The following is a 52375-nucleotide window of genomic DNA, read 5'->3' as shown; positions in this document are numbered from 1 at the left end:
CCCGCGAAGAACGGACCTAGCCCTTGTGACTGCGCCGGACTGCGCCGGGACCCTGCCGCCGTGGCGCACGGCGGCAGGGTCCCGGCCCGGTGATCAGCAGGCGTAGCCGTCGCGGTCGGGGTCGAGGCGCAGCGGGTCGCTGCCGTTGACCTTCATGCGCTTCGGGTACTTGTGGGAGGCCAGCCAGTCGCAGCGGGCCTTCGTCGTCTCCTTCACCTCCGCCGGGAAACGCGTCGGGACGCACAGGTTGACCGTGCCGTAGTGGCGGTCGCAGCCGGCCACGCTGGGCGCGACCGGTACCGAGTCACGCTTGGCCGGGTTGGTCTTCGGGGCCGCCTTCAGCGCGTCCGCGAAGTCGTGCACGTGCGGCGAGGGCTGGTCTCCCCCGACTGCGGTCTTGGCCAGGGCCGGCGCGCCGCCCAGGTGGACCCAGGTCGCGACCGACGGGATGCCGTTCGCGTCGACCCCGAAGAGCATGTACCAGCCGGGCGGGGCCAGGTTCGGGTTGCTGGTGACGTTGAGGTCGATCGTGGTGCTGTTGACCACCGTCATCGGCAGGTCGACGAACCGCTGGTTGGGGTCCGAGGAGTGCGTGACCGCCGCCGGACGGATCAGCTCCGCCTTGACGATCGGCCGGTTGACGGTGATCCGCTGCGTGTCCCCGTACACCCACTCCGTGTCGATCACCGAGGTGAGCTGCGGGCGCGCGCCCTTGAAGAGGTACGGCGGGGTGTAGATCGACACGTTGTTGTTGTACGTGCCGTTGCCCGGGTTGTCGCCGACCGTCATGACCCGGCCGTCGGGCAGCAGGAACGCGCCCGAGTGGTAGGTCCGCGGGATCGGGTCGGCGGGCAGGCCCGCCTGGTAGGTGTTGGACACCGGGTCGAAGAACGAGGCCTCGAACACCGGGTCGGCGCGGTCGTGCAGCCCGCCGCCGGTCTCCAGTACCTTGCCGTCGGGGAGCAGTACGGCCGAGACGTACATCTTGCCCTCGGCCCCGGTCTGCGGGCGCTTGACGCCGCCCACGTCGACCAGACCCTGCGGCAGGTCCGGGCCCGCCGTGTACGCCGGGCTCGGGGCCTTCAGGTCGATGAGCTCGGTGAGCCGGTTCGCCGCCGGATTGGACTCGTTGTTCCCGCCGCCGATGGTCAGGACCCGTTGGTCCTGCGCCGGAGGCAGCAGCACGCTCGCCGACTCGTCGCGCTCGTCCTTCTTCCGCAGCCCGGGCACGTCGGTGACGGTGTTGGCGTTGTAGTCGTAGACGGACGCGCCGCTGCCCTGTGTGCCGTTGCCGAAGGTGTGGCTGCCCGAGTAGAAGAGCCGGCCGTCCTGCATCAGGATCATCGAGGGGTACAGACCCCAGTACGACCAGGTCTGGTTGACCTCGTTCATCGGCAGCCACTTGCCTTGCGCCGCCGAGAACTTCTCCGCGGTCACATTGCCCGTCGAGTCCTCCTTCAGCCCGCCGAAGGAGATCACGTCGCCGTTGCCGAGTTCCGTCGCCGACGGGTACCAGTGCCCGCCGTTCATGTCGTTCGTCTTGATGTACTTCTCCGTCGCCGGGTCGAAGATGTACGAGTCCTTCAGCCCCTGGTAGCCGATCTTGCCGTCGGCGGACGGGTAGCCCTTGTTGCCGCTCATCACCAGCACCCGGCCGTCGGACAGCTGCACGTGGCCCGAGCAGAACATGTCCACGGGCGTCGGGATCGTCTTGAAGGAGCCGTTCGCCGGATCGTAGACGGCCGAGGTGAAGGTCCCCGCGTTGAACTGGGCGATGTCGTTGCCCGAACCCGCGATCAGCAGCACCTTGCTGTTCTTCAGCACCACCGCGTGCATCGAGCGCACCGGGTTCTTGGCCGGGATCACCTCCCACTTGCCCTTGGCGCACTCCTCGGCCGTGCCCGTGCAGCCGGGCTGCGGCGGAACCGCGCCCACCTCCTCCAGCGCGTAGTCGTCGGTGGTGAGCGTGCCCACTCCGTAGACCGACAGCCCCCACGCGATCTTGTCGGTGTTGGGCGGTACGGCGGGCGTACGGACCGCCGTGCGCGCCCACGCCGCGCTGACCGGCGGATTCTGCAGGTCGGTCCAGTACTGCCAGCCCGCCGCGGTGTCGTGCCGGAACACGGTCACCGACACGTCCGGGGTGTTCGACTTGTACCAGGCGGACAGGTCGTACTGCTTGCCCGCCACCACCGTGGGGGCGCAGGTGGCGTTCTCGGTGACCAGGGCCTTGCGGTCGCCGTCCACCCGGCGGGTGAGGGAGACCTTCATGGCCTTTGTGCCGTTGTGCGCGTCGGCCACGGTGGCGAAGGTGAAGTCGTTGTCGCCCCAGCCGGATTTGGACCAGCAGGCGGGCATGTCGGAGCCGGCCGCGCCGGCGGTCTCGAAACCGGGATTGGTGAGCAGATTGGGCGGTCCGGCCGTGGCCTGCTGCGGTGCGGTGAGCAGCAGGCCCGCGGTCATCGCCCCGACGGCGAGCAGCGCGGCCCGCCGCCCCGCCCTCCGCCGGATGGTCAGACGCATGGACATGTTCCCTTCTGTCGTGCCGGTGCGGTGCCGGTGCGGCTCAACTCCCGCTGGTACGTCCTGACCTGCGCGGGAGGTAGACGAGTGCCTCGGTGGCCGCGAACCGGAGCACGAACGTGGTGACCAGCGCGAGCGCGGTGGCGGGCAGCACCGCCATGCCGAACTTGCCGACGAACACCGCGATCAGCGGGATCCGCAGCAGCAGATCGGCGTTGGCGAGCAGCGCGAACCGCCCGACCCGGTCCGCCCAGTGGCGGTGCCGGCGCCGGTCGCGGAAGAGGAGGGCCTCGATGAGGACGAAGTTCCAGAGCACTCCGGCCTGATTGGCGACGATCTCGGCCGGCAGGTAGTGCATCCCGGCGTGCGTGAGCAGCCACAGCGCGACCAGGTTTGGGACGAAACCGGAGAGCCCGATCAGCCCGAAGCCGATCATCCTGGCCACCGGGGTCGCCGAGCGCAGCGCCGCCAGGTGGGTGAGGAAACGCAGCCCCTCCCGGGCGGTGGACTTGGACTCCCCCGCGTACCGGTCCTGGAAGACGAACGGCACCTCGGCGACCTTCGCGGGACGGCAGCGCACCGCCAGCTCCAGCAGGATCTTGTAGCCGAGGGGGCGCAGGGCGTCGGCCGTCACGACCGAGCGGCGCATCGCGAAGAAGCCGCTCATCGGGTCGCTGATACCGCGCAGGGCGCGCGGGAAGAGCCCCTTGGTGAGCCAGGTCGCTCCGCGCGAGACGGCGACGCGGTAGCTCCCGGCGAGTCCGGCCCGGCTGCCGCCGGGGATGTAGCGGGAGGCGACGACCAGGTCGGCGCCGGTGCGCTCACCCTCGCCGACGAGTTCGGGGACCAGGTGCGGCGGGTGCTGGAGGTCGGCGTCCATCACGACGATCCAGTCCGTCGCCGCCCGCTCCTTACCAATGGCCAGCATCCCTTCGACGACGGCTCCGCCGAGGCCGCCCTCGGCCGTCTCCCGGTGCAGGACCGCCACCGGAAAAGGGCATTCGGAGGCGGCCTTCTCGATCACCGCCGGGGTGTCGTCCGTGGAGTCGTCCACGAACAGCACCTCGCAGGGCAGGTGCGCGGGGAGGGAGCCGGCCAGCCGGCGCAGCAACTCCTCCACGTTCCCCGCCTCGTTGAAGGTCGGGATGATGAGGGTGACGCTGCCCGGGGCGGGATCGCCGGCCGGTTCCAGGCCGGTCGGTTCGAGCAGGGCCGGAGCAGACAGTTCCGGTTCGCCCAGGGCATGCGGGGGCCACAGGTCTTCGCTCACGGTGGCTCAGCTCCCACTCTCGCGGTCGGTCCGGCGTATCTCGATGCGGTCCTCGCCCGTCCCGAAGACGGCTACGGCGGTCGAATGCTCCAGTGCGGCCTTCACGTTGGGCAGGTTCACCGCGTCGCGGCGCACGGTGGGCGAGGAGACGACGTAGTCGATGTCCCGCCAGCCGCGCGGCAGGGTGTTGGTGACGGCGGGGTCGAGGTCGGCCTTGTAGAACCAGATGGCGCCGGGTCCCGGCTCGAAGCCGTGGTGGACGGCGTCCAGCCACAGCGCGTCGTCGACCAGCACCCGGGTGTGGGCGGGGTCGGGGACCTCGCGGCCGAGCCAGGCCGCAGCCTGCCGGTACGGGGCGTTCGCGTCGACGGTGAGCGCCGTGCGGTTGCCGTCGTACCAGCGCGGCAGGACGTACACCGCGGCGGACACGGCGAGTACGCCGACCAGCGCGCGGCGTCCGAGGACGAGGGCCCTGCCCTCCCCGGCCGTGCGGCGGCGGCGCAGCACGGCGTGCGTGACGCTTGCCGCGCCCCCGGCGAGGACCAGGGCGAGGAACGGCAGGGCCTGGATCACGTACATCGCCGGGAGGTAGCCGGAGGGCCGCATCGCGACGAGCCCGAGGATCACGGCGGCGAGCGCGGGCCCGGCGAGCGCGCGGGCGGTGACGGACCAGCGGTAGGTGGCCAGCAGCAGGACCGCGCCGGCCAGCCCGCCCAGGGGCAGGACGGTGTCGTAGTAGAGCCAGGACCGGAAGACGCCGTGCGCGCCGGAGCCGGGGTCGAGGATGAAGCCGGAGCCCGGGCGGCTCATCTGGTACGTGATGCCGTCGATGAGCGAGACATGGCCCGAGCCGGGCAGCAGCTCGGTGTTGAGCAGCGCGTACAGCGGGTACGACAGCCCGATCAGTGTGCAGGCGGTGATGGCGCCGGTGACGGCGAACTTGCGGGTGTCGCGGTGGCTGTGGCGCCACATCGTCACCAGCAGCGCCGGGAGCACCACCAGCATCGTCTCCTTGGTCAGGACGGCGGTGGCGGCCGCCAGTCCCGAGCCGAAGTGGTGCCAGAGGTGGCGGCTGGGGGACGCGGCCAGGCAGAACGCCAGCAGCATCCACATCACCGCGAGGTTGTCGAGGAAGATCTCCCGCTGGAGGACCACGGACAGCGGGGAGAGCCCGAAGAGGCCCATCGCGAGACCGGCGGCCCAGCGCGGCAGCCACAGCCGGCGCGCGAGTACGTACATCAGCACCGAGCTGACGGCGGAGACGGCGAGCATCGAGAACCGCATCGGCGCGACGGTCATCGAGTCGGGCACGAAGAGGGACGGCAGGTACGTCAGACCCGCGATCTGGATCCAGCCGAGCGGCGGGTGGTCGTACCAGTACGTGTAGTGCGCGAGCCCGTCGCCCTGCTGGACCGCCCACGCCTGGGCGAGGTAGGTGCCCTCGTCGTCGCTCAGGGTCGGGAAGTTGGTGATGTTCCAGCCCTGCACCAGGACGATCGCGAGGAGCAGGGCGCCGCAGAGGAGCAGGTCGGGGCGGGAGGAGCGGAAGCGCACGAGCGGCCTGGCCGGGGCGGGCGGGCGCACTCCGAGGCCGCCGGCGACGCTGCGCGGGGCGGGGACGAGGGTGGCGGTCGCACCGGGCTGGGGATCAGTGGCCGTGGGCAGGGTGGCGGTCACTGGTGGCTGTCCTCTCGGGTCGCGGTGGCGGTGGACGCGGAGACGGCGGGAGCGGTGGTGCCCGCGGTGACGGCGGCGGGCGCGCCGGAGGCGATCGCGGCGGCAGGCGCGCCGGAGGCGATCGCGGCGGCGGGCGGGCCGGCCCCGATGGCGGCGGTGGCCTTGGAGGCGGCGGTGAGGTGCGCCCCGGTGTGGCTGGTCAGCTCCCACTCGTTGCGGCCGCGCTGCTCGCGCCACACCGCGCGGATCGCGGCGCCCGCCAGCATCACCTGGTAGAAGGGGCCGCCGATGACGAGCTTGACGTAGTGGACGAACCGGACGCGCAGGCCGTACTGGCGGCCGAAGTCGTGCAGGCCGACGATCTCGAAGACGAAGGTCACCATCGCCGTGATCATCGGGAGGAACGTGATGATCGCGATGCCGACCGGCACATCGAGGAAGACCGCGATGGCGAAGTTCAGCGGGATGATCACACCGGATGCCGCCTGCATGAACGGCGTCATCAGCGTGTAGCGGGCCAGCCAGCGCTGACCACGGCCGGGCAGCTGCTGCCAGTCCTTCTTCCGGTAGACCTGGAGGAAGCCCTGGTTCCAGCGGGTGCGCTGCTTGAGCAGGCTCATCAGCGAGCCCGGCGTTTCCTCCCGGGTGACCATGTCGGAGTCGTACGCGACGACCACCTTCTTGCCGGTCGAGGACAGCCGTACACCCAGATCACAGTCCTCGGCGAGGCAGTTCTGGTCCCAGCCGCCGGCTTCGCGCAGTACCTCGGTGCGCACGAAGACGGTGTTGCCGCCGAGCGGGATGAACCCCTTCTCGGCGTGCAGGTGCAGCCGGGAACGAAACCAGAAGAAGTACTCCAGGCAGTTGCGCAGGCTGTACCAGCTGGAGTGGAAGTTGATGAGCTGGACCCCGCCCTGGACCACGTCGGCGCCGGTGGCCCGGAAGGCGTGGTCGACGTGCGCGAGCAGCTCCGGGTGGACCTGGTCCTCGGCGTCGAAGACCCCGACGATGTCGCCCCGGCAGTGCGGGAGGGCGGTGTTGAGCGCCTTGGGCTTGTTCTTGGTCTCGTGGTGGTCGACGACGACCCGTACCCGCTCGGACGCCCGGGCCGCGGCGCGCTCGGCCACGGCGGCGGTCTCCGGATCGTCGTGTCCGACGATGACGATGATCTCGTAGTCGGTGTGGCTCGATTCGAGCAGCCGGTCGATGGTGTGCTCCAGCACCGCCTGCTCGTGGCGGGCGGGCAGGAGCAGGCTGAAGGCCAGCCGGCCTTCGCCGTCGGGCCGGTCGAAACGCGTCGAGGCGAGCGTCTCGGGTGTGCGCCACGCGTGCATCTGCCACCAGAGGGTGAACGCGGCCATCCAGAAGAGCGCCAGCGAAACGGCAGAAATGAACACAGATGTGTACAAACTGTCCCCCACAGACATGCCGCAACCCCAGGCGGCGATCGTCAAACCCCCCGGAGGCTCAAGGCGGGCCCCCGGCCCGCCGCCCCCGCCCTCGATGCGCACCCCCCAGTGCGCCGACTCGGTGAATCCCGGAGCCACGAGACTAGGCAGCGAAGGTGACGGCCGGGCGCTGCCCGGATAAAAACCACGTTTCCGAACCCACATATAAGCAACCGGAATTGACGGTACTCCGGGTACTTCAGGGGCGAACCGTACCCAACTGCTCCGCCAGTTCGACCGGATCGGTCGTAGGCCGCGCGCAGACGAAATGTCGACACACATACGCCGTAGGAAGGTCGTGCAGCAGTGTGCGCTCGGCCAGAAGGGGGAACTCCCCTCCACTGCCGTCCGCCGCACGCGGGAGACCGGTCGCCACCACAGCCCCAGGAGCCGTACCCAGCAACGCGGTCCGGTGCAGAGCCGCCCGCGCCGGATCGTCCAGATGGCCCACCACCGCCACCTCGCGGGGCCCGTCGAGGAGCGCCTCGGCGACCGCCAGACCGTGCCCGATGAAGCGCGGGGCGCGCGGACCGAGGGCGTGTACCACCCCGAGCGCCCTCTCGGCCGCGGTGCGGTGGGCCTCCGAGCCGGTGTGCGCGGCGTACGAGAGCAACGCCCCGGCGGCGGCCGTCCAGCCGGAGGGAGCCGCCGTGTCGGTGGGGTCCTGGGGCCGCCTGATCAGCTGCTCGGCGTCGTGCGCGGTGTCGTAGAGGGACCCGTCCTCGGCGGTGAACTGGTCCAGGACCAGGTCCACGAGGAACCCGGCGAACTCCAGCCAGACCCCCTCGCCGGTGACGGCCGCCAGCGCGAGGAACCCGTCGGCGACATCGCCGTAGTCCTCCAGCACCCCGGCGTTCGGCCCGACGCGACCGTCCTTGCTCGTCCGGGCCAGCCGGGCCCGGCCGGCCGCCACGTCGAAATGGACCCGTACCAGCAGGTCGGCGGCCTCGGTGGCGCGCTCGACGAGGTCGGGCCGGTCGAAGTACGCCCCGCACTCGGCGAGGGCGGCGATGGCCAGGCCGTTCCAGGCGGCCACCACCTTGTCGTCCCGCCCGGGCGCGGGCCGCCGGTCCCGCTCGGCGAGCAGCCGCTCCTTGACGGACTCCACCTTCTGCGCATCCACGGCGGGCCCGTCCTGGGGCAACTGCAGGACGGACTTCCCGTGCTCGAACGTCCCCTCCTCGGTCACCCCGAAGTACGCGGCGGCGAGCGCCCCGTCGTCCTCTCCGAGTACCTCGCTCAACTGCCCGGGCGTCCAGGCGTAGTACGCCCCCTCCACATGCGCGCCGGTCAGCGGATCCTCGCTGTCGGCGTCCAGCGCGGAGGCGAAGCCGCCCTCGCGGGTGCGCAGCTCCCGGACCATGAAATCAGCGGTCTCCAACGCCACGCGCCGTGCCATCTCCGACCCGGTGGCCCGCCAGAGATGCGCGTACACCCGGCACAGCAGCGCGTTGTCGTACAGCATCTTCTCGAAGTGCGGCACGACCCACTCCCGGTCCACGGAGTACCGCGCGAACCCGCCCCCGAGCTGGTCGTAGATCCCGCCCCGGGCCATGGCCTCACAGGTGTCGGCGGCCATCTGCAGAGCCCCCTCGCCCCCGGTCCGGGCGTGATGCCGCAACAGGAACTCCAGCACCATGGACGGCGGGAACTTCGGCGCCCCGCCGAACCCGCCGCGCACGGCGTCGTACTCCCGCGTCAGCCCGAGCAACGCCTGCGCGAGCTGCTCCGCCCCGGGCGTCCCGGCCTTCCCGTAGTCCAGCTGCCGCCCGGCCAGGTCCTGCACGATCCGCCCCGCCACCTCGGCCACCTCCTCGGGCCGCCCCACCCAGGCGGTCCGCACGCCTTCGAGGACCTGCATGAAGGAGGGCATCCCGTGCCTGGGCTCGGGCGGGAAGTAGGTCCCGAAGTAGAACGGCTCGGCATCGGCGGTGAGAAACACCGTCATGGGCCACCCGCCCTGCCCGGTGGCGGCCTGCACGGCCTCCATGTAGACCGCGTCGACATCGGGGCGCTCCTCGCGGTCCACCTTGATGTTGACGAAGTGCTCGTTCATGTAGGCGGCGGCCAGCTCGTCCTCGAAGGACTCGTGCGCCATGACATGGCACCAGTGGCAGGAGCTGTATCCGACGCTGAGGAGCACGGGCACCCCCCGCTCCCGCGCCTCCGCGAACGCCTCGGGCGACCAGGGCCACCAGTCGACCGGATTGTCGGCGTGCTGGAGCAGATACGGCGAGGTCTCGTTCGCGAGGCGGTTCGACATGGGGTCATCCTGCCCCACCTGGTGCCCCGGGCCGCATGACCCCGCCCGGACCACCCCTCCGAGCAGCCGCAACCCCACCGGACCGGCCGACAGCCGCCGCGGTCACCGTCACCGTCACCGTCACCGCCGCAGGAATGGGGCCAGGTCGCGGGTCCAGGGGTCGCGGGTCTGGGGCCAGGTGGGGGTGCAGGCGTGGGTGCGGGGGGCGAGGTCCGGGTGGCGGGTGGGGGACGCGGTGTGGAGGCGGCAGAGGTGGGCGGCGGCGCGGGCGGCGGGTGGGGCGTGTTCATCGGCGTCGGGGGCGGGGTCGGGGTCGGTTGCCGCCGCCAGGTCGTAGGCCTGGGCTGCCGTGCGGAGGGTGCGCTCGCCGGTGGGGCCCTGGCGGATCAGCATCAGTGCGGCGAACCCGTCGGCGGCGTCCTCCTCGGCGCGGTCCCCGTCGACCGGGAGGTGCAGGGCGTCGATGAGGGCGTGGCCCGCCTCGTGGTAGACGGTCTCGGTCAGGACGGCGGCGGCCTCCTCGTCCGCCGGGTGGTGGCCGGCCGACTCGAAGAGCTCCCGCTGCTCCGCGAGGTCGTCGTAGCAGAGCTCGATCTCCCGCGTCCCGGGGTCGTAGCCGGAGCCCTCGCCCGCGCAGGAGCGGGCGAGGACGGTGACTTGGCGGGGGAGGGAGAGGTAGGCGTTGAGGGCTTCCGTGGCCGTCTCCGCGACCTGGCGGTCCCGTAGGAGGCGGGCGTCGGCGGCGTCCGCCGGGTCCGGGTCCTCGTACCGCACCGCGAAGCCCCTGGCAGGTGGCTGCTGTTCGCACCCTGTGGTGGTGGAGAGGAGGGCCATGAGGGCCAGGAGGGCCGCCGTCGACGGCCGCGTTCTGTGACTTGCGCCCATTGTTTCACCCTACGTGGTGCGCCGCCGCGACTCGCCGGGCGTCGCCAACTGCCTTGGCGGGTCTCGGGTTTGTTCCCTCTGAACTAGCTCAGATTCCCTCGCGCTCCCGGGCGTCCCGGCGGACACTTGGGGCACGTTGCCGGAGCTCCCTGAGGAGGATGCCGATGCGGGACAGCCATCGCGGTGAGGCCGAGCGGCTGTTGGTGCGGGCCGTCGAGGAGGAAGTCCGGCGGGCGGCGGGGACGGGTGCGCCGGCTGACAGGGCGGCGCTGCTGGCGCGCGGCCGGGAGGCGTTGGACGGGCTCGCGGTGAGTGCGGCCGCCGAGTACGAGGCCTACGTGCGGGCGCTGGACGAGGCGGCCGCCGGGGACGAGTCCCTGGGTGAGGCGTTCCGGCGCGGGAACACCTCGACGGCCCTGCTGGTGACGGCCGTTGCGGCAGCCGCGGCCGTCGGGGCGGATCTGGCGTTGGGGGTGGCGCCGGGTACGGCGCTGACCGCGGGGGCCGTCGTCGGCGTCGCGGGGGCGGCGGCGACGGTCGCCAAGGTGACGGCCCTGCACCTGCCGGCCGCGAGCAGGCGGGCCGGGGCGCTGGGCCAGCCGGGCGGACCGGAGCAGCTGAGGCTCCAGTGGCTGACGGCGCTGGAGGTACGCGGGATACGGCCGTTCCTGGAACAGCAGCGTGCGGTGGCCGCGGCGGCGCGGGCGCCGCGGGCGGCCAGGGTGGTGAAGCAGGCCGCTCCGCAGTTGCGCGGGGGCGACCGGAGCGCGGAGGCTCGTCGGCGGAGTGCGCTGGAGCAGTCGTTCGGGCAACTGCCCCAGCCGGTGGGCGAGTTCGCAGGGCGGCGGACGGAACTGACCCGGATCGCGCAGTGGGTGCAGGCGGCCCGGGCCAGTACGGAGACCCGGCCGGTGGTCGTGGTGCTGCACGGCGAGCCCGGGGTGGGCCGTACGGCGCTGGCGCTGCGGGCGGCGCACGGGCTGCGGGACCAGTTCCGGGGCGCGTGCGTGGTGGACCTGCGGGGCGGCGAGGCGGCGGAGGCCCCGTTGTCGACGCGGGAGGCGCTGCTGCACCTGCTGAACCGGCTGGGCGCCCCGCGCGAGCAGCTGCTGTTCCGCGAGGGGGCGTCGGCGGAGCAGCAGGTACGGCGCCTCGGGGAGCTGTACCACCAGCACCTCCAGGGGCTGCCGGTGACGGTGGTACTGGATGACGCGGTGGATGCGGCGCAGGTACGGATGCTGGTGCCGGAGCGCTCCGACAGCCTGGTCCTGGTGACGGCGCGGGACCCGCTGGAACTACCGGCGGACCTGACGGCCTGGGTGCACCAGCTACCGGTGGAACGGCTACCGGATGACGAGGCGACGGAACTGGTACGCGCGGGGGCCGGGGCCGCGGGTGCCGCGGTTGCGGGGGCGGAGGGCAGGCACCTCGGGGCGGACACCGGGCGCGGTGCGACGGAGGCCGGGCGCCTCGGGGCCGACACCGGGCACGGCACGACGGACGCCCGGCGCCTCGGAGCGGACACCGGACGCGGTGCGACAGACACCGGACGCCTCGGAGCGGACGCCGGACGCGGCACGACAGACACCGGGCGCCACGGGACGGACGCCGGACGCGGCACGACGGACACCGGGCGCGGTGCGACGGAGACCGGGCGCCTCGGGGCGGAGGGCGCAGGCGCTGGGGCGGAGGCCGCGGGCGAGGTCCCGTACGGGGATGGCGGCCTGCGGGAACTCCTCGCGCTGGGCGCAGGGCTGCCGCTGGCGCTGCGGGTACTGGCCCCGCTCGCCGCGGCCGCCGGACCGGAGGGCGTACCGGGGCAGGTACTGGCCGGTGCCTCGCACCAGGACCAGGCCGCGCACCGGGCCCGGACGACCCAGGCCCAGGCCCCGCGCCAGGCGCCGGACTCGACCCCGGCCCAGACCCAGGCCCCGCGCCACGCCCCGCGCCAGGCGCCGGACTCGACCCCGGCCCAGACCCAGGCCCCGCGCCACGCCCCGCACCAGGCGCCGGACTCGGCCCAGACCCGGGCCCCGCGGCAGGCGCCGGACTCGACCCCGACCCCGACCCAGACTCAGGCCCTGGCCCAGACCCTGCCCGAGGCCCCCGCCGAGGCCCTGCAGCGCGCCCTGGATCTGGCGTACCTGCGTCTCCCCGACGAGCGGCGGCGGTTGTTGCGGCGGCTCACGCTGGCCGGGCGCGTCTCGCTCGGGCCGTCGGCCGCGGCGGCGTTGGCCGATGCGGATCAGGTGGAGGCCGGGCGGCTGCTGCGCGAGCTGGCGCAGGCGGGCCTGCTGGATCACGTACGCGGGGAGCGGTACCGGATGCACGACGCGGTGCGCTCCTACGCGGCGGCGCGCCTGACGGCCGACGAGGACCCGGCGGAGGCGGCGGCCGCGCACGAGCGGCTGATCCGGAACTACGCGCAGCTCGCGGACTCGGTGATCCGGATGGTCGACGGGAAGATGTCGACGCGGGCGAACCACTTCGGCGGGCACGGCTTCGCCTCGCTGGACGCGGCACTGCGCTGGCTGGACGACGAGTCGAGCTTCATCACGGCGGCGCTGCGGCATTCGGAGGGCGTGGACCAGCAGGCGGTCCTGGATCTGCTGGGCGCGCTCTGCGACTTCTGCCTGCTGCGCGGCGACCTGTACCGGCTCGGTGAGATCGACGAGCTGACGCGGGCGGTGGACCGGGGAAGGCTGGCGCGCTCGGTGCAGTGGCGTACGGGTATCGCGGCGCGCCAGCTGGGTGAGCTGGACAAGGCGCGGACCACGCTGACCTCGGTAGTCGACCAGTACATGGCGGCCCAGCAGGAGGCTGGCGCCGGCATGGCCCTGATCTCGCTCGGCATCACCCTGCACCACCAGGGTCAGCTGGAGGAGGCCGGGGCGCGGATCCGTGAGGCCCTGGTGCTCCAGGAGCCGGAGGAGCTGGCGGGCGACCGGGCGTGGGGGCTGCACGCGCTCGCGGCGGTCGAGCGGGACCTGGGACGCCTCGGGGAGGCGATGCGGCTGCTCGAGCGGTCGCTGGCCCTGCACCGGGAGAGCGAGAGCGTGCACGGTGAGGCGTGGGCGCATTTCCAGCTCGGCCAGGTGTATCTGCGGATCGGCGATGTGGGGCGGGCGGAGGCGGAGCTTCGGCTGGCCCTCGATCTGTACGGGCGCACGCGCGACGACCGCGGTGAGGCGTGGGCGCTGACCCAGCTGGGCCGGGCCCGGGTGCTGGACGGGGATCCGGGTCCGGCGGTGGAGCGGCTGCGGGAGGCGCTGGCCCGGCACCGCGAGGCGGAGGACGCGCGCGGGGAGGCGTGGACGCTGTACCACCTCGGGCAGGCGCTGGAGGAGGGCGGCGAGCTCGACCAGGCGGTGCGGGAGCTGGAGCGCGCCCGGACCATGTTCTCGCGGATGCGGGACGTGTACGGGCTGGCGCACGCCCGCCACCACTCGGGCCGGGTTTCGCGGGACCAGCGGGCGGCGCAGACGGGGAACCTGCGGAACTCCGGGTTCGCCCGCCAGCTGCTCGTCGACGCGCGGGCGGATTTCCGGCGGATCGGGCTGGCGCACGGCGAGGCGTGGACCTGCCTGGAGCTGTCGGTGGTGGACGCGGGCAACGGCCGGGTGTCGCAGGCGCTGGGTCTGTGCGAGGAGGCGGTCCGGTTGTTCATCTCGTACGGGGACCGGCGCGGGGAGGACTGGGGCCGCTTCCTGCGGTGCACGATGCTGCCGTACGTCGTCCCCCCGGTGCCGGGCGCCCCGGAGGAGGCCCGGGCGGAACTGGCCCGGCTGGCGGCGTCCCCGCACCCGGCGCGGGACGCGCGGCTGGAGGACTGCCTGGAGACGTACGGGGTGATCCTCGGCCGGGGCGTGGACCCGGCGGAGGACTGGCAGGCGTGGCGCCTGGGCATGGTCCCGGCCCTCCACGCACGGGAGATCATGGGAGTCCCGCTGCCGCCCGCGTCCTGAGCGGCAGCGGCCCCGTGCGTCGTGCGGACCGCAGGCGCGCGGAAGCCGCCGCCCCGCCGGTGTACGGGAGGGCGGCGGTCACGTGCAGGGTCCTACGGGGCCCGGTCCGGGGACGGCGCGGCGGCCGGGTCGGGGGCCTCCTTGAAGTCCACCCGGCCCATGTGCCGGCTCATGGACTTCATCAGGCCCCACACCCCGAGGGCGAGGGCCGCGAACACGATGAACCCCAGGATTCCGGGGGTCACCTTGTTCTTGTCGAAGGTGTCACCCGCGAGCGGGAGGAGCTGCGTCAGTGCTGTGTGCGTAGCGCTCATAGCTACGCATTGTCCCGGATGCCCGCGAAGAGGTCGGACTCGGGGAGGGACGTGTCCACGAGCGACTTCGCCAGCTCGTACTCCTCCGTGGGCCAGACCTCCTTCTGGATCTCCATCGGGACGCGGAACCAGCCGCCGTCCGGGTCGATCTGCGTGGCGTGCGCGATGAGGGCCTTGTCGCGGATCTCGAAGAAGTCCGCGCAGGGCACGTGCGTGGTCAGGGTCCGCTCGGTGCGCTCGAACTCCTTCCAGCGCTCCAGCCACTCCCCGTAGGGGGATTCCATGCCGCGCGTGAGCAGCGCCTCGTGCAGGGCGAGGGTGCGGGGCTTGTTGAAGCCCTGGTTGTAGTAGAGCTTCCGCGGCTGGTACGCCGGGCCGAACTCGGCTTCCGGGTACTTCTCGGTGTCGGCCGCGCCGTCGAAGGCCACCATCGTGATCTTGTGGGTCATGATGTGGTCAGGGTGCGGGTAGCCGCCGTTCTCGTCGTACGTGGTGACGACCTGCGGCTTGAAGGCGCGGATCTTCGCCACCAGGCGGCCGGCGGCCTCGTCCACGTCGGCGAGCGCGAAGCAGCCCTCGGGCAGCGGGGGCAGCGGGTCGCCCTCGGGGAGGCCGGAGTCGACGTAGCCGAGCCACTCCTGCTCGATGCCGAGGATCTCGCGCGCCTCGTCCATCTCCTTGGCGCGGACCTCGTGGATGTTCTCCTCGATGTACTTGTCGCCCTGGAGCTTGGGGTTCAGCACCGAGCCGCGCTCGCCGCCGGTGCAGGTCACCACCAGCACGGGCACCCCCTCGGACACGTACTTGGCCATCGTGGCCGCGCCCTTGCTCGACTCGTCGTCGGGGTGGGCGTGAACGGCCATCAGTCGAAGCTGCTCGGTCAAGACAGGATCCTCTGTGATTCGTCAGCGTGGGCGGTTTCTATACTGACCGAATCGGGGGACAGAAAATTCCATGGGAAGGAACGCTCATGAGCGCGGTGCGCGAGGGACTCCCCGAGGGCCGCTACGGCAGGTCGGCGGACGAGCGTGCGGACCGGAAGCTCAAGATCGTCGGCTCGGTGCTGGGCGTCGGGCTGCTGGCCGTGGTCGGCTGGATCGGCTGGGACTACGTCGGCGGGCAGAGCGTCAGCGCCGAGGTGATCAAGTTCCAGATCGTCTCGGACTCCGAGGTGAAGGTGCACCTGGAGGTCCGCAAGGAGTCCTCGGTCACCGGTGTGTGCACCCTGAGCTCGCAGGACAAGGAGCACGGCGAGGTGGGCCGCGCGGACTTCACCTTCCCCCAGCAGGGGAAGCGCGTGGACGAGGTCGTCACCCTGAAGACCACCGGCCGCGCGACGATGATCGAACTGGTCGGCTGCCAGGCGGCGGGCTGAGCGGACTCAGTGGGCTGAGCCTGCCAGGCGGTGGGCTGAGCGGACTCAGTGGGCTCGGTGGGCTCAGCGGGCTCGGCGCGCTGACGGACCGGGGCTGACTCGCCGGGCTGACTCGCCGGGCCGGCACTCCGCGCCGGGGAGCTTCGCGCCGGGACTGGAGCCGCGCCCGAGCGCAATGACACACTTCATACACATCGTGTCCTCCCCCTTTTCTTCCCGAATTGTTAGGCTCGTGGTTTCGTCCGCCGCTGGCGGCTTTGTAGTCCCCCTGTACCGACGAGGAGCACCCGTGACCCAGACGAGCGAGAGCGTCACCTGGCTGACCCAGGCGGCGTACGACCAGCTGACGGCAGAGCTGGACTACCTCTCTGGTCCCGCACGCACGGAGATCGCCACGAAGATCGCCGCCGCCCGCGAGGAGGGCGACCTGCGCGAGAACGGCGGTTACCACGCGGCCAAGGAGGAGCAGGGCAAGCAGGAGCTCCGGGTCCGTCAGCTGACGCAGCTCCTGGAGAACGCCAAGGTCGGCACCGCGCCCGCGTCCGACGGCGTGGTCGCCCCCGGCACCCTCGTCAAGATCGCCTTCGACGGCGACGAGGACGACACCATGGAGTTCCTGCTGGCCTCGCGCGAGTACGCGTCCGCGGACTTCGAGACCTACTCCCCGCAGTCCCCGCTGGGCAGCGGCGTAATGGGCAAGAAGATCGGCGAGGACGCCGAGTACGAGCTGCCCAACGGCAAGAAGGCCGCCGTCAAGATCCTCGACGTCAAGCCCTTCACCGGCTGATCATCCCCTCTGTTCGCGAACGCCCGGTCGGAGTAATCCGGCCGGGCGTTTTGCGGAGCCCACCCGCAGCCTCGGCCCCAGCCGGTCCTCAGCCTCAGCCCCACCCGGCCTCCGGCCTCAGCCCATCACCTTGTACCCCGCACTGTGCAGCGATCGCGCGACGTCGGCGCAGTGTTCGGGACCCTTCGTCTCCAGGTGCAGCTCCACCTCCACCTCGGTGAGCCCGAGCCGCGGGTCGGTCCGTACGTGGCTCACGTCCAACACGTTCGCATCCACCACTGACAACACCCCCAGGAGCCCGGCCAGGGCCCCCGGCCGGTCCGCCACGCGCAGCCGCAGCGACAGGTAGCGGCCCGCCGCCGCCATGCCGTGCCGCAGGATCCGCTGGAGCAGCAGCGGATCGATGTTCCCGCCGGACAGGACGGCCACCACCGGTCCCCCGCCGTACCGCTCGGGCTCGCTCAGCAGAGCCGCCACCGGGCTGCACCCGGCGGGCTCCACCACCAGCTTGGCCCGCTCCAGGCACAGCAGCAGGGCGCTCGACAGCGCATCCTCGGACACGGTCCGTACGTCGTCCAGCAGCTCCGCGATGATCTGGAACGGGATGTCGCCGGGCCGGCCGACCTTGATGCCGTCCGCCATCGTGTTCGGGTTCTCGATCGACACCGGGTGGCCGACCTTGAGCGAGGGCGGGTACGCGGCCGCGCCCGCCGCCTGGACACCGATGACCTTCACGTCCGGGCGCAGCGCCTTCACCGCGACCGCCACGCCCGCCGCGAGTCCCCCGCCGCCGATGCCCACGAGGATCGTGCGCACCTCGGGGCACTGCTCCAGGATCTCCAGGCCCACCGTGCCCTGGCCCGCGATGATGTCGCGGTGGTCGAAGGGGTGGATGAACACCGCCCCGGTGCGGTCCGCGTAGTCCTGGGCGGCCGCCAGGGTCTCGTCGACGACCTGGCCGTACATGCGCACCTCGGCTCCGTACTCCTGGGTCGCCGCCACCTTCGGCAGCGGCGCCCCGACCGGCATGAACACCGTCGAGTGGACCCCGAGCAGCGAGGAGGCCAGCGCCACGCCCTGCGCGTGGTTGCCGGCGCTGGCCGCCACGACACCGGCGGCCCGCTGCTCGGGGCGCAGGCCCGCGATGCGCACGTACGCTCCGCGCAGCTTGAAGGAACCCGTCCGCTGGAGGTTCTCGCACTTGAAGTGGACCGGCGATCCGGTGAGGGCGGAGAGATGCCGGCTGCCTTCCATCGGGGTCACCCGGGAGACTCCGGACAGCATCTTCTGGGCCCCCCGGACGTCGTCGAGGATGACCTGCGGGACGGGCGTGGGCACGCGGTAGTTCATGCCGCCAGTCTCGCAGCCGGTCCGCTGCGCTGCGCGGGACGGGAAGGCCGGCGGCGGGGCCCCCGCGCAAGGGGTGCCAGAGGGGCGAAATCAGGCCATCCGGGACGGGCCCGCGGACCCGCCGGGCACCGGCCGTATCAGTTCTCGTACGCGGCGTACGAGCCGCCGCACGGCCGCGTACTCTGTCCCCCATCCTTGTCGGACCCACGCGAAGAGAGCCCACGGCCATGCCCTCCACCCCGGCCAGTTCCGATGTGCCCGCGCCGGCCGCAGCGCCCGCAGAAGCCGGTCTCCTCGACGCACTCCAGCACCAGGTGGCGGTCTTCGCCCGCCGTGCCGAGCAGACCCGCCTGGGCGGCGTCGGCCAGGCCCGCAACTCGATGGACCGCGCCGCGTACCTTCTGCTGAACCGGCTCGACCTGGAAGGCCCGATGGGCGTCAAGGCGCTCGCGGGCGGGATGGGCATCGACTCGTCCACCGTGACCCGGCAGGTGGCGCCGCTGGTCGACAGCGGTCTGGTCAAGCGCACCTCGCACCCCGAGGACGGCCGGGCCGTGGTGCTCGCGCTGTCGCCGCGCGGGCTGGCGCGGCTGGAGGAGGTCCGCTCCTCGCGGCGCGAGCTGATGGCCCGGGTGACGGAGGGCTGGAGCGAGGCGGAGCGCGAGTCGTTCACCGGGCTCCTCACCCGTTTCAACGTGTCGCTGTCGGAGCTGATGTCGGCCGTGGCGGAGGCCGGGCCCGCCTCCTGAAACCGGGTATGACGCGGGTGCGTCCCGCCTCTTGACCCGGGTGGTCCCACCGGCCGCAGTATGTGGGCTGTGGACCACCGATCGGGGCCCTACGCGGAGTTCGAGGCCTTCGTCGCAGGCGCGGCGGGGCGGCTCCTGCATGTCGCGATCCTGCTGACCGCCGAGGCCGATGCCGCGTCGGGGGCCGAGTGCCCCGCGGCTCGCCGGCTGCTCGCGGGGGCGCTGGCCCGTACGTATGCGAACTGGCGGCGGCTGCGCGGTGACGACCCGTACGACCACACCCGTCAGGAGCTGTGCGGGGCGTACGCCCGCACCGGCTGGCGGCACCACGGGGGCCGCGGCACCGGCCCGCTGGCCCGGCTGAGCCCGCTGGAGCGGCTGGTCCTGGTCCTGCGGGTGTACGAGGGGGTCGCTGAGGAGGTCACCGCGGCGCAGCTGGGGCTGCCGGCCGAGCGGGTACGGGTGGTGTGCAACCGGGCCGTCGCCACGATGCGCGCTGCCGCCGGACCCGGCGCCGGGCGGGATGCGGCGGGCGCCGCGTGAGCGCCCCGGACCGCAAGGAGGACCAGGTCAGGCGGCTCCTGGAGGGCCCGCACCCGGTGGTCCCGGCCGGGCTGGCGGCCGGGGCGGCGGCACGCGGGGACCGGCTGATGCGCAGGCGCCGCGCGCTGCGCCGCTTCGGCTGGACGGTGCTCTTCGCAGCGGCCGTGGCCTTCACGGTATGGGCCTCACTGACCCACCCCTGGACCACCCCGCCGAGCACCATCTCCCCGCCGCTGGAGGGCTGGTAGGAGCGCCGGGCCCGTTCCCGCCCGCGCGGCAGGCGCGGGCGGGGACGGGTCGGGTCGGGTCGGCAGGGGCTGGTTAGCCCAGGGCCTGGGTCAGGTCTGCCAGGAGGTCGTCGGCGTTTTCGATGCCGACCGAGACGCGGACCAGGTCGCCCGGGACCTCCAGGGCCGAGCCGGCCGCCGAGGCGTGGGTCATGCGGCCCGGGTGCTCGATCAGGGACTCGACGCCGCCGAGGGACTCGCCCAGGGTGAACAGCTTGGCGCGGTTGCAGACCTCGACCGCCGCCTCCTCGCCGCCGGTGACCTGGAAGGAGATCATGCCGCCGAAGGAACGCATCTGCTTGGCGGCGATCTCGTGGCCCGGGTGGTCCGGCAGGCCCGGGTAGAGGACCTTGGAGACCTTCGCGTGGCGGGTCAGCATGTCGGCCACCTTCGTGGCGTTCTCCGAGTGCCGGTCCATGCGTACGGCCAGCGTCTTGATGCCGCGCAGCACGATCCAGGAGTCGAAGGGCCCGGCCACCGCGCCCATCGCGTTCTGGTGGTAGGCCAGTTCCTCGCCCAGCGCCGCGTCGGCGGTGATCAGCGCGCCGCCGACCACGTCGGAGTGGCCGCCCATGTACTTGGTCAGCGAGTGCACGACCACGTCCGCGCCGAGGGCGAGCGGCTGCTGGAGGTAGGGAGACGCGAAGGTGTTGTCCACGACCAGCTTGGCGCCGGCCGTCCGCGCGATCTCGGCGACGACGGCGATGTCGGTGATGCCGAGCAGCGGGTTGGAGGGGGTCTCGACCCAGATGACCTTGGTCTTCGGGGTCAGGGCGGCCCGCACGGACGCCGGGTCGGAGGTGTCGGCCACCGACCACTCAACGCCCCAGCGGGAGACGACCTTCGCGAAGAGGCGGAAGGTGCCGCCGTACGCGTCGTTCGGGATGACCACGTGGTCGCCCGGGGAGAGCAGCGTACGCAGCAGGCAGTCCTCGGCCGCGAGCCCGGACGCGAAGGCGAGCCCGCGCCGGCCGCCCTCCAGCGCCGCGAGGTTCGTCTCCAGCGCGGTGCGGGTCGGGTTGGCGCTGCGGCTGTACTCGTAGCCGCCGCGCAGTCCGCCGACGCCGTCCTGCTTGTACGTGGACACCTGGTAGATCGGGGGTACGACCGCGCCGGTCAGCGGGTCCGCCGTGTTGCCCGCGTGGATCGCGCGGGTCTCGAAGCTCTGGTGCTCGTGGCTGTCGTCGCTCATGGTCAAATGCTATGCCCCGCCCCCACCCTGCGGGCATTGGCCTTCGACCGGGTGCGTCTGGTTCGCTTGGATCCATGGAGATTCTGTGGTTCCTGATCGCGATGGCCATGCTCGCGGCCGTCTTCGGGCCGTACATAAGGCGCAGACGCGGCGGTATCCGCCTCGCCCTGCCCGGCAGCAGCGATGCGGCGGACCCGGAGAACTACGGATTCGCCCGGCAGGAGCACTTGGACATCCGGGTCCCCGGCCCCGACCAGGACCTGATGGACGCCCTCGACAACGTGCAGCGCACCGGCCAGTGGCAGGCCGCGTCCCAGCTGCTGGCCGGTACCCCGAAGGACGGCGAGCAGCGCTGGCAGCGCGTACAGGCCTTCGGCGGCGCGGCCGCGCTGGAGCTCGTGGAACAGCCCGGTGTCGGCGCACGGTGGCTGAAGGCGTGGCGGCTGGAGGCGGAGAAGGACCCGGGCGGCGCGCAGGTGCACGCGGAGCTGCTGGTGCAGCAGGCGTGGCGGCACTCGGGCGGGGTGGGTTCGGCGGACCACCGGATCATCCTGGAGGAGGCCCGCGAGGCCTGCCGCAAGGCCGCGCTGCTGTCGCCGGGCGACCCGGTCCCGTACATCACGGAGCTGGCGGTCGCGCGGGCGCTGGGCTACTCGGAGGCGGAGTTCGACGCGCTCTGGGCGAAGGTCATCGACCGGGCTCCCGAGCACATGGGGGCGCACCTGGCGGCCCTGCACTACTGGTGCGAGAAGTGGCACGGCTCGCGGGAGAAGGCCGACGCCTTCTCGCACGCGGCGGCGGCGCGCGCCCCTCAGGGTTCGCTGCTGGCGGCGCTGCCGCTGTTCGCGGTGTACGAGCACCTGCCCGAGGTGAATCTCGTCCAGGGCTTCTACCAGAGCGCGGTCGTGACCCGGGCGGTGGAGGGCGCGTTGTACGCGGCGCACACCGCGCGCCCCGACGATCCGATGCTGGCGCACGTACGGCACTTGCTGCTGATGTTCCTGGTGGGCATGGAGCGCTGGGCGGAGGCGATGGAGCAGGTACGGCACGTGGACGGGTACGTCGGCGCGCTGCCGTGGTCCTTCGCCGGGGACCCGGCGGGTCAGTACGCGCTGTACCGGGCCCTGGCGGTCGCGGGGTACGAGGCGAACGGCGGTTCCCCGGCGACGCTGCCGAACTGACCCCAGGCGCGCGGCCCCCGCCCCGATCGGCGAAAACCCCAGGTCATAGGGTGCGCGTACGTGGCTACGCGCGCATCCGTGCGCGTACGTGCGCGTAAAACACCGCGCCGCTTTCATCCCGTGGGGGGATCTGTCCAAAATGGGAGCAACACTGCGCGCCTTGCGCGCCCTCGTCCTGCTCGCCGGCTTCTACCTGCTCGGCGTCGTCCTGCTGGCGGTCCTCGCGGCCGCCGACTGGGCCTGCGTCACCTGGCTGCACGGCCCGGCGGCGTTCAAGGTCCTCATCGTCTCGGTGGTCCTCGCGATCCCGATCGTGCGCGGCATGTTCATGCTCCGCACGCCCCGGGGCGACCCGCGGCCCGGCGTCGCCGTCACCGACCGGCAGGAACCCGTCCTGTGGAACACCGTGCGCGAGATCGCCGAGCAGGTCGGCACCCGCGCCCCCGATGAGATCGTGCTGACCGAAGAGGTCAACGCGGCCGTCAGCGAGGACGCCCGGCTGCTGGGCCTGCGGCCCGGCACCCGCCGCCTCTACCTCGGGCTGCCCCTGATGACGGGCCTGGACGAGATGCGGCTGCGCGCCGTACTCGCCCACGAGATGGGCCACTACGCCAACCTCGACACCCGCCTCACCCCGCTGATCGCACGCGGCCGCGCCCAGCTGATCCGCACCGTCACGCACTTCCAGGAACGCTCCGACAAGAAGATCGCCAAGGAGCGCGCCAAGCAGGAGAAGAAGGCCGCGAAGCGGATCGCCGCGGGCAAGACGGCCAAGGAGATCGACACCGACGGCGAGGGCGCGATGTACCGCGCCATGGCCGCGATCTACCTGGCCTACGGCAACTTCTACATGCGCGCCACCCTCTCGGCCTCCCGCCGCCAGGAGCTCGCCGCCGACCTGGCCGCGGTCCGGATCGCCGGCCGCGACGCCGCCGCGGGCGCCCTGCGCGAGCTGAACGCCCTCGACCCGGCGTTCGACTTCTACATGCACGGCTACGCCACCCTCGGCGTCGGAAGCGGCCTGATGCCGCCCCGCGGCCAGGTCTTCGGCGGGTTCCGGACCATGCTCGCCGCCCGCTCGGCCGACCTGGACGAGCTGCGCACCGAGCTGTCCACCGAGCCCGCCTCCCCGTACGACTCCCACCCCGCGCTCGCCGAACGCGTTGCCCGCATCGAGGCCCTGCCGGACGACGGCCGGGGCGGCCAGGCCGCCGCCGCCCGCCCCTCGCTGGAGCTGCTGGCCGACGCGGACGTCTCGATGGCCGCGCTGGAGCCGGCCGTGCTGGCCCCGCAGGCGCTCGCGCTGACGCGGGTGGAGTGGGCCGAGCTGGTCCACCGGAGCATGCTCGGGTACGCCGGCCAGGGCGCGGAGCGGATCCGCGAGGCGGCCGCCGCCGAGGGCGCCGCGCCCGGCCTGGCCGGCCTGCTGGACGCGATCGACGCCGACCCGGCCGTCCGCTGGCGGCTCACCGAGCACTTCCCGAAGTCCGAGCAGGCGGCCGCGGCCACCGGGCGGGCGGCCCGCGAGTTCGCCCGTTCGGCGCTCCGGCGCGCCCTGAGCCAACTGGCCACCGACCGGCTGGCGGACAGCGGCACCGCCCGCTGGCAGCTGTCCTGGTCCGAACCGGCCACCCTGCGCTACCCGGCCGGCGACTTCGCCGACCGGCTGGACGAGGCCCTGGACGCGGCCGTCGCGGACCAGCCCGACACCGAACCCCTGCGGAAGCTGGTGCTTGCCCCGTGATCCCCCTGATCGCCTTGGCCATCCTCGGCGTGCTGCTGCTCGCCGGCGCCGTGTACGTGCTGCGCGGCGTCCACCACATCCGCAAGGCGAAGCGGCTGACCGCCGAGGTGGCGGTCCTGGAGGCGCAGACCGAGGCCTCCACCGCCCGCACCGCCGCCATCGAGGCCGACGAGGAGACGCGGCAGGCGGCGGAGGTCGTCGCGCTGGGCTTCGTACCGGAAGCGGACCTCGACACCGTGCACCCGGCGCCCGTACCGGCCGAGCGGACGGCCGTCCTCGCGGCGCTGGCGGACGGCGACTGGGAGGTCGGCGCCGCCTACGTGAAGGCGGCCGGGCGGGACTGGGAGGAGCGCTGGCAGCGGGTGCGCGTGCTGGCCGACGCGGCCGTCGAGGACGACGCGTGGCTGCTGGCCTGGCGCTCGGCCAAGCCGTCGCACGTGACGGGGGCGCTGGTCCACGCCGAGACCGCGGTACGGGTGGCGTGGAAGGTACGCGGCGGCCAGTCGGGCAGCCGCACCACGCAGGAGCAGTTCCGCGTCTTCGGCGAACTGCTGCGCACCGCGCAGAAGTCCGCGCACGAGGCGCAGCGGCTGGCGGACCCGGCGGACCCGGTTCCGTACATGGTGGAGCAGCACATCGGGCACGGCCTGGGCTACTCGCACGAGCGGTACGAGACGCTGTGGGCGCAGATCGTGGCGCGCGACCCGAAGGTGCTGTCGGCGCACACGAACGCGCTGCAGTACTGGTGCCAGAAGTGGCGGGGCTCGCACGAGCTGGCGCTGGCCTTCGCCCGGCAGTCGGCGGCCGCCGGCGAGCCGGGGGAGCTGCTGTCGCTGCTGCCGCTGCTCGCGTACTTCGAGGAGGACACGCACGAGCCGGAGCTGGCGGCGGAGGTCTTCTACAAGGACCCGGAGATCGTCGCCGCGGTCGACGCGGCCGTGCAGGACCTGGCGGCGGCCGACGCGGACGACCCGCGGGCGGTCCGGATGCGGCACATGCTGGCGTACCTGCTGTTCTGGCAGGACCGGGACGCCGCGGCGGCGGAGCAGTTCCGCCACATCGACGGGTACATCGGCGCGCTGCCGTGGACGTACGCGGGCTCGCCGAAGTCGCGGTACGTGTACGCGCGTGACTGGGCGGTCCGCGTCAGCACGCCGGGCATGTGACCGGGAATCCGCGGCCCCGTCCTGCCGTTAACGGAAGACCACTAGGAGGGAATCCATGTTCTCGTACCGCCGCACGCCCGAGCTCCCCACCCGCGAGGAGGCCCTGACGGGCCGCGCGACCCCCCTGTTCAGCCTCCCGGCGCAGCACACGGTCCTGGGCAGCCCCTTGGCGGGCCCGTACCCCTCCCACCTTGAGGTGGCGGACTTCGGCCTGGGCTGTTTCTGGGGCGCCGAGCGCAAGTTCTGGCAGACCCCCGGCGTCTGGACCACCCTGGCCGGCTACCAGGGCGGCCACACCGAGAACCCGACGTACGAGGAGGTGTGCTCGGGCCTGACCGGCCACACGGAGGTCGTCCGCGTGGTGTTCGACCCGAAGCTGGTCTCCTACGCGACGCTCCTGAAGCTCTTCTGGGAGTCCCACGACCCCACCCAGGGCTTCCGCCAGGGCAACGACGTCGGCACCCAGTACCGCTCGGCGGTCTACACCCACTCCCCCGCCCACCAGGCCGAGGCCGAGGCCTCTCGCGATGCCTACCGGCGCGTCCTCGCGGCTTCGGGATACGGCGACATCACCACGGCCGTGCTCCCCGCCTCGGAGCGCCCCTTCTGGCCCGCGGAGCCGCACCACCAGCAGTACCTGGACAAGAACCCCGCAGGCTACTGCGGCATCGGCGGCACGGGCGTCTCCTGCCCCATTGGCATCACCGAGGCACCCGGAGAGTGACCGCCCCGCTCGCCGACCCCGCACATGAGCGGCTGACCCGGCTCTGGCAGGACTGGACACCTGCCGGGCCGCTTCTCCCGCATGAGCTGAAGACGGCATACACCGACCGGTGGGTGCGCTTCCACAGCCTGCCGGAGTCGAAGCGCTACGCGGAGGACGAAGGGGAGTACGCGATCCTCCTCGACCGGTACAACACGGTCCTCGACGAGCTCTTCGCGGGCGGCGAGGTGTACGTGGTGACCACCGACTGGGCCGATCCGTCCAAGCCGACGCAGTGGTCGGAGCACCGCCGTGCCCTCCACCCGGAGGGCACGCTGTGGACCACCCTGGACGACACCGACGACCCGGATCCGGAGTTCCACACCCGCTGGTACTTCTACGCCGACCGCCGCCGCTGGCAGCGCGACTGCCTCGACCCGCTGCTCCGCGCGGCCGCCGACGACGCACTGCCCGGCGTATTCGTCACGGACACCGACCTCACCCGGATCCACCACCCATACGACGGCGGCGCGGACGTCATCCTCGCCACCCCCGAGGAACGGGACCGGATGCGCGACCGGCACACCGCCTGGCTGTCCTCCCACCCCTCGGGGTACTGATCAGGACGGGTCGTAGCCGTAGACCCGCATCGCGTCCAGGTGGAGCTCGTACGGGCCAAAGCAGTCCGCGACGAGCGTGGCCACCCGGGCGCCACAGGGGCAGGCACGGTTGAGTCCGCTGTCGCCGGACGGACCGCAGCATCCAGCGCTGTTCTCCCAGTCCGGCAGCGGCTGGAGGTCAGGCGCGTCTTCAGGGTGTACCACGACGTTGTTGCGCGGCCCGGCCGAGACCATTGCCACCCCTTCATCACTCCGCCACGGCCCACGCGGCTGCGCAGGCCCGCCGTCTTCCTGGTCTGGATGCGGCATGTATGGAGCACCCCATGGTTCGGTCTCGATCGCGTAGTGCCCCTGCGCCAGCGTGGCCGGCGCCAGCCGACTCTCCTTGTCCCGTTCTTCGTCGTCAGGCACTGAGGGAACGGCAGGCAGCGGCGTCAGGTTTGGCGTAAGACTGCCGCCGCACTTGGCACACAGGAAGACGGTCATGCTGCCGTTGTAGCCGCCGCGTACGTCCCAACGCATCCTCGATTCCAACCGAGAAGGCTGCTTTCCTGTTCTGGAAAGGATCAGCACTTGACCCCGCCGTGACCGGCTCGGGAGCATCGAACGCGACAGGCGTACGCCGACATGTGGGGGCAAGAATGCTGCGGAAGCTGTCCGGTGACCCGGAGTGCAGGAACGGAACGTGCCCGACGCTGTGGGGCACCGAGGACGCCAAGGACTACGTGGTCCAGGGCTACGTCATCACCGACCCCGAGCGGCTGGCGCAACTCGACCTGCCAGAGGGCGAGACCGCCGTCGTAATCCCGGCCGCGGTGCTGGAGGAGTACTTCCGTGCTCAGCGGTGAGGAGTTCGGTCGACTCTTCGAGACCTTCGAGCGGACCGCCTTCCGACTGGAGACACTCGCCGTCTACGACGTGGAGGAGGAGCGCGAGGACTTCGAACGCTTCTTGGCGGGCGGGGACATGGGCCCAGCCTGGGACGACAATCCTTGGGTCCGGTCGATGACCGACAAGGGCAAGAACGTCTCGCGCGTCCACGTACTCCGGTCTCCACTGACCGACTATCTGCGGTACGAGCTGGCCTCCTACCCAGGCAACATCACGGCCGGCGAGACCATCGGCATCATCGACCAGGCTGAGCAGGACGTGATCGGCCTGCCTGATCACGACTTCTGGTTGTTCGACGACCAGGACGTGTACCGGATGCACTACACACCCGAAGGCGCGTTCATCGGCGCCGAACTGCTCCCTGCCCACAGCCTTGCCGAGTATCAGAATCACCGGGACCGCGCCCTGGCCGAAGCGGTGCCGTTCGCGGACTACTGGGAGCGGCACCACTGACCGCCGACTCGATGGGGAAAGCCCTGCGGGCCCTGCGCGACGCATCCGGACTCACGGGTGACTCGGTGGCCCGCAGGGCTTCCGTGATGGCTCAGACGTCTCCTGCCCGTTCGGCATCGCACTGGTGGAGAAGCAACGGTCAGCGTCCCGGATCGCCGTCCTCCAGGTAGCCGGGCCGTCGTCCCGCCAGGACGTGAAGGGCCTGGGCTGCTCGGCGACGGATGCGGGGCGGGAGATGGAGAAGGGCGTCTTCCTGAGCGAAGAACGCGCATTCCGATAGTTCGTGATCCCTGGGGTGAAGGTCCGCGCTCTGACGCCGGTCGAGCGTGCCGCCGTCGAAGATGAAGGCGAGCTGGTCGTCCCAGGGGCCGTGCGGCGGAACCCAGTCCACACAGAGCAGTCGGCCCAGCCGAACGGCAAGACCGAGCTCCTCATGCAGCTCTCGCCGGGCCGCGTCCTGCGGGGACTCGTTGGCCTCCGCCATACCGCCTGGGAGGTCCCACGCTTCCTTGTAGGTCGGCTTGACCAGGAGGACGCGCCCGGCCTCGTCCAGGAAGAGCACGTCCGCTGACACGCGCTTGCGGGCCTGCTTCGCGTTGCCCTCGGCAAGGTAGGCATCCCATTCCGCCGTGCCGGGCTCGGGCCGCGTGGTCATGTGACAGCACCTCCGGTGTGAGGCGCGCTGATCCCGGCAAGGAGAAGCGCGCGCTGCTGGTTCACCGCCTCAAGGCAGTCTAGGAACTCGGCCACGACGCGTTCAGCGCGGTATGGCTCCAGAACCCGGGCCAGTTCGCCGAGTTGCTGGGTGATCCGTACTGAACCAAGGGTGCCGCAGGCTCCGAGAAGCTCTCGCCCCACGGCACACGCCGCCTCCAGCTCTCCTTGCCGCGTGCGGATGGTGGCCAACGTGATCTGTCCGAACACCCGGCTCCGGGCGCGGTCGCCCGTACGCAGAGCCACGGCCTCTTCCGCGGGTTCGATAGCTGCGGGCAGCATGCCGAGGTCGTTCATGGAGAACGCCGTTTCGCTGGCCAGCGCGGCGGCGTCGAACGGGCTGAGCCAGTACGAAGGTGGCGCTCCGGGCGTCCGGGCGAGTTCCTTGCGCGCCTGGTCCAGGGCCTTCTGGGTGGCGGCGGCCTCTCCGAGCTGAGCGAGTGCTCGCGCCTCCATGGCGTGCAGCCGAGCCGAAAGCGCGGGTACCCGCGGGCCTCTGACCATGCGCTCCCGGCCAGCCCGCGCCAGTGTGGCGGCTTCATCGGGGCGACCTGTCTGAAGGGCGAGGTGGCTCATGCTCGCCATGATGTTGGCGCCGAGGGCCGAGTCCTCGCCCGCTGCCGCCAGCGGAAGCGCACTCTTGAAGTGATCACGTGCCCGGCCGTTACGGCCGTAGTCGTGAGCCATCCATCCGGCCATCTCGGTCAGCGAGGCTGCTGCCCGGAACGTCTGCGGCGCGTCACCGCCTGCCGTACTCCCGAAGATCCTGGGAGCCATGGCGCTGTTCAGGTAGTGGAGGACCGACGCGTAGAGATGGCCGCCACCCAGCTTCATGTCCGCCGCTCGGAACGAGTCGATGGCCGCCATGTCAGGCGACTTCGGGGTCTTCGCCAACGGCGACACGGCCGCCACACCGGTCTCCGGACGGCTCTCCATGTGGGCGCGTCCTCGCTCCCAGGGGCGGGGCGCCAGGCGCATCAGCTCGCCGGGGACGCGTAAGCCGTCGGCGATCTGCTCCATCTTCTCCATGCTGGTGATGCGGCCCTCGCCACGCGCAAGCCTGCCGACCCGCTCCGGTTTGATGTCGCAGGCGTCGGCGATCCGCATGAAGCTGATGCCTGCCCACTGGCGGGTGAGCGCGAAGAACCTGCCGAAGTCGTGCCGCGCAAGGGCGTCGCGGATGTCGTCACGCGACAGCAGGTGTCCCGGTACCGCGTTGGGTGCCATAGGTTCGGTCATCGTGCGCCCCCGATGTGCTGTGCCCCGGTCGCCCTGCCGGCGAGTGTACCCACGGCGGGTATCCCCGCCGGGGGGAATCACCACCGGGGGGAATCACCACCGGAGACCGCCCGCCGACCATGGTTCGCATGAACGTAGACGTGGATGCGAACAGCCGGGAGATCGTGAGGCGTTGGACCCGCCATCCTCGCTCCGTCGGACGGGCGCGTCACGACCTGGGCAAGGTCCTCGCCGGGTGGGGGCTGTCCGAGATCGAGGATGACGCGCTGGTCGTTCTGTCGGAGCTGCTGACGAACGCCGTCCAGCACGCCCGGGTCCCCAAGGGGCGGGAGATCGAGACGCGGTACCTGCGTCACGGCGACGGCGTACGGCTGGAAGTGCACGACGCGGCCTCACTGCGGCCCGAGGTCGGCGCACTGGGGCCCGCCCCGTCGGGTGGTCGCGGACTGATGCTCGTCACGGCGCTCGCGGACCGGTGGGCCGTCGGCGATCAAAGCGGGCCCGGCAAGGTCGTGTGGGCGGTCCTCACCCCCGGTGGATGCGGTGAGCACGATGACGCGTGACGACGGGCGCCTGATGGCGGCGGTGCGGGTGCAGAGCGGAGACCGGGTGCGGGTCTGGGGGACGTGGCTGGACGTACGGGCGGTGCGCCTCGACCGCTTCGCCACTGGCGGCACAGCTGTGGTGTTGTTCTTCCGGTCAGGTCCGCCGATGCGGTTGCACGCGGCCGATGTGCTGGCGGTCGAGCGGAGGGGCGGGCCGGCCATGAGCCCACGGCTGATTCGTACAGCGGACTGGCTGCTGGCTGCTGACCGGTCGGGCAGTGGGCCGGTCTTCGAAGCCGAGTGCACGACCTGCGGCGACACCTCAGGCGCGTTCGACGACGACCAGGACGCGACCGAGATCTGGTGCCTGCGGCACGCAGGGCTCACCCGCCACACCGGGTTCCGGGGCATCACGACCTCGTTCCTCCGGGCAACCTCGGGGCAATGAATCAGGGCGGGTCGTAGGCGTAGACCCGCTGCGCGTCCAGGTGGAGCTCGTACGGGGTTCGCTGGCGGCGGGCCCAGAATCTCGCCCATGGGGGCAACTGTGACCACGTCCGCCGCCGGACAGCCGCTCATCCCGCAGCCGCCGTCCAACGTGACCGCGCTGCGGCAGGCCGTCGCGCAGGTCTCCCCGGCGGCGCTGCCTGCTTTCACCCGCGAGCTGGACCTGGCAGCGGACCAGTCCCGGCAGGGCTCCGACCTGGCCCCCTTGCAGCGGTTCATCGCCCAGTGGGCGGTGTGCGTCCACATCCAGCGCCAGCCGCAGCTCGCCGAGGAGCTGCGGCGCTGGGAGGACATGGCAGCCACCGGCGACGCCGCGCAGGCCCGGCGGTCCGCCGCCGAGATCGGCAGAATCCTCGACGGTGCTACTACCTCGCTGCGCCCCGGGCCCGGCTGATCGTCGTGGTGCGGATCGTTCCGCCGTTCGACGCCCGGTAGCCGTCGGCGCATGCTCGGGGGTGGGGGTCGAGCTGGAGGTGCGTGATGACACTGTCGGAGATCACGGAGAGTGTGCACGTGGATGCCTCTCCGGACGAGGTGTGGGCGGTAGTGACGGACATACGGCGGCACACGGAGTTCGCCGGGCCCGAGAGCATCACCAAGGAGATCGAGTTCGACGGGCCGCTGGAGGTCGGGGCCCGCTGGATGGCGCACGAGAAGTTCGGGCCGTCGAAGTTCGACGCCCCGTCGGAGGTGACGGCGGTCGACCGCGGGCACGACTTCGGGTGGGTCTCGTTCCCTCCGATGAAGGAGGAGAAGCGCGGCGCGGGTGGCCGCGCGTACTGGGACTACCACCTGGAGCCTGAGAACGGCGGCACCCGGCTGTCCCACCACCTGCGGGTGGAGGAACCGGCCCGGGGCGCGCTGTCGATGAGGGCGGTGTACAAGGTACTCAACCTCCCCAAGAAGCAGCGCGCCGCCATCCTCACGACGCTGGGGAACGTCAAGGAGGCCGCGGAGCATCAGCACCCCGCGCGGTAAGCACCCGGCGTCAGACCACCGTCACGTACGCGCCCAGGTCGCCGTAGCCGAGGTCGTCGGCCAGGATCACCACCGGATTGGGGGACCGGCCGTGCCGGCGAGGAAGTTACGGCGGCTGGGCATGGGGAACTCCTGTGCTGGGGATGGGCGTTGGAGAGATCGGCCGGAGGGACCGGCTGGAGAGATCATCCGCAGGGCGCGCCGCCAGAGCCATGCACGCGGTATGAAGAACGTGTGACACCGCCGCCCGCGTCGGAGCGCCCGTCAGATGGTCGACGCGTCGATCACGAAGCGGTAGCGGACGTCGCTCGCCAGCACCCGCTCGTACGCCTCGTTGATCTGGTCGGCGGAGATCAGCTCGATCTCCGAGCCCAGCCCGTGCGCGGCGCAGAAGTCCAGCATCTCCTGGGTCTCGGCGATGCCGCCGATCATCGACCCGGTGAGGGTCTTGCGGCCGAGGATCACCGAGAAGAGGTTCAGCGAGACCGGCTCCTCGGGGGCTCCGACGTTCACCAGCGCGCCGTCGACCTTCAGCAGCGCGAGGTACGCGTCCAGGCCGAGCGGCGCGGACACGGTGGACAGGACCAGGTCGAAGCTGCCGGCCAGCTTCTCGAAGGTGGTCTCGTCGCTGGTGGCGTAGTAGTGGGACGCGCCCAGCCGCAGGCCGTCTTCCTTCTTGCGCAGGCTCTGCGACAGGACGGTGACCTCTGCGCCCAGCGCGTGCGCGATCTTCACACCCACGTGGCCGAGGCCGCCGAGGCCGACGATCGCGACCTTCTTGCCCGGGCCCGCCTGCCAGTGCTTCAGCGGCGAGTAGAGGGTGATCCCGGCGCACAGCAGCGGTGCGGCGACGTCGAGGGCGAGGCCGTCGGGAATGCGGACGGTGTAGTTCTCGTCGACGACCACGTGGGTGGAGTAGCCGCCGTACGTGGGGTCGCCGTTCTTGTCGAGCCCGTTGTACGTGCCGGTCATCCCCTTGACGCAGAACTGCTCCTGGCCGCGCAGGCAGTACTCGCACTCGCGGCAGGAGTCGACCATGCAGCCGACGCCCACCCGGTCACCGACCGCGAACCTGGTGACCCCGGGCCCGGCTTCGGTGACGACACCGGCGATCTCGTGGCCCGGGACCATGGGGAAGATGCCCTCGCCCCAGCCGTCGCGGACCTGGTGGATGTCGGAGTGGCAGATGCCGGCGTACTTGATCTCGATGAGGACGTCGTGCTCGCCGACCGGGCGGCGCGGCACGGTGGTGCGCTCCAGCGGCGCCTTGGCGGCGGGGGCTGCGTAGGCGGCGACCTGGGTGACGGACATGGGGATTCTCCTCAAGCGGTGACGTTCAAGCAGTGCTGTTCAAGTTCAAGCAGTGCGGTTGAAGCAGTGCTGTTGAAGCAGTGCGATTCCTGCGGTGGGCACAACGATGCAGGTCCGCGCCTTGCCTACCCAGCCCCCTGTCCCGCCTAGGTCTGCCAGACCTACCCTTGGCAGGGTCAGGCACAGCCCCCCGGCCGCGGCGGCCGTCCGGCGATACTGGCGGCATGGACCTGCGTGATCAGCGAGCCGAACTGGGCGAGTTCCTCCGCTCCCGCCGCGCACGGCTGCGCCCCGAGGACGTCGGCCTGCCGGACTACGGGCGCCACCGCCGCGTGCCCGGGCTGCGCCGCGAGGAGTTGGCACTGCTGGCCGGCGTCTCGGTCGCGTATTACACGCGGCTGGAGCAGGGTAGCGGGCACAACGTGTCGGCCGAGGTGCTGGACGCGATCGCCCGGGCCCTGCGGCTGGACGGCACGGAGACGGCGCACCTGACCCACCTGGCGGCCCCCAGGACCCGCAGGCAACGGCGCCAGCCCCACCGGCCGCAGCAGGTCCGGCCGGAGCTGCTGACGCTGATGGACGCCATGGACGGCGTACCGGCGTACCTCGTGGGGCGGCGGCAGGACGTCATCGGCTGGAACCGGCTGGCGGCCGCGGTGTTCGGCGACTTCGGGGCCCTGAGCGCCCAGGAGCGGAACCTGGTGCGGCTGGTGTTCCTGGATCCGGCGACGGCCGAGCTGTACGCGGACTGGGAGTGCCGGGCGTGCGAGGTGGTGAGCAACCTGCGCATGTACGCGGGCCAGTACCCGGACGACGAGCAGCTGTCGGCGCTGGTCGGCGAGCTGTCGGTGAAGAACGAGGAGTTCCGGCGGCTGTGGGCGGCACATACGGTCGCGGACAACAAGACGCGCGGCGTGAAGCGGTTGCGGCATCCGCTGGTCGGTGAGCTGCTCCTGGCCTTCGAGACGCTGGCCCTCCCGGACGACCCGGCGCAGTTCCTGGTCACCTTCCACGCGACGCCCGGCTCCCCCTCGGCGGACGCGCTGCGCATGCTGTCGTCGTGGTCGGCCCCATCAGCTCCGTCGGCCCTATCAGCCCCGTCGGCCCCGTCGCCTGCCCGCACGCAGGGGCCGTCCGGACCTCATGGGGTCCCGGCGTCCGGCCAGTGAAGGCCCGGCCCCCCGGAACCCCCCGCCGTCAGTCCTTCAGCCGGAGCTGGAACACGGCCGCGCCGCGCTCACGGCGGTAGCCCAGGGCATCGTTCACCGCCCGCATCGGGGTGTTCTCGTCCGCCACCGTCGTGCCGATCTGCCGCAGTGCGGGATGGCGCCGTGCCGCGTCCGCCAGCATGCCCAGCTTCACCGCGCGGCCCAGGCCGTGGCCCCGGTGCGCGGGGACGACCACCGTGTCGTACTGGAGGGCCCGCGGGCCGGCCGGGTCGGGCAGGACGAGCACCGTGTACGCGGCCACCTCCCCGGCCGGGGTGACCGCCGCGACCATGGTCAGCTCCCCGCCCCGGTCCAGGACGAGCTGCTGCGCCGTGTGCACCCGCTCCGCCGTCCAGGCCGTGAACTGCTCGTCGCTGTCCCCGGCCGGCGCGTCCTCCATCGCCGCGTGGGCCACGGCGGCCGCGTCCGCCCATTCGTCCGGGACCAGGCCGTGCCAGACCTTCAGTTCGTACCCGGGCGTGGCGGGGATCTCCGCCGGCTCCCGCTCCGCCACGTCCTGCACCCACCAGGTCACCGGCAGGACGTTCTCGAACCCGAGCGACTCCGCGAACGCCTGCCCCGGACCCCCGAGGTCGATGAGCGTGCTGACCGAAGTCCGCCCCTGCGCGAGCAGCTCTTCGCGGACCCGCTCCCACAGCGCCGCGCCCACACCCCGCCGCCGCGCCTGCGGCCGTACCGCCAGGACGTCCAGGAACGCGGTGTGCGTGTTGCCCTCCTCCGTGAACAGGATCAGGCCCGCCACACCGGTGCCGTCCGCGGCCGCCCAGTGCACGGTGCGGCCGCGCGTCGGCGGCACCTGGAGCCGTCCGGCGACTTCCGCCCGGGAAGGCTCCGGCAGTTGCGGCAGGTCGGCGGTCCGGACGTCGGCCAGGACCGCCCGCCAGGCGTCCACCTCGGTGTCGGACGGGGGCACGGAGAGAGCGGAGATCATCATGGCCGGACCCTAACCGCGCTCCGGCCCGGACGCCCGGGAGTTTTCCGCCGTGCGGAACGACGGACGGCGGGCAGCCCTCCCAGGGCTCCCCGCCGTCCGTCGGCGTGTTCTTCAGGTTCGCGTCACACGAGGCGTCAGGCGGCCGCGCCGGCCTTCCAGTCCGCCCAGCTCAGGTTCCAGCCGTTGAGGCCGTTGTCCGGCTTGATGGTCTTGTCCGGGGAGTTGACCACGGTGACCACATCGCCGATCAGCGAGTTGTCGAAGAACCAGGCAGCCGGCTGGTTCGGGTCGTTCGCACCCTGGGTGTCGTTCAGGCCGACACAGCCGTGGCTGGTGTTGGCGCTGCCGAAGACCGAGTCCGGGCCCCAGTAGTTGCCGTGGATGAAGGTGCCGGAGTTGGACAGCCGCATCGCGTGCGGGACGTCCTTGATGTCGTACTCGCCCTTGCCGTCGTCGTCCGTGAAGCCGACGGTGGCGCCGTTCATCCGGGTCTCCTTGAACTTCTCGGAGATCACCATCTGGCCGTTGTACGTCGGGTTCTCGGGGGAACCGGCCGAGATCGGGATGGTCTTGAAGACCGCGCCGTCCCGGGTGACGACCATCTTCTTCGACTTGGCGTCAACCGTGGAGACCTGGCTGCGGCCGATCTTGAAGGTGGCGGTCCGGTTCTGCACACCCTGGACGCCGGGCGCGCCCTGGACGCCCTCCAGCGCCAGCTTCAGCGTGACGGTGGAGTTCGCCTTCCAGTACTCCTCCGGGCGGAAGTCCAGCCGCTGCTCGCCGAACCAGTGGCCGACGATCTCCTGGCCGCTGGTGGAGGTGACGTTGATGGCCGCCTGGACGGCCTTCTTGTCCTTGATCGGCTTGTTGAAGGTGATCGAGACCGGCATGCCCACGCCGACGGTCTGGCCGTCCTCCGGGATGAACGAGCCGACGAAGCTGTTCTCCGGGGAGACGGTGGTGAAGGAGGCGTTCTCGTGCGCCTCGCGGCCGGCCTCGTCCTTCGCGGTCGCCGAGAGGGCGTACTTCGTGGAGCGCTTCAGCGCGGCGTCGGGCTTCCAGCTCTTGCCGTCGGCGGCGATCTTGCCGGTCACGGCCGCGCCCGCGGAGGTCTTCAGCTCGACCTGGGTGAGCGTGCCGTCGCTGACCGCCACGGTGGCCGAGTCGTTCAGGCCGACGTTGGTGGCGCCGTCCTTGGGCGTGATCGTTATTCGGGCCTTGGAAGCGTCCTTGGCCGCCGCCGCGTCGACGTCCGCCTGGGACTTGGCGGTCGCGTCGCCGCCGCCCTTCGGCTTGTCGTCGCCCCCACACGCCGAGAGCACCAGTACGCCACCGAGCACGGCGGATATGGCCACCAGGGACCTTCTCCGCCGCTTGCTGTCCGTCCTCACACGCCACTCCATCGTTGCCGGAACCCGAGCTCCCCCGGCTGCCCGCCGGGAGGTACCCCCACCGGGCAGCGGAGAATGCCCCCCTGCCCGGTCTGACAACGCGTTAACGTGCTGGGCCGGTTCCACATTCCGATTGAATGTGGGCCACCCCACTGTCAGGCGTTGTCCCTCTCTTCTTCGAAGTCCCCATCTTCCTCGTCGATGTCCCACTCCATGGACTCGGGGTCGTATTCCACGGGCTCGCTGCTCCAGGAGGCCTGCGCCAGCTCGACCCCGGGGATGTCGATGACCAGGTCAGTGGGGTCGACCAGGTACGCGAGGGCCTCCGACTCGTCCTCCTGGACGGCGGACTCGGCGTGGCCGCGCTCCTCGTCCGGCATGAATTCGTCGGCCTCGATGTGCGCGAGCGCGGCTCCGGTCAGGGCCTCGGGGTCCGGCACCTCCAGCACCAAATCCACTCGAAGGCGTACGTATCGTGATGACTCAGAAGGGTTCATACGACGGAGCGTAATCCCGCGGAAGCCCCGGCTTTCCCACGACCCGCCCCTTTCCGTAGCATCGCCCCACACGGCCAATTCGCTGCTGCACCAAGGGGGATCGCACCGTGTCCGCACGCCGATCGCTGCTCACCGCTCTCGGAGCGACCACCCTCCTCGCCGCCCTGTGGTTCGTCCCCTCGGCGAACGCCACCGCTCCTGAGCACCCCGCGCACTCCGCCGCCGGGCCCGCCGCCGCGAACGCCGCCGCGCCCGCCGCCTCGAACGCGCAGGCCGCGGCGGTCACGCCGGAGGAAGAGGGCGCCCTCTCACTGGCCGACACCGGCGGCGTCGACACCACCCCGTACCTCCTGGGCGGCACGCTCTGCCTGACCCTGGGGGCGGGGTTCGTGACCTTCTCGGTACGCCGCTCCCGCGCCGCGTAGACGACGGCACGGGTCCTCGTACGCGATCCGCATACGAATCCGCATACGAATCCGCATACGAAAAGGGCCGCGCCCGGGAGACGATCCCGGGCGCGGCCCTTTCGACGGACGGGGACGGGTCAGGCGAGCTTGCCCGTCACCGATTCCACGGCGTCGACGAGAGCACCCGAACGAACGAACGCGTCGGCGGCGGCCAGGTCGGGCGCGAGGAAACGATCCGGCCCGGGACCCTCCACCCCGGCCGCACGGGCGGCGGCGATGGCGGCCCGGCTGGCCGGGGCCGCGGTGAGCCCGTGGCGCAGCTCGATGGCCCGGGTGGCCGCGTACAGCTCGATGGCGATGATCCGGGTCAGGTTGTCGACTGCGGTACGGAGCTTGCGCGCGGCCGACCACCCCATGGAGACGTGGTCCTCCTGCATGGCGGAGGAGGGGATCGAGTCGGCGGAGGCCGGCACCGCGAGCCGCTTCATCTCGCTGACCAGGGCGGCCTGCGTGTACTGGGCGATCATCAGACCGGAGTCCACACCGGCGTCGTCCGCGAGGAACGGCGGCAGTCCGTGCGAGCGGTTCTTGTCGAGCAGCCGGTCCGTGCGGCGCTCGGCGATCGACCCGAGGTCGGCGGCCGCGATGGCCAGGAAGTCCAGTACGTAGGCGACCGGGGCGCCGTGGAAGTTGCCGTTGGACTCCACCCGCCCGTCGGGCAGCACCACCGGGTTGTCGACGGCGGAGGCCAGCTCGCGCGAGGCGACGAGGGCGGCGTGCGCCATGGTGTCGCGGCCCGCGCCGGCGACCTGGGGGGCGCAGCGCACCGAGTAGGCGTCCTGCACGCGCGGCGCGGACTCCTCCTGGAAGTGCCCGGTCAGCCCGGAGCCCTTGAGCACGGCGGCCATGTTGGCCGCGGAGGCTCCCTGGCCCGGGTGCGGCCGGATGGCGTGCAGCTCGGGGGCGAGGACCTTCTCGGTCCCCAGCAGCGCCTCCAGGGTCAGCGCGGCGGTGATGTCGGCGGCGGTGTAGAGCTTGCCGAGGTCGGCGAGGGCCATGACCAGCATGCCGAGCATGCCGTCGGTGCCGTTGAGGAGGGCGAGGCCTTCCTTCTCGCGCAGCTCGACCGGCTCGATCCCGGCTTCGGCCAGCAGCTCCCCGGCGGGCCGGACGACCCCGTCCGGGCCCTCGGCGTCGCCCTCGCCCATGAGCGCGAGCGCGCAGTGCGAGAGCGGGGCGAGGTCGCCGGAGCAGCCGAGGGAGCCGTACTCGTGGACGACGGGGGTGATCCCGGCGTTGAGCACATCAGCCATGGTCTGGGCGACGGACGGCCGGACCCCCGTGTGCCCGGAGGCGACGGTCTTCAGGCGCAGGAACATCAGGGCGCGCACGACCTCCCGCTCGACGCGCGGGCCCATGCCGGCGGCGTGCGAGCGGACGATGTTGCGCTGGAGCTGCGCACGCAGCTCGGGGCTGATGTGCCGGGAGGCGAGGGCTCCGAAGCCGGTGGACACCCCGTAGACGGGTTCGGGCTTGGCGGCGAGGGCATCGACGATTTCGCGGGCGCGGGCGAGGGCGTCCAGCGCTTCGCCGGACAGCTCGACCCGCGCGTTGCCGCGGGCGACGGCGATGACGTCCTCGGCGGTGGTCCCGGAGGTCCCCACCACGACAGTGTGCATATCCATATTCAGCACCCTACGGACTGAATCCCTTCATGTCACTACTGACTTCCGACAGGGCCTGTTACGCCCTGCCACGGAACCGCCGGCGCTCCCCCACGCCCTCCTGCGCGGCGTCGGCCAGCCGCATCACGGCGGTGTCCCGCCCCGCCACGACGGGTTTCGGGGAACGGGCGGCCTTGGCCTTGTACTGCGCGGCGTCGGCCAGCCGGAACAGCCGCCGGGAGGACTTCACCAGCCCGATGGGATCCCCGGTGGAGGCGACCCCGCAGGCCACACCCTCCCCGAGCTCCAGTTCGGCGGCCCGCAGGCACAGCTCCTCGGTCACGCGCACCACCTCGCCGGCCGGCGGCCCCACGCTCACCAGGCAGAACTCGTCACCGCCGAGCCGGGCCACCAGCGCGCCCGGCAGCATGGCCCCGCACAGGCTCAGCACAGACCCGAACCGCTCCAGCAGCCGGTCGCCCATCGCATGCCCGAGGGTGTCGTTCACCCGTTTCAGCCCGTTCAGGTCGCATACGACCAGGCTGACCACGGCCCCGGCCCGCCGGTGCTCCTCCAGGGCCTCGTCCAGCCGCATGTCGACGGCCCGCCGGTTGGCCAGCCCGGTCAGCGGATCGGTGAAGGCGAGCCGCCGGGCCTCTTCGAGCCGCTCGTTCTGCGCGAGCCCCGCGGCCACCACCGCGGCCAGTACGGTCGCGAACTCGGCGTCGTCATCGTCGAAGTCGGGCAGGCCCTCGTCCCGGGCGACGTACAGCTCGCCCCAGGCGCGCCCGCTGAGCACGATCGGCGCGACCACGCACGTCCCGCGCCCGCGCCGGCGCAGGGCCTCCCCGCGCCGCCCGGGGCGCCCGGGGCGCCCGCCGCCCGCGCTCTCCACCCAGGCGTGCGGCCCGCCGCCGCCCGCCCAGCGCTCGTGCAGGAACTCGGTGATCTCAGGGAAATCGTGAACCGGATAGGACTCGTCCTCGGGGAACTCCTCCTCCCCGGCCCGCCGCTCCCCCTCGTTCACGAGCACCCGCAGGCTGCCCCGCTCCCGCTCCCAGGCGGAAATGGCGGCGAACGACCCGTCCATCGCCACCCGCGCACCCCGCGCGGCCGCCCGCACGCTGTCCCGCGGCGCACACGCCGCCGCCATGGCCTGAGCCAGGCTCACGACGGCCCGCAGCCGCCCGTCGACTCCCATCACCCCAGGTTAGGGGTTTTGTCCGTTTTAGTGACAATTGGCGCGACACTTCGCAGCCTCGCCGGCGTCGACTCCAGCCTCGCCGGCGTTTGAGGCGCAGGGCCCCCGGACAAGGAGTCTGGGGGAGGGTCTGGGGCTGAGCCCCAGGAACCGGGCAGCTACACCCCCGGCCACTCCGGCTTCCGCTTCGCGTTGAACGCGGCCACACCCTCCGCCCGGTCCCCCGAGAACGCCACCGTCCGCCACGCCGCGTCCTCGATCTCCAGCCCCGCCGCCAGGTCCATCCCGTGCCCCAGCCGCAGCGCCCGCTTCGCCGCCCGCAGCCCCACCGGCGAGTTCGCCGCCATCCGCCCGGCAAGGGCAAGGGCCTCCTCGCGGTCCTGCCCCGCGGCGACCACCGAGTCCACCAGCCCCAGCGCCAGCGCCTCGGCCGCCTCCACCCGCCGGGCGGTGAAAATCAGCTCGGCCGCCCGCGCGGCCCCCACCCGCCGCGGCAGCAGCTGCGTACCGCCGCCGCCCGGGATCACCCCGACCGAGACCTCCGGCAGCCCGACCACCGCCGTCTCGTCGGCCACGATCACATCGCAGGCCAGCGCCAGCTCGAAGCCGCCGCCCAGCGCGAACCCGTGCACCGCCGCGATCGTCGGCATCGGCAGCTCCAGCACGCCCCCGTACGCACCCCGGGTGGTCGGCCGCTGCCGCACCAGCTCCGCGTCCGACAGCGAGTTCCGCTCCTTGAGGTCCGCGCCCACGCAGAACGCCCTCTCGGCGGTCGAGGAGAGCACGACCACCCGTACCGAGGGATCGGCGGCCAGCTCACCGCACGCCGCGCCAATGGCCCGGGCCATCGCCGTGGACACCGCGTTCATCGCCTTCGGCCGGTCCAGGACCAGCTCGACGACCCCGTCCGTACCGTGCCGACGTACCGCTACGAACTCCGACTCCACCGACACAGGGACCCTCCAGGTTAACGAACGTTACCCGGGGATCTTAGGCTTCCGGCGCGTCAGCGACCAGGGCTCCACGACACCCAGCCCTCGCACCGGCCGCTGCCACATCGGCTGGAGCGCGAAGCGGTACGCGCCGCCGCCCTCCTCCGCCTCGGCCTCCTTCTCGGACACCGGCGCGGCCCCGGTCCTGCCGAGCTCCTCGGCCATCGCGCCGTCCACCAGCACCGCGTCCTTCGGCGCTATCGACGTCAGCCGGCTCGCCAGATTCACCGTCGTCCCGAAGACGTCACCCATCCGGGTCGTCACGGTCCCGAAGGCGATGCCCACCCGCAGCTCCGGCATCTGCGCATCGGCTTCCATCGTCTCGATCAGCCGCAGCGCGATCTCCGCCGCCGTCGCCGCGTCGTCGGCGCAGTACAGCACCTCGTCGCCCAGCGTCTTGATCAGCCGGCCACCGTGCGCGGCCACCAGGTCCGCCGAGGTCGTCTCGAAGGACTCGACGAGCTCGCCGAGCTCCTCCTCCTCCAGCCGCCGCGTCAGCCGGGTGAAGCCCACCAGGTCCGCGAAGCCCACCGCGAGCCGGCGGTCGACCATCTCCTCGTCGTCCGCCACCTGCACCACCCGCCCGGTGGCCGCCGCCAGCTGGCGGCGCCACACGTAGACGAGGAACTCCTCCAGCTCCGGCAGCAGCAGCTCGACCAGCGGGTACGTGACCTCCGTGCGGGTCATCCCCGGCTCCGGCGGCTCCGTGAGCCCCTCCAGGAAGGAGTCGATCTGCCATTCCGCCAGCCGGGCCGTGGTCTGCCCGGTGGACCGCGCGACCTGCACCGCCATCGGCTCGCTCAGCAGCCCGGCCTCCACCAGGCCGGCGAGCCGGCGCAGCGCCAGTACGTCCGCCTCCGTCAGGGCCTTGGCCTGGCCGATGTCCGCGAAGCCCATGGCCCGCCAGAAGCGGGAGGCGAGCTCCATCGAGACACCGGCGCTGCGGGCCGCCTGGAAGGGGGTGTACCGGCGCTCGGCGCCCAGGATCAGCTGCTCCAGCCGGATGGCGAGCGGGTCGGCCGTCGGCTGGGCGGTGTGGTCCACCTCGTGGTGGGGAGTGTGCTGGTCTCGCCCGATCGGGGTACCCGCACCCGATGCGGAGCCGGGCCCGGACGCGCTGGACGTTGAGTCGTCGACGGTCAAGGGCCGCCTCCTGTCCATTCCGTGCGCAATGCCGAACCGGGTGATCACCGCGAGGACCGGGATCGCCTAAACCATACGGCAGGTGTGCCGTAGCTCACTCCCCACTGGCCCGCCCTTGGCCGTGCTACCGCACCGACCTCAGATGGACCACGTCCCCGGCCCCCACGGCCTCATGCTCCCCCTCCGCCGTCCGTACGACGAGCCGCCCGTCCGCGTCGACCGCTTCGGCCGTCCCGGTGAGCGTGCGGCCGCCGGGCAGCTCGGCCCGTACGTGCCTGCCGAGGGTGGCGCAGCCCGCCGCGTACGTCTCCTGGAGGCCGCTGGCCGCCGGGTCGCCGTCGGCCGCGCGCCAGTTCCCGTACCACTGCTCCAGGGAGCGCAGTACGGCCTTCAGCAGCGGTTCCCGGTCGGTGACCGCGGCCTTCGCCAGGAGCAGGGACCCGGCCTCCGGCACCGGGAGCTCGCCCTCGGTGAGGGTGACATTGAGCCCGATCCCCACGACGACGCCGTCCCCGACCCGCTCCGCGAGGATCCCGGCGGTCTTGCGCTCCTCCCCGTCCACGGTGACCAGCAGGTCGTTGGGCCATTTGAGGGCCGTGTCCACGCCCGCCGCCCGGGACAGCCCGGTGGCGGTGGCCACCCCGGCCAGCAGCGTCAGCCACGCCCACCGCTCCTGCGGCACGTCCGGCCCCGGCTTCAGCAGCACGGAGAGGAACAGCCCGGACCGCGCCGGCGCGACCCAGCTCCGGTCGAGCCGCCCGCGCCCGGCGGTCTGCTCCTCGGCGACGAGCACCGCCCCCTCCGGCAGCGTTCCGGCCCGGGCGGCGAGATCACTGTTGGTCGACCCGGTCGAGCCGACGACCTCCAGCGATGTCCACAGCCCCCCGTCGGTCACAAGGGCCCGCTGCAGCGCAGCGGCATTCAACGGCGGCCGCTCAAGGCTCGACCAACGGCCCGCGGAAGCTCCGCCCGGAGCTCCGCCTGATGCATCTGATGGCGTCATGCAACCCAGATTAGGTGTGTCAAACGCCGCACTGCCGAGCGCCATGCCCGCCGATACGCTACGCACCAGTAGCCAGCAGTAGTCAATCAATTGACCAGGCAGTTGACACCACACAGGGAGCCGCGACCCCGATGTCACAACCCTCACAGCCGATCGACTTGCACACCACCGCGGGCAAGATCGCGGACCTGCAGCGCCGGATCGACGAAGCCACTCACGCCGGGTCCGCGCGGGCGGTGGAGAAGCAGCACGCCAAGGGGAAGCTGACGGCGCGTGAGCGGGTCGCCCTGCTGCTGGACGAGGGGTCGTTCGTCGAGCTCGACGAGTTCGCCCGGCACCGCTCGACCAGCTTCGGGCTGGAGAAGACCCGCCCGTACGGCGACGGCGTCGTCACCGGTTACGGCACCGTCGACGGGCGCCCCGTCGCCGTGTTCTCGCAGGACTTCACCGTCTTCGGCGGGGCCCTCGGCGAGGTCTACGGCCAGAAGATCATGAAGGTGATGGACTTCGCGCTGAAGACCGGCTGCCCGCTCGTCGGCATCAACGACTCCGGCGGCGCCCGCATCCAGGAGGGCGTCAGCGCGCTCGGGATGTACGGCGAGATCTTCCGCCGGAACGTGCACGCCTCCGGGGTGATCCCCCAGATCAGCCTGATCGTCGGGCCGTGCGCCGGCGGCGCCGTGTATTCGCCCGCCATCACCGACTTCACCGTCATGGTCGACCAGACCTCGCACATGTTCATCACCGGCCCCGACGTCATCAAGACGGTCACCGGTGAGGACGTCGGCTTCGAGGAGCTGGGCGGCGCCCGCACCCACAACTCGACCTCCGGCGTGGCGCACCACATGGCCGGGGACGAGAAGGACGCCATCGAGTACGTCAAGAACCTGCTGGCATACCTGCCGTCGAACAACCTCTCCGAGCCGCCCGCCTTCCCCGAGGAGGCCCACACCGAGGTGTCCGACGTCGACCGCGAGCTCGACGTACTGATCCCGGACAGCGCCAACCAGCCGTACGACATGCACACCGTGATCGAGCACGTGCTCGACGACGCGGAGTTCCTGGAGACGCAGTCGCTGTTCGCCCCGAACATCCTCACCGGCTTCGGCCGGGTCGAGGGGCACCCGGTGGGCATCGTCGCCAACCAGCCGATGCAGTTCGCCGGCTGCCTGGACATCAACGCCTCCGAGAAGGCGGCCCGGTTCGTCCGGACGTGCGACGCCTTCAACATCCCGGTGCTCACGTTCGTGGACGTCCCGGGCTTCCTGCCGGGCACGGACCAGGAGTACAACGGAATCATCCGCCGCGGCGCGAAGCTGATCTACGCCTACGCCGAGGCCACCGTCCCCCTGATCACCGTCATCACCCGCAAGGCCTTCGGCGGCGCGTACGACGTCATGGGCTCCAAGCACCTCGGCGCGGACCTCAACCTCGCCTGGCCGACCGCGCAGATCGCCGTGATGGGCGCGCAGGGCGCGGTGAACATCCTGCACCGGCGGGCGATCGCGGAGGCGGAGGAGGCGGGCAACGCCGACGAGACCCGGGCGCGGCTCATCGCCGAGTACGAGGACGCGCTGCTCAACCCGTACACCGCGGCCGAGCGCGGGTACATCGACGCGGTGACCATGCCGTCCGAGACCCGGGCGCACGTGGTGAAGGGGCTGCGCCAGCTGCGTACCAAGCGGGAGTCCCTGCCCCCGAAGAAGCACGGCAACATTCCCCTCTAGGAGGTCAGTCCTGTGGTGATCAAGGTCGTCAAGGGGAATCCGACCCCGGAGGAGCTGGCCGCCGCACTGGCGGTGGTCCAAGCGCGCGCGGCGGTGCTGGCCTCGGCGCCGTCGGGCGCGCCGCGGGTCGCCGACGAGTGGGCGGCGCCGTCCCGGGTGGCGCGGCGGCACCTGCCGCAGCCGGGGCCGCGCGCGTGGGGTCGTACGTACTGGCCCGCGTAGCCAAGATGGCGCGAACGGGCGGTGGCGCCTGAGTACTCGTACTCAGGCGCCACCGCCGTACCGGGGCCAGGATCGGAGCATGCTCTGGTCAGACCCGAAGGACGAGCCGCCCAAGGACATGCGCGATGCGCAGGCCATGCTCCGGCGGCTGATCGTGGTGCTCGCCCTCGCCATGCTCGTGGTGGTGTACGTGCTGGGCGTGGGCCACTTCTAGGAGGCTCTTGAAGATCTTGCTCCGGCCGACCGATTCACCCCATATTGCCGGTAAATGCCAATCGGGCTGAACCGGTGCAAGCCGGGCGCGTTTTCAAGATCTTCATCAGACTCCTAGGGCCTGTCCGGGGCCTGTCGCGGGGCCCTTCCGGGGGCCGGTCGCGAGTCCCGTCCAGGGCCGGTCGCGAGTCCCGTCCGGGGGCCTGTCCCGAGCCCCGTCCGGCGGCCTGTCCGGGCGCCCTACGATGGCTCCCATGACTGCTGCTGAACCGCGAAAGCTCGTCCTCGCCTCCGCCTCCCCCGCCCGGCTGAACCTGCTGCGGCAGGCCGGGCTCGCCCCGCACGTGATCGTCAGCGGCTTCGACGAGGACGCGCTCAGCGCGGACACCCCGGCCGAGCTGGCGCTGGCGCTGGCCGAGGCGAAGGCGGCCGTGGTGGCGGGCCTGGACGAGGCCTCCGGCGCGCTGGTGATCGGCTGCGACTCGGTGCTGGAGCTGGACGGCGAGGCCCTGGGCAAGCCGGCGGACGCCGAGGAGGCCACGGCCCGCTGGAAGTCCATGCGCGGGCGGGCGGGCGTACTGCGCACCGGGCACTGCGTGATCGACACGGCGAGCGGGCGCCAGGTCTCGGCCACGGCGTCCACGACCGTCCGCTTCGGCGAGCCGACGGACGCTGAGGTGGCGGCCTACGTGGAGAGCGGGGAGCCGCTGCACGTGGCGGGGGCGTTCACCCTGGACGGGCTGTCGGCGCCGTTCATCGACGGCATCGACGGCGACCACGGCAATGTGATCGGTATCTCGTTGCCGCTGCTGCGGTCCCTCCTGGGCGAACTTGGTGTATCCATCACGGATTTGTGGGCTTGAGCCCTCCGCGGGGCGGCGGGGTGTCGCGAATGTCCCCGGCGCCCGGAGCCTCGCCGTCCGGCGCCTCGACGCCCGCTGCATCCTCGCTCTTGGCCGCGTAGAGCATCAGCGCCAGGACGACCAGACACAGGATCAGCATCATCACCGCGAAGGCAGCCCATCCGACAAGGCCGACGGCGAGCGCGCCGAGCAGCCCGTGGGTGACGGCGGCGGAGATGAGCACAACGCGGGCGAAGGTGCCGTGCGCGCGGTCCCGTACCGCGGCGACGGCGAGGAGTGCGGCGCACAGCAGGAGGAAGGCGCCCATGCCCGCCCCCATCGCGTACGTTGCCTTGGACATGACATCCGGATCCATGCCCGCGATGGACATCGACTGGTTCTCGGTGGTCTTGCCCAGCACCACGTGCACGAGGACGAGCACCGCCGCCTCCACGACGAGCACGATCGCGGCCAGCCCGGCCACGAGTCTGCGCAGCAGCACGACGCCCCACCCCCCACACGTCACAAGCCTGTTCGACGCCCTGGAGGCTACTAACGGGTAAACCAGCGGACAAGGGGTCGGGGCCGCTTCGTTACGGGAAGCCCCCGCGAGGGCCCGGACGCAAAGAATGTCTAGGCCGTTCGTAGGGACTCCACAAAGAATCGGCGGGGGCCGGTGGCCCGGTGGACAGCGACCCCGGACCCGCGACGGGGTTACTGTGCAGTCGGGGATCTCCCTGACCTGGGGCGCCACAAGGGTCTTTCCGGCTCGAGGTGGACTCGAATCACACTCCGTGTGGGCAAGCTCACCTATGGGGAAGGGTCGAAAGGCCGTGTGGGCTGTCCCTAAACTCAGCTTGTTCCAAGGAGGGAGCCATCGTGCGCAAGGTGCTCATCGCCAACCGTGGCGAAATCGCTGTCCGCGTTGCCCGGGCCTGCCGGGACGCCGGGATCGCCAGCGTAGCCGTCTACGCCGATCCGGACCGGGACGCTCTGCACGTCCGCGCGGCCGACGAAGCTTTCGCGTTGGGCGGTGACACCCCGGCCGCCAGCTACTTGGACATCTCGAAGGTCCTTCAGGCCGCTGCCGATTCGGGTGCCGACGCCATTCACCCCGGATACGGATTCCTGTCCGAGAACGCCGACTTCGCCCAGGCCGTTCTCGACGCGGGTCTGACCTGGATCGGCCCGCCGCCGCAGGCCATCCGGGACCTCGGCGACAAGGTCGCCGCCCGTCACATCGCGCAGCGTGCAGGCGCCCCGCTGGTCGCCGGTACGCCGGACCCGGTCTCCGGGGCCGAAGAGGTCGTCACGTTCGCCAAGGAGCACGGCCTGCCCATCGCGATCAAGGCCGCCTTCGGCGGTGGCGGTCGCGGTCTGAAGGTCGCCCGCACGCTCGAAGAGGTGCCGGAGCTCTACGACTCCGCCGTCCGTGAGGCCGTCGCCGCCTTCGGCCGCGGCGAGTGCTTCGTCGAGCGCTACCTCGACAAGCCGCGGCACGTCGAGACGCAGTGTCTGGCCGACAGCCACGGCAACGTGGTCGTCGTGTCCACGCGTGACTGCTCGCTTCAGCGCCGCCACCAGAAGCTGGTGGAGGAGGCCCCCGCTCCGTTCCTCTCCGAGGCGCAGAACGCGGAGCTGTACGCCGCCTCGAAGGCGATCCTGAAGGAGGCCGGCTACGTAGGCGCCGGCACGGTCGAGTTCCTGGTCGGCACGGACGGCACGATCTCCTTCCTGGAGGTCAACACCCGTCTGCAGGTCGAGCACCCGGTCACCGAAGAGGTCACCGGCATCGACCTGGTCCGCGAGATGTTCCGCATCGCCGACGGCGAGGAGCTCGGCTACGGGGACCCGGTCCTGCGTGGTCACTCCTTCGAGTTCCGCATCAACGGCGAGGACCCGGGCCGCGGCTTCCTGCCGGCTCCGGGCACGGTGACGAAGTTCGCCGCGCCCTCGGGCCCGGGTGTCCGCCTGGACGCGGGCGTGGAGTCCGGCTCGGTCATCGGCCCGGCGTGGGACTCCCTGCTCGCCAAGCTGATCGTTACGGGTGCCACCCGCGAGCAGGCCCTCCAGCGGGCGGCCCGCGCCCTGGCGGAGTTCGAGATCGAGGGCATGGCCACGGCCATCCCGTTCCACCGCGCGGTCGTCGCCGACCCGGCGTTCGCTCCGGCGGAGGGCCCGTTCACGATCCACACCCGTTGGATCGAGACCGAGTTCGTCAACGAGATCCCGGCCTTCGTGGTTCCCGCCGCGGAGGACACCGAGGACGAGCCGGGCCGCGAGACGGTCGTGGTCGAGGTCGGCGGCAAGCGCCTGGAGGTCTCCCTCCCCTCGTCACTGGGCATGACCCTGGCCCGCACCGCGGCCGCCGGCGGTGCCAAGCCGAAGCGCCGCGCCGCCAAGAAGTCCGGCCCGGCCGCCTCCGGCGACACCCTCGCGTCCCCGATGCAGGGCACGATCGTCAAGGTCGCGGTCGAGGAGGGCCAGCAGGTCAACGAGGGCGACCTGGTCGTCGTCCTCGAGGCCATGAAGATGGAGCAGCCGCTGAACGCGCACCGCTCGGGCACCATCGTCGGCCTCACGGCCGAGGTCGGCGCGAGCCTCACCGCCGGCGCGACCATCTGCGAGATCAAGGACTGACGCCCGGTCCCGGGGCTCCGCCCCGGACCCCCGCGCGCGAACGCCGGCGGGGCTGCACTCGCAGCCCCGCCGGCGTTCGGCGTTTCCAGCCATACCCAGCCTCGCCGGCGTTTGAGGCGTGGGGGTCCCCCCGGACGGAGTCTGGGGGAGGTGGAAGGGCAGGTAGGGGAAACCAGCCCCGCAGGGCCGGGCCGGCCACCGACACCGCCTGCCCGCCCGGCTACCGCCGCCGCATGTCCGCGACCCGCGCCCGCTCCCCCGCCTGCTGCTGCTCCAGCAGCCCGGCCGGCGCACTCCGCAGCTGGGCCGTGGGCCCGCCACGCCGCTGCACCGGCAACGGAGACTCCCGCCGAGGCCGCCGCCCCACCACGCCGTCCCCGCCGGAGGCCACCGCCGACCCGGCCACGGTGATCTGCACGCCCTGGTCCGCCAGTGCCTGCAACTCCGTCCCCGCCCGATCGTCATGCGGCGGCGGCTCATCCGTCACGAGCCGCGTCATCACATCCGTCGGCACGGTCTGGAACATGGTGTCCGTCCCGAGCTTGGTGTGGTCGGCGAGCACCACCACCTCCGCCGCCGCCTGCACGAGCGCCCTGTCCACACTGGCTGACAGCATGTTGGAGGTGGACAGCCCCCGCTCGGCGGTCAGACCGCTCCCGGACAGAAAGGCCCGCGACACCCGCAGCCCCTGCAGGGACTGCTCGGCCCCGCTGCCGACGAGCGCGTAGTTGGACCCGCGCAAGGTCCCGCCGGTCATCACCACCTCCACCCGATTCGCGTGGGCCAGCGCCTGCGCGACCAGCAGGGAGTTGGTGACGACGGTCAGTCCGGGCACCCGCGCGAGCCGGCGGGCCAGCTCCTGGGTCGTGGTGCCCGCGCCGACGACGACGGCCTCTCCTTCTTCGACGAGGCCGGCCGCGACATCGGCAATGGCGGTCTTCTCCGCCGTCGCGAGATGGGACTTTTGCGGAAAGCCGGACTCCCGCGTGAAACCGCCCGGCAAGACCGCACCGCCGTGCCGGCGGTCGAGGAGTCCTTCTGCCTCCAGTGCCCGCACGTCCCGCCGTACGGTCACTTCGGAGGTCTGGACGACGCGGGCGAGCTCCCGGAGCGATACCGCTCCGTTGGCCCGCACCATTTCGAGGATCAATTGGCGACGTTCTGCAGCGAACACGAAACTGACAGTAACCCCAACGACCGTCTGCTTTCGGCTCTTTACGTCGGAATATCGAAGTTGGCCGTAAGGCGGGGTGACTAGTGGTATACGCAGCCGGTCGACTGCGTGAACGTATCTCCACTCAGGCCCACCCCGCCTCAAAGCCCTTGCGGGGCGCGGCGGTTAGCCGGGATTACGCCTCCCCGCCGGCCTTCCGCGTGTGCAGCTGGCGGGCCACCTCGGCGATCGAGCCCGACAGCGAGGGGTACACGGTGAACGCCTTTGCGATCTGCTCCACCGTCAGGTTGTTGTCGACGGCGATCGAGATCGGGTGGATGAGTTCGCTCGCACGCGGCGAGACGACCACACCGCCGACCACGATGCCGGTGCCCGGGCGGCAGAACATCTTGACGAAGCCGTCCCGGATGCCCTGCATCTTGGCGCGCGGGTTGCGCAGCAGCGGCAGCTTCACCACACGGGCGTCGATCTTGCCGGAGTCCACGTCGGCCTGGGTGTAGCCGACGGTGGCGATCTCCGGGTCGGTGAAGACGTTCGACGAGACCGTCTTGAGGTTCAGCGGGGCCACCGCGTCGCCGAGGAAGTGGTACATCGCGATGCGCCCCTGCATCGCGGCGACGGACGCCAGGGCGAACACCCCGGTGACGTCGCCGGCCGCGTACACGCCCGGCGAGGACGTCCTCGACACCTTGTCCGTCCAGATGTGCCCGGACTCCTTGAGCCGGACCCCGGACTCCTCCAGGTTCATCCCGGTGGTGTTGGGCACCGCGCCGACCGCCATCAGGCAGTGCGTGCCGGTGATGACGCGGCCGTCGGACAGGGTGACCTCGACCCGGTCGCCGACCCGCTTGGCGGACTCGGCGCGGGAGCGGCCGATCACGTTCATGCCCCGGCGACGGAACACGTCCTCCAGGACGGCGGCGGCGTCCGGGTCCTCGCCCGGCAGCACGCGGTCGCGGGAGGACACGAGCGTCACCCGGGACCCGAGAGCCTGGTACGCCCCCGCGAACTCGGCACCGGTCACACCCGAACCGACCACGATGAGCTCCTCGGGGAGTTCCTCAAGGTCGTAGACCTGGGTCCAGTTCAGGATGCGCTCGCCGTCGGGCATCGCGTCCGGGATCTCGCGCGGGTGACCGCCGGTCGCGATCAGCACGGCGTCGGCCGTCAGGATCGTCTCGGAGCCGTCCGCCGCGGTGACGATGACGTCCCGGGTGCCGTCGATGCCCTGCGGCCCGCCGAGCTTGCCGCGGCCGCGCAGCACGCGGGCGCCGGCCCGGGTGACGGAGGCGGTGATGTCGTGGGACTGGGCGAGCGCGAGGCGCTTGACTCGCCGGTTCACCTTGCCGAGGTCGACGCCGACGACGCGCGCGGCCTGCTCGATGTGCGGGGTGTCGTCGGCGACGACGATCCCGAGCTCCTCGTACGACGAATCGAAGGTCGTCATGACCTCGGCGGTCGCGATGAGCGTCTTCGAGGGGACGCAGTCGGTCAGCACCGACGCACCGCCCAGGCCGTCGCAGTCGACGACGGTCACCTCCGCGCCGAGCTGGGCCCCTACGAGGGCCGCCTCATACCCGCCGGGTCCGCCGCCGATGATCACGATCCGGGTCACGAAAACTCCGCCTCACGTCTACCCGGCCGGCTGCCGCCCCGGCCGGGGCTTCCGGGGGTTCCCCCCGGGGGATGCATTCCGTGCCCCATTCTCCCGCACTCTTCAAGGTGCTTCGCGCCCGGTCCCTCCATCCGGGACGACGCCCTCGCGGCGGGCGGGCACGCCGCCATCCCCGCCCCTCCCGTACCCTCGACCTCATGTCGCTCTACGCCGCGTACGCCGGCAACCTCGACCCGCGGCTGATGACGCGCCGCGCTCCGCATTCGCCGCTGCGCGGCACGGGCTGGATCAACGACTGGCGGCTGACCTTCGGCGGCGAGCAGATGGGCTGGGAGGGCGCACTCGCCACGATCGTCGAAGCCCCGCGCCACCAGGTCTTTGTCGCCCTGTACGACATCGCGCCGCTGGACGAGGACTCGATGGACCGCTGGGAGGGCGTCGGCCTCGACATCTACCGCCGCATGCGGGTACGGGTCCACACCCTGGACGGCGAGGAAGCCGCCTGGGTCTACGTCCTGAACGGCTACGAGGGCGGCCTCCCCTCGGCCCGCTACCTCGGCGAAATCGCCGACGCCGCCGAATCCGCTGGCGCCCCGCACGACTACGTAATGGAACTCCGCAAGCGCCCTTGCTGACCCCATCAGCCCCCGCGGGGCCCAATCCCAGCCCCGCCGGCGCCAATCCCAGCCCCGTCGGCATTTGAGGCGCGGGGGCCGGAGGCCGACGCGGCACCATCCGACCCAGCCGGGCCCAATCCCAGCCCCGCCGGCGTTTGAGGCGCGGGGTCCGGGGCGGAGCCCC

50 protein-coding genes are annotated in these 52375 nt (G+C 71.8%); 25 read left to right on the top strand and 25 right to left on the bottom strand.

Translation table 11 applies throughout. The features are described 5' to 3' along the window. Positions 1-93: 93 nt before the first annotated feature. The 6 genes from J7I97_RS24920 to J7I97_RS24895 form a co-directional block, all read right to left on the bottom strand. Positions 94-2523, bottom strand: coding sequence for a galactose oxidase-like domain-containing protein (locus tag J7I97_RS24920; protein WP_214938618.1), 2430 nt, complete (start codon positions 2521-2523; stop codon positions 94-96). 43 nt (positions 2524-2566) lie between these two features. Further along, a complete protein-coding gene (locus J7I97_RS24915; protein WP_214938604.1) occupies positions 2567-3793 on the bottom strand; it encodes a glycosyltransferase family 2 protein in 1227 nt (408 codons plus the stop codon). Between the two features lie 6 nt (positions 3794-3799). Next, on the bottom strand, positions 3800-5470 hold the full coding sequence (locus J7I97_RS24910) for an ArnT family glycosyltransferase (protein WP_374195509.1): 1671 nt from the start codon (positions 5468-5470) through the stop codon (positions 3800-3802). Further along, positions 5467-6879 (bottom strand): glycosyltransferase, encoded by a 1413-nt coding sequence (locus tag J7I97_RS24905; RefSeq protein WP_251059137.1) that lies wholly within the window; start codon positions 6877-6879, stop codon positions 5467-5469. Before J7I97_RS24905 ends, J7I97_RS24910 begins: the two co-directional genes overlap by 4 nt. 238 nt (positions 6880-7117) lie before the next feature. Beyond that, positions 7118-9181: a thioredoxin domain-containing protein gene (locus tag J7I97_RS24900; protein WP_214938602.1), complete on the bottom strand. Its 2064-nt coding sequence runs from the start codon at positions 9179-9181 to the stop codon at positions 7118-7120. Between the two features lie 120 nt (positions 9182-9301). Then, positions 9302-10066, bottom strand: a complete 765-nt coding sequence (locus J7I97_RS24895) for a DUF4344 domain-containing metallopeptidase (RefSeq protein WP_214938600.1) — start codon at positions 10064-10066, stop codon at positions 9302-9304. A 164-nt stretch (positions 10067-10230) separates the two neighbouring features. On the opposite strand from J7I97_RS24895, the gene J7I97_RS24890 reads away from it, so the two are divergent. Next, a complete protein-coding gene (locus J7I97_RS24890; protein ID WP_251059136.1) occupies positions 10231-14031 on the top strand; it encodes a tetratricopeptide repeat protein in 3801 nt (1266 codons plus the stop codon). A gap of 92 nt (positions 14032-14123) precedes the next feature. Here the strand turns inward: J7I97_RS24890 and J7I97_RS24885 are convergent, their stop codons facing one another. Both J7I97_RS24885 and mca read right to left on the bottom strand, forming a co-directional pair. Next, on the bottom strand, positions 14124-14345 hold the full coding sequence (locus J7I97_RS24885) for a hypothetical protein (RefSeq protein ID WP_214938598.1): 222 nt from the start codon (positions 14343-14345) through the stop codon (positions 14124-14126). Positions 14346-14347: 2 nt separating this feature from the next. After that, positions 14348-15229 (bottom strand): mycothiol conjugate amidase Mca, encoded by an 882-nt coding sequence (mca, locus tag J7I97_RS24880; protein WP_214938596.1) that lies wholly within the window; start codon positions 15227-15229, stop codon positions 14348-14350. An 86-nt stretch (positions 15230-15315) separates the two neighbouring features. On the opposite strand from mca, the gene J7I97_RS24875 reads away from it, so the two are divergent. Together J7I97_RS24875 and greA are read left to right on the top strand one after the other, a co-directional pair. Further along, complete coding sequence (locus J7I97_RS24875) at positions 15316-15720, top strand: DUF4307 domain-containing protein (protein ID WP_214938594.1); 405 nt, start codon at positions 15316-15318, stop codon at positions 15718-15720. A 289-nt stretch (positions 15721-16009) separates the two neighbouring features. Then, positions 16010-16507, top strand: a complete 498-nt coding sequence (gene greA, locus J7I97_RS24870; protein ID WP_214938592.1) for a transcription elongation factor GreA — start codon at positions 16010-16012, stop codon at positions 16505-16507. A gap of 117 nt (positions 16508-16624) precedes the next feature. Here greA and ilvA read toward each other — a convergent pair whose 3' ends face one another. Further along, positions 16625-17857, bottom strand: a complete 1233-nt coding sequence (ilvA, locus tag J7I97_RS24865) for a threonine ammonia-lyase (RefSeq protein ID WP_214938590.1) — start codon at positions 17855-17857, stop codon at positions 16625-16627. A gap of 227 nt (positions 17858-18084) precedes the next feature. Here ilvA and J7I97_RS24860 point away from each other — a divergent pair, with 227 nt between their 5' ends. The 3 genes from J7I97_RS24860 to J7I97_RS24850 are packed head-to-tail and all read left to right on the top strand — an operon-like array spanning position 18085 to position 19397. Further along, a complete protein-coding gene (locus J7I97_RS24860) occupies positions 18085-18606 on the top strand; it encodes a MarR family winged helix-turn-helix transcriptional regulator (protein ID WP_214938587.1) in 522 nt (173 codons plus the stop codon). A gap of 60 nt (positions 18607-18666) precedes the next feature. Next, on the top strand, positions 18667-19149 hold the full coding sequence (locus J7I97_RS24855; RefSeq protein WP_214938585.1) for a sigma factor-like helix-turn-helix DNA-binding protein: 483 nt from the start codon (positions 18667-18669) through the stop codon (positions 19147-19149). Beyond that, entirely contained in the window at positions 19146-19397 is a 252-nt protein-coding gene (locus J7I97_RS24850; RefSeq protein WP_214938583.1) for a hypothetical protein, read from the top strand. The genes J7I97_RS24855 and J7I97_RS24850 overlap by 4 nt, the downstream gene beginning before the upstream one ends. 73 nt (positions 19398-19470) lie before the next feature. Here the strand turns inward: J7I97_RS24850 and J7I97_RS24845 are convergent, their stop codons facing one another. Beyond that, complete coding sequence (locus tag J7I97_RS24845) at positions 19471-20628, bottom strand: cystathionine gamma-synthase (protein ID WP_214938581.1); 1158 nt, start codon at positions 20626-20628, stop codon at positions 19471-19473. A 74-nt stretch (positions 20629-20702) separates the two neighbouring features. Here J7I97_RS24845 and J7I97_RS24840 point away from each other — a divergent pair, with 74 nt between their 5' ends. From J7I97_RS24840 to J7I97_RS24820, 5 genes are all read left to right on the top strand, one after another. Further along, positions 20703-21809, top strand: a complete 1107-nt coding sequence (locus tag J7I97_RS24840; RefSeq protein WP_214938579.1) for a hypothetical protein — start codon at positions 20703-20705, stop codon at positions 21807-21809. A gap of 139 nt (positions 21810-21948) precedes the next feature. Then, complete coding sequence (locus J7I97_RS24835; RefSeq protein ID WP_214938577.1) at positions 21949-23553, top strand: M48 family metallopeptidase; 1605 nt, start codon at positions 21949-21951, stop codon at positions 23551-23553. Beyond that, complete coding sequence (locus J7I97_RS24830) at positions 23550-24719, top strand: hypothetical protein (protein ID WP_214938575.1); 1170 nt, start codon at positions 23550-23552, stop codon at positions 24717-24719. The genes J7I97_RS24835 and J7I97_RS24830 overlap by 4 nt, the downstream gene beginning before the upstream one ends. Positions 24720-24774: 55 nt before the next feature. Continuing rightward, positions 24775-25443, top strand: coding sequence for a peptide-methionine (S)-S-oxide reductase MsrA (gene msrA, locus J7I97_RS24825; protein WP_214938573.1), 669 nt, complete (start codon positions 24775-24777; stop codon positions 25441-25443). Beyond that, the gene (locus tag J7I97_RS24820) at positions 25440-26042 is read left to right on the top strand and encodes a hypothetical protein (protein WP_308365535.1); all 603 of its coding nucleotides are present in this window, start codon (positions 25440-25442) and stop codon (positions 26040-26042) included. Before msrA ends, J7I97_RS24820 begins: the two co-directional genes overlap by 4 nt. Here the strand turns inward: J7I97_RS24820 and J7I97_RS24815 are convergent, their stop codons facing one another. Further along, positions 26043-26528 (bottom strand): hypothetical protein, encoded by a 486-nt coding sequence (locus tag J7I97_RS24815; protein ID WP_214938571.1) that lies wholly within the window; start codon positions 26526-26528, stop codon positions 26043-26045. A 155-nt stretch (positions 26529-26683) separates the two neighbouring features. On the opposite strand from J7I97_RS24815, the gene J7I97_RS24810 reads away from it, so the two are divergent. Beyond that, positions 26684-26890 carry a hypothetical protein gene (locus J7I97_RS24810; protein WP_214938570.1) on the top strand — a complete coding sequence of 69 codons (207 nt, stop codon included), beginning with the start codon at positions 26684-26686 and terminating at the stop codon, positions 26888-26890. Beyond that, on the top strand, positions 26877-27386 hold the full coding sequence (locus J7I97_RS24805; RefSeq protein WP_214938569.1) for a DUF6879 family protein: 510 nt from the start codon (positions 26877-26879) through the stop codon (positions 27384-27386). Before J7I97_RS24810 ends, J7I97_RS24805 begins: the two co-directional genes overlap by 14 nt. A gap of 139 nt (positions 27387-27525) precedes the next feature. On the opposite strand, the gene J7I97_RS24800 is transcribed toward J7I97_RS24805, so the two are convergent. Both J7I97_RS24800 and J7I97_RS24795 read right to left on the bottom strand, forming a co-directional pair. Then, the gene (locus tag J7I97_RS24800; RefSeq protein ID WP_214938568.1) at positions 27526-28041 is read right to left on the bottom strand and encodes an NUDIX hydrolase; all 516 of its coding nucleotides are present in this window, start codon (positions 28039-28041) and stop codon (positions 27526-27528) included. Then, positions 28038-29327 carry a helix-turn-helix domain-containing protein gene (locus J7I97_RS24795; RefSeq protein WP_214938567.1) on the bottom strand — a complete coding sequence of 430 codons (1290 nt, stop codon included), beginning with the start codon at positions 29325-29327 and terminating at the stop codon, positions 28038-28040. Before J7I97_RS24795 ends, J7I97_RS24800 begins: the two co-directional genes overlap by 4 nt. A gap of 140 nt (positions 29328-29467) precedes the next feature. On the opposite strand from J7I97_RS24795, the gene J7I97_RS24790 reads away from it, so the two are divergent. From J7I97_RS24790 to J7I97_RS24775, 4 genes are all read left to right on the top strand, one after another. After that, positions 29468-29902: an ATP-binding protein gene (locus J7I97_RS24790; RefSeq protein WP_214938566.1), complete on the top strand. Its 435-nt coding sequence runs from the start codon at positions 29468-29470 to the stop codon at positions 29900-29902. Next, entirely contained in the window at positions 29883-30332 is a 450-nt protein-coding gene (locus tag J7I97_RS38865) for a hypothetical protein (protein WP_251059135.1), read from the top strand. The genes J7I97_RS24790 and J7I97_RS38865 overlap by 20 nt, the downstream gene beginning before the upstream one ends. A gap of 99 nt (positions 30333-30431) precedes the next feature. Further along, entirely contained in the window at positions 30432-30785 is a 354-nt protein-coding gene (locus J7I97_RS24780; protein WP_214938610.1) for a DUF6247 family protein, read from the top strand. 86 nt (positions 30786-30871) lie between these two features. After that, entirely contained in the window at positions 30872-31369 is a 498-nt protein-coding gene (locus tag J7I97_RS24775) for an SRPBCC family protein (RefSeq protein WP_214938564.1), read from the top strand. A gap of 264 nt (positions 31370-31633) precedes the next feature. Here J7I97_RS24775 and J7I97_RS24770 read toward each other — a convergent pair whose 3' ends face one another. Further along, positions 31634-32680: an NAD(P)-dependent alcohol dehydrogenase gene (locus J7I97_RS24770; RefSeq protein WP_214938562.1), complete on the bottom strand. Its 1047-nt coding sequence runs from the start codon at positions 32678-32680 to the stop codon at positions 31634-31636. 224 nt (positions 32681-32904) lie between these two features. On the opposite strand from J7I97_RS24770, the gene J7I97_RS24765 reads away from it, so the two are divergent. Continuing rightward, entirely contained in the window at positions 32905-33849 is a 945-nt protein-coding gene (locus J7I97_RS24765; protein WP_214938560.1) for a helix-turn-helix transcriptional regulator, read from the top strand. A gap of 28 nt (positions 33850-33877) precedes the next feature. On the opposite strand, the gene J7I97_RS24760 is transcribed toward J7I97_RS24765, so the two are convergent. From J7I97_RS24760 to J7I97_RS24750, 3 genes are all read right to left on the bottom strand, one after another. Beyond that, a complete protein-coding gene (locus tag J7I97_RS24760; RefSeq protein WP_214938558.1) occupies positions 33878-34843 on the bottom strand; it encodes a GNAT family N-acetyltransferase in 966 nt (321 codons plus the stop codon). Positions 34844-34977: 134 nt separating this feature from the next. Beyond that, a complete protein-coding gene (locus tag J7I97_RS24755) occupies positions 34978-36246 on the bottom strand; it encodes an Ig-like domain-containing protein (RefSeq protein WP_214938556.1) in 1269 nt (422 codons plus the stop codon). Positions 36247-36389: 143 nt separating this feature from the next. Beyond that, positions 36390-36683: a hypothetical protein gene (locus tag J7I97_RS24750; protein WP_308364828.1), complete on the bottom strand. Its 294-nt coding sequence runs from the start codon at positions 36681-36683 to the stop codon at positions 36390-36392. Positions 36684-36838: 155 nt separating this feature from the next. On the opposite strand from J7I97_RS24750, the gene J7I97_RS24745 reads away from it, so the two are divergent. Continuing rightward, on the top strand, positions 36839-37156 hold the full coding sequence (locus J7I97_RS24745; RefSeq protein ID WP_214938551.1) for a hypothetical protein: 318 nt from the start codon (positions 36839-36841) through the stop codon (positions 37154-37156). 119 nt (positions 37157-37275) lie between these two features. Here the strand turns inward: J7I97_RS24745 and hutH are convergent, their stop codons facing one another. From hutH to J7I97_RS24720, 5 genes are all read right to left on the bottom strand, one after another. Then, the gene (gene hutH / locus J7I97_RS24740) at positions 37276-38817 is read right to left on the bottom strand and encodes a histidine ammonia-lyase (protein ID WP_214938608.1); all 1542 of its coding nucleotides are present in this window, start codon (positions 38815-38817) and stop codon (positions 37276-37278) included. A 64-nt stretch (positions 38818-38881) separates the two neighbouring features. Continuing rightward, on the bottom strand, positions 38882-40003 hold the full coding sequence (locus J7I97_RS24735) for a GGDEF domain-containing protein (RefSeq protein ID WP_214938549.1): 1122 nt from the start codon (positions 40001-40003) through the stop codon (positions 38882-38884). A 158-nt stretch (positions 40004-40161) separates the two neighbouring features. After that, positions 40162-40956 (bottom strand): enoyl-CoA hydratase/isomerase family protein, encoded by a 795-nt coding sequence (locus tag J7I97_RS24730; protein ID WP_214938547.1) that lies wholly within the window; start codon positions 40954-40956, stop codon positions 40162-40164. Positions 40957-40980: 24 nt separating this feature from the next. Then, complete coding sequence (locus J7I97_RS24725; RefSeq protein ID WP_214938545.1) at positions 40981-42138, bottom strand: adenylate/guanylate cyclase domain-containing protein; 1158 nt, start codon at positions 42136-42138, stop codon at positions 40981-40983. Positions 42139-42262: 124 nt separating this feature from the next. Further along, positions 42263-43141: a biotin--[acetyl-CoA-carboxylase] ligase gene (locus J7I97_RS24720; protein ID WP_214938543.1), complete on the bottom strand. Its 879-nt coding sequence runs from the start codon at positions 43139-43141 to the stop codon at positions 42263-42265. A gap of 131 nt (positions 43142-43272) precedes the next feature. Here J7I97_RS24720 and J7I97_RS24715 point away from each other — a divergent pair, with 131 nt between their 5' ends. The 4 genes from J7I97_RS24715 (at position 43273) to J7I97_RS24705 (ending at position 46166) form a co-directional block, all read left to right on the top strand. Continuing rightward, positions 43273-44868: an acyl-CoA carboxylase subunit beta gene (locus J7I97_RS24715; RefSeq protein WP_214938541.1), complete on the top strand. Its 1596-nt coding sequence runs from the start codon at positions 43273-43275 to the stop codon at positions 44866-44868. Between the two features lie 12 nt (positions 44869-44880). Further along, positions 44881-45090 carry an acyl-CoA carboxylase epsilon subunit gene (locus J7I97_RS24710; protein ID WP_214938539.1) on the top strand — a complete coding sequence of 70 codons (210 nt, stop codon included), beginning with the start codon at positions 44881-44883 and terminating at the stop codon, positions 45088-45090. Between the two features lie 79 nt (positions 45091-45169). Further along, the gene (mmpB, locus tag J7I97_RS39640; RefSeq protein ID WP_285441177.1) at positions 45170-45304 is read left to right on the top strand and encodes a morphogenic membrane protein MmpB; all 135 of its coding nucleotides are present in this window, start codon (positions 45170-45172) and stop codon (positions 45302-45304) included. A gap of 244 nt (positions 45305-45548) precedes the next feature. Next, positions 45549-46166, top strand: a complete 618-nt coding sequence (locus J7I97_RS24705; protein ID WP_214938538.1) for a nucleoside triphosphate pyrophosphatase — start codon at positions 45549-45551, stop codon at positions 46164-46166. Here J7I97_RS24705 and J7I97_RS24700 read toward each other — a convergent pair. Beyond that, positions 46147-46647: a hypothetical protein gene (locus J7I97_RS24700; RefSeq protein WP_308369390.1), complete on the bottom strand. Its 501-nt coding sequence runs from the start codon at positions 46645-46647 to the stop codon at positions 46147-46149. The two genes, J7I97_RS24705 and J7I97_RS24700, sit on opposite strands and share 20 nt — an antisense overlap. 377 nt (positions 46648-47024) lie before the next feature. Between J7I97_RS24700 and J7I97_RS24695 the strand changes: the two genes are divergently transcribed. Then, positions 47025-48785, top strand: a complete 1761-nt coding sequence (locus tag J7I97_RS24695) for a biotin carboxylase N-terminal domain-containing protein (RefSeq protein WP_214938535.1) — start codon at positions 47025-47027, stop codon at positions 48783-48785. Positions 48786-49005: 220 nt separating this feature from the next. On the opposite strand, the gene J7I97_RS24690 is transcribed toward J7I97_RS24695, so the two are convergent. Both J7I97_RS24690 and J7I97_RS24685 read right to left on the bottom strand, forming a co-directional pair. Continuing rightward, positions 49006-49923 (bottom strand): DeoR/GlpR family DNA-binding transcription regulator, encoded by a 918-nt coding sequence (locus tag J7I97_RS24690; RefSeq protein WP_251059138.1) that lies wholly within the window; start codon positions 49921-49923, stop codon positions 49006-49008. 211 nt (positions 49924-50134) lie between these two features. Continuing rightward, positions 50135-51574: an NAD(P)H-quinone dehydrogenase gene (locus J7I97_RS24685; RefSeq protein WP_214938531.1), complete on the bottom strand. Its 1440-nt coding sequence runs from the start codon at positions 51572-51574 to the stop codon at positions 50135-50137. A gap of 197 nt (positions 51575-51771) precedes the next feature. On the opposite strand from J7I97_RS24685, the gene J7I97_RS24680 reads away from it, so the two are divergent. After that, positions 51772-52209, top strand: coding sequence for a gamma-glutamylcyclotransferase (locus tag J7I97_RS24680; RefSeq protein ID WP_069921661.1), 438 nt, complete (start codon positions 51772-51774; stop codon positions 52207-52209). Positions 52210-52375: the final 166 nt, after the last annotated feature.

Origin of the sequence: Streptomyces sp. ISL-87 (genome assembly GCF_018614095.1) — a bacterium.
In the GTDB taxonomy this organism is placed as follows: domain Bacteria; phylum Actinomycetota; class Actinomycetes; order Streptomycetales; family Streptomycetaceae; genus Streptomyces.
The sequence above is the reverse complement of the archived record's forward strand: the minus strand, read 5'-3'. Positions and strand labels throughout refer to the sequence as shown.

Coding starts and splice junctions, on each gene's coding strand:
- J7I97_RS24920 (WP_214938618.1), bottom strand. CDS start 2,523: ATGCGTCTGACCATCCGGCGGAGGGCGGGGCGGCGGGCCGCGCTGCTC.
- J7I97_RS24900 (WP_214938602.1), bottom strand. CDS start 9,181: ATGTCGAACCGCCTCGCGAACGAGACCTCGCCGTATCTGCTCCAGCAC.
- J7I97_RS24895 (WP_214938600.1), bottom strand. CDS start 10,066: ATGGGCGCAAGTCACAGAACGCGGCCGTCGACGGCGGCCCTCCTGGCC.
- J7I97_RS24890 (WP_251059136.1), top strand. CDS start 10,231: ATGCGGGACAGCCATCGCGGTGAGGCCGAGCGGCTGTTGGTGCGGGCC.
- J7I97_RS24885 (WP_214938598.1), bottom strand. CDS start 14,345: ATGAGCGCTACGCACACAGCACTGACGCAGCTCCTCCCGCTCGCGGGT.
- J7I97_RS24875 (WP_214938594.1), top strand. CDS start 15,316: ATGAGCGCGGTGCGCGAGGGACTCCCCGAGGGCCGCTACGGCAGGTCG.
- ilvA (WP_214938590.1), bottom strand. CDS start 17,857: ATGAACTACCGCGTGCCCACGCCCGTCCCGCAGGTCATCCTCGACGAC.
- J7I97_RS24860 (WP_214938587.1), top strand. CDS start 18,085: ATGCCCTCCACCCCGGCCAGTTCCGATGTGCCCGCGCCGGCCGCAGCG.
- J7I97_RS24855 (WP_214938585.1), top strand. CDS start 18,667: ATGTGGGCTGTGGACCACCGATCGGGGCCCTACGCGGAGTTCGAGGCC.
- J7I97_RS24845 (WP_214938581.1), bottom strand. CDS start 20,628: ATGAGCGACGACAGCCACGAGCACCAGAGCTTCGAGACCCGCGCGATC.
- J7I97_RS24840 (WP_214938579.1), top strand. CDS start 20,703: ATGGAGATTCTGTGGTTCCTGATCGCGATGGCCATGCTCGCGGCCGTC.
- J7I97_RS24835 (WP_214938577.1), top strand. CDS start 21,949: ATGGGAGCAACACTGCGCGCCTTGCGCGCCCTCGTCCTGCTCGCCGGC.
- msrA (WP_214938573.1), top strand. CDS start 24,775: ATGTTCTCGTACCGCCGCACGCCCGAGCTCCCCACCCGCGAGGAGGCC.
- J7I97_RS24815 (WP_214938571.1), bottom strand. CDS start 26,528: ATGACCGTCTTCCTGTGTGCCAAGTGCGGCGGCAGTCTTACGCCAAAC.
- J7I97_RS24810 (WP_214938570.1), top strand. CDS start 26,684: ATGCTGCGGAAGCTGTCCGGTGACCCGGAGTGCAGGAACGGAACGTGC.
- J7I97_RS24800 (WP_214938568.1), bottom strand. CDS start 28,041: ATGACCACGCGGCCCGAGCCCGGCACGGCGGAATGGGATGCCTACCTT.
- J7I97_RS24795 (WP_214938567.1), bottom strand. CDS start 29,327: ATGGCACCCAACGCGGTACCGGGACACCTGCTGTCGCGTGACGACATC.
- J7I97_RS24790 (WP_214938566.1), top strand. CDS start 29,468: ATGAACGTAGACGTGGATGCGAACAGCCGGGAGATCGTGAGGCGTTGG.
- J7I97_RS24775 (WP_214938564.1), top strand. CDS start 30,872: ATGACACTGTCGGAGATCACGGAGAGTGTGCACGTGGATGCCTCTCCG.
- J7I97_RS24770 (WP_214938562.1), bottom strand. CDS start 32,680: ATGTCCGTCACCCAGGTCGCCGCCTACGCAGCCCCCGCCGCCAAGGCG.
- J7I97_RS24765 (WP_214938560.1), top strand. CDS start 32,905: ATGGACCTGCGTGATCAGCGAGCCGAACTGGGCGAGTTCCTCCGCTCC.
- J7I97_RS24760 (WP_214938558.1), bottom strand. CDS start 34,843: ATGATGATCTCCGCTCTCTCCGTGCCCCCGTCCGACACCGAGGTGGAC.
- J7I97_RS24755 (WP_214938556.1), bottom strand. CDS start 36,246: ATGGAGTGGCGTGTGAGGACGGACAGCAAGCGGCGGAGAAGGTCCCTG.
- hutH (WP_214938608.1), bottom strand. CDS start 38,817: ATGCACACTGTCGTGGTGGGGACCTCCGGGACCACCGCCGAGGACGTC.
- J7I97_RS24735 (WP_214938549.1), bottom strand. CDS start 40,003: ATGGGAGTCGACGGGCGGCTGCGGGCCGTCGTGAGCCTGGCTCAGGCC.
- J7I97_RS24720 (WP_214938543.1), bottom strand. CDS start 43,141: ATGACGCCATCAGATGCATCAGGCGGAGCTCCGGGCGGAGCTTCCGCG.
- J7I97_RS24715 (WP_214938541.1), top strand. CDS start 43,273: ATGTCACAACCCTCACAGCCGATCGACTTGCACACCACCGCGGGCAAG.
- mmpB (WP_285441177.1), top strand. CDS start 45,170: ATGCTCTGGTCAGACCCGAAGGACGAGCCGCCCAAGGACATGCGCGAT.
- J7I97_RS24705 (WP_214938538.1), top strand. CDS start 45,549: ATGGCTCCCATGACTGCTGCTGAACCGCGAAAGCTCGTCCTCGCCTCC.
- J7I97_RS24690 (WP_251059138.1), bottom strand. CDS start 49,923: ATGGTGCGGGCCAACGGAGCGGTATCGCTCCGGGAGCTCGCCCGCGTC.
- J7I97_RS24680 (WP_069921661.1), top strand. CDS start 51,772: ATGTCGCTCTACGCCGCGTACGCCGGCAACCTCGACCCGCGGCTGATG.